The sequence below is a fragment of the Solwaraspora sp. WMMB762 genome, assembly GCF_049179115.1.
Classification (GTDB): Bacteria; Actinomycetota; Actinomycetes; order Mycobacteriales; family Micromonosporaceae; genus Micromonospora_E.
The window spans coordinates 3,515,109-3,570,453 of sequence record NZ_JBMHMD010000001.1 but is presented as its reverse complement, the minus strand read 5'-3'; the positions used below and the strand labels follow the sequence as shown (position 1 = coordinate 3,570,453).

The window sequence follows — 55,345 nt, the reverse complement described above, 5'->3', positions numbered from 1 at the left end:
CAGCTGACCGAAGACGATCGCCACCGCCGCCGTCGAGGTGATGTTCGGGATCAGGATGCTCATCCGGAACGACGTACGGGCCCGCAGCTGCCGGTTCAGCAGGTGGGCCAGCCAGAGCGCCAGCAGCAGCTGCGGCACGGTGGAGATGACGAAGATGCCCAACGTGTTGAGCACCGAGTTCCAGAAGTCGCCGTCGGCGAGCAGCCGGCTGTAGTTGTCGAAGCCGACGAACGGGTGCTCGGCGGCGAGCAGGTCCCAGTCGTGCAGCGACACCCAGAACGTGTAGCCCAGCGGGTAGGCGCCGAAGATCGCGAACAGCACGAAGAACGGCGCGATGTACAGGTACGGGGAGGCTTTGGTGTCCAGCCGGGCCAGCCACAGCCGGGGCCGCCGGTGCGGCGGCTCGGGCTGTCGCCGGGCCGGCCGGGTGGCGTCGGCGGCCGGCTGCTCCGGCTCGACCTGCGCCACCCGGCCCGCGGTCACTTCTCGGCCGCCGTCTTGGCGTTGTTCACCGCGTCGGTCCAGCCCTCGTCGGGCGTACGCTGACCCAGCTCGACCGTACGGACGGCGTTCTCCACCTCGGTGCGGACCGCCTGGTTCTTCGGTCCCATGTAGACCGGCTTGAGGTTCTTGGCGCCCTCACCGAAGATCTGCCCGATCGGGGCGTCGTTGAAGTACTCGCTGGTCGCCTCCAGGATCGCCGGGTCGTCGAGCGCCTGCGGCGACGACGGCAGCGGGCCCTTGGCCTTGAACGCCCCGATGTGCCCCTCCGGGCTGGTCAGGAACTTGACCAGCTTGACGGCCTCCTCCTGGTGCTCGCTCTGCGCCGGCACCGCCAGGTGCGACCCGCCCCAGTTGCCGCCGTCGCCGGGCACCTTGGCGATGTCCCACTTGCCGGCCGCCTCCGGGCCGGCGTTGCCCTCGATCACGCCGGTCATCCAGGCCGGGCAGGCGATGGTGGCGAACTTGGCCTGCTTGAACGCGGCCACCCACTCGTCGGACCAGGCACCGTACTTGCCGCTCAGGTCGGAGTCGATGATGTCCATGGTGATGTCCCAGGCCTGCTTGACGGCCGGGTTGGTGTCGACGACGAGGTTGTCGTCGAGGTCGTAGTAGTGGTAGCCCTCGGCGGCGCCGGCGGTCTGCAGCACGATCGTGTTGAACGTCTGGGTCGCCGCGTCCAGGAACGACGCGCCGGTGTCGGCCTCGACGAACTGCTCGCCGACGGAGATGTAGTCCTGCCAGGTCGGCCAGAGCGCGGAGACCTCGTCGCGGTCGGTCGGCAGCCCGGCGGCCTCGAACAGGTCGGTGCGGTAGCACATCGCCATGCCGCCGACGTCGGTGCCGAGCCCGATCAGCTGGCTGCCGTCGGCGGTCAGCGCCTGGTCCCACTTCCACGGCATGAAGTTGCCTTCGAGCTCGGCGGCACCGTGGTCAAGCAGGTTCACGAAGTTCTGCGGGTTGGCCTTGTACTCGATCAGCAGGCCCTCCTCGATGGCGACGATGTCGCCGGCGCCCTTGCCGGCGGCCAGCCACTGGGTCAGCTTGGGGGAGTACTCGTCGAGGTTGGTGCCGGTGCCCCGTTCGACGATCTTGATGCCGGGGTTCTCGGCCTCGTACTGCTTGTACAGCTCCTCGTAGCCGAACTGGCCGAAGACGTCGACGGTCAGGGTGATGGTGCCGTCGTCGGCGGCTTCGTCGCCGCCGCAGCCGGTGGCTGCGGCGAGTACGGTGACCGCGGCGGCGGTCGCGGTGACCAGCCGACGGCGTGAATTGGCGCCCATGGATTGACCCCTCTCAGGTCCAGGCATGGTGGGGTGCGAAAACTGCGTGGTTGCTGGCTGGCTCTCTGTCGACCCTGACGACCTGGCCGGGTGGTCCGGCAAGGCCTTGTGAGAGCGCTCTCACGAGAGTGGGACGTCAATCACTCCCCTGTCAAGAGAGCGTTCTCAGAACGTTGCCGGCGCGTTACCTACACCAGTGCCGACGGACGAAAGAGCGGGCAGTGGTCAGCCGACCCGCAGCGCGTCCAGCAGTGCCGCGTCGCCGGAGACGTCCAGCACGTCGAACTGCACCCGACCCCAGAGCCCGAGGAGCAGGTCACTCGCGGTGCCGGTGGCCAGGGTCCGGGTGTGGTGATCATCGGAGTCGAGGATCGTGTCGGTGTCCAGCAGCGCCATACCCTCGCCCCGCAACCGGACGTACCACTCCTGTTCGGCGTCGGTCGCCACCAGATGCGCCACCCCGTACGCCGGCTGGCGCCTGCGCCGCCGGCCCGCCGGCAGCCAGGAGTCCAGCACCTCGCTGATCCCGTCGGCGGCCAGCTTCGCCTCCACCGGCTCCACCCCGGCGATCGCCGTCTGCGCGTCCCAGCGGTGCACCGCGGTCTCGTGCGCCATCCGCCGGACCCAGAAGCCCACCTTCTTGGTTTGCGGCGCCCAGTTCCATGCCGGCATCTCCGGGTCGAGCCCGTCCAGCAGGGTGACCAGCGAGTCGAACTCCTGCTGCCACCAGCCGACCGCTTCGGCCCCGTCGGGTTTGGCGGCCACCGGCGGCCGCTCCTCCCTCGGATCGGCGACACCGCGCGACACGGTCTCCCGCACCCACATGTACACGATGCCGAGATGGTGCACCAGGTCGACCACCGTCCAGTCCGGGCAGGACGGCACCGGCGCGTCCAACGGCGCCTCAGCGACGGCGGCCCGGAACGCCGGACCGTCCGCCCGCAGTGCGCCGAGCCAGAAGTCCTTGGAGCCGTGCAGCCTGCTCATCATGATCCTCCGGGTCGAGCCGACAGCCAGTGGCGTGGCGCGGGTGGATTCCAGCCTAGGGTGAGGGGCGTGCCTGACGTTAGTGCCCACGCGCCATCTGCTGAAGACCCGACGGCCCTTGCGCCGTTGGCACGCTATACCACGCTCGCCCTCGGCGGCCCGGCCGACCGGCTGGTCACCGCGACCACCGCCGAGGAGTTGACCGAGGCGGTCCGGGACGCCGGCCGGCGCGGGGAGCAGCTTCTGCTGCTCAGCGGCGGCAGCAATGTGGTGATCGGCGACGACGGCTTCCCCGGCACGGTGATCCTGGTCCGCTCCACCGGGTTCCAGGTGGTCGCCGAGGAACCGGCGGCGGCCGGCCATCCGGCCACCGTCACCATCCGGGTCGAGGCCGGCGAGCCGTGGGACGACCTGGTCGCCGCCACCGTCGCCGCCGGCTGGTCCGGGGTGGAGTGCCTGTCCGGTATCCCGGGCGCGGCCGGTGCCACCCCGATCCAGAACGTCGGCGCCTACGGTCAGGAGGTCGCCGAGACCGTGCAGGCCGTGCACGTGCACGACCGGCTCACCGACGAGCGGTACGCGTTGTCCGCCGCCGACTGCCGGTTCGCCTACCGCGACAGCCTGTTCAAACGCAACGACCGCTACCTGGTGCTGGCGGTGGACTTCCAACTGGCCCACAGCGAGCTGTCCACCCCGGTGCGCTACGCCGAGTTGGCCCGCAGCCTCGGTGTCACCGTCGGTGACCGGGTGCCGCTGGCCGACGCCCGTGCCGCGGTGCTGCGGCTACGGGCCGGCAAGGGGATGGTGCTCGACGCCACCGACCCGGACACCCGCTCGGTGGGCTCGTTCTTCACCAACCCGGTGCTGGACGCCGCCGCCGCGCGGCGGTTCCACGCCCGGGTCGCCGCGGCCGGGACGGGCGAGCCGGCGACCTGGCCGGTCGCCGGTGGCGACTCGGTCAAGGTCAGCGCGGCCTGGCTGATCGACAAGGCCGGGTACGGCAAGGGCTACCCGGGCGGCGACGCGCCGGTCGCCATCTCCAGCAAGCACACCCTGGCGCTCACCCACCGGGGCGGCGGCAGCACCGCCGCGCTGCTCGACCTGGCCGGCACCATCAGAGACGGGGTCCGCGACCGGTTCGGCGTGACCCTGCACCCGGAGCCGGTCCTGGTCAACTGCTCGTTCGACTAGCCGACCCGCCGGCCGGACTCGACCGTTGCGCCGTCGGCCGGGGCCACCGCCGACCAGGGCACGGTCAACTCGCCGAGCCGCCACCGGGCCGGTCGGTCCAGCACCGGCCAGCCGCCGTCGCGCAGCGCCGCCACCGTGCGCAGCCAGCGCTGTCGTGGCCCGTACGGTGCGTAGCCGGCCGCCGCCCGCCAGCTCTCGTCGAGCGCCCGCAGCAGCGCGTGTACCCGCTCGCCCGGCACGTTGCGGTGGATCAGCGCCTTCGGCAGCCGTTCGGCGAGCACCGCCGGCCCGTCGCCGGCCGGGCGGGCCAGCGTCGCCAACCGGCCGGCCAGGGTCAGCGAGACCGGCCCGGTGGCGTCGAGCAGTACCCAGGAGCAGACCCGGCCCGGTTCGTCACAGGTCCCCTCGACCAGCAAACCTCCGGGAGCGAGCGCGGCGCGCATCGTCGCCCACGCCGCCGCGACGTCGGACTCGGCGTACTGGCGCAGCACGTTGAACGCGCGGACCAGCACCGGCCGGAGCCCGGCCAGCTCGAATCCACCCCGGCCGAAGGTCAGTTGTGGCGGCGCGGCGGCCGGAGCCGCCGCCGCGACCCGGTCCGGGTCGATCTCCAGGCCGACCACCCGCACGTCCGGTCGCACCGACCGCAGCCGGGTGGCCAGCTCGACGGTGGTCACCGGGTGGGCGCCGAAACCGAGGTCGACCACCAGCGGTGGCCGGGCCGCGTCCGTCAGTGCCGGCCCGCAGCGGTACGCGATCCACCGGTCGGCCCGGCGCAGTCGGTTCGGTGCGGTGGTGCCCCGGGTGACCTCGCCGACCGGCCGGGCCGGGTCGGGCGCGCGGGCTCCGACCGGCCGGGCCGCCCGACCCCGGCTCACCCGGGCAGCACCCGGTGCACCTTGTGCTGCGCTGCCTGGGCCAACGGGCGGACCACCAGCCGGTCCACGTTGACGTGCTGCGGCCGGGTGGCGCACCAGGCGACGCAGTCCGCGATGTCGTCGGCGACCAGCGGCTCGGCCACCCCCGCGTAGACCGCTTCGGCCCGCGCGGTGTCCCCGCCGAACCGGTTCACGCTGAACTCGTCGGTACGCACCATGCCCGGATCGATCTCGACCACCCGGACCGGCCGGCCGCACAGCTCCAGCCGGAGCGTCTCTGTCAGCGCGGTCTGGCCGTGCTTGGCTGTGGTGTAGCCGCCACCGCCCTCGTAGACGACCTGCCCGGCGGTGGAGCCGATCACCACGACGGTGCCGGCCCCGCTGGCGGTCAGCGCCGGCAGCAGAGCCTGGGTGACCCGCAGCGTGCCGAGCACGTTCACCTCGTACATCCACCGCCAGTCGGCCACCGGTGCGGACTCGACCGGGTCCAGCCCGCGCGCCCCGCCGGCGTTGTTCACCAGCAGGGTGACCCGCCCGGGCAGGTCACCCTGCCGAGCCAACCCGCTGACCGCCTGCACCAGTCCGGCCACCGATCCGTCGTCGGTGACGTCGCAGGTCACCGCAGTCGCGGCCCCGCCGTTGTCGCGAATCGAGTCGACCAGTTCGGCGAGCCGGTCGCTGCGGCGGGCGGCGGCGACCACGTGGAAGCCCTCGGCGGCCAGCCGGCGGGCGGTGGCCGCGCCGATTCCGCTGGACGCTCCGGTGACGATGGCGATCGGTGTCATCCAGCCATTGTCGCCGCTTGCCGGCCCGGGACGGTCGCCGCCGGTCGGTCTCGGGCGTCGCCGTCGGCGAGAGGTGGGTCACCTCCACCCGCTGTAGTGCGGCATGTCGCTGCCAGTACCGGGAAGATGTGACGGGTCGTCCTGGTTGGTGGCGTTGGCTGCGATCGGGCGAGCGGAGGGAGCGACGTGGTGCAGGTGGGTCAGGCCGGGCAGGGTGACAACCCGCCGCCGCGTCCCCGTCGGGTCGCGACACTGTCGGTGCACACCTCTCCGCTGGACTCGCCGGGCACCGGCGACGCTGGCGGCATGAACGTCTACATCGTCGAGGTGTCCCGGCGGCTGGCCGAGGCCGGCGTGGAGGTCGAGATCTTCACCCGGGCGACGGCGGGTGGCGTACCGCCGGTGGTGGAGATGGCACCCGGCGTACGGGTGCGGCAGGTGATCTCCGGCCCGCTGGAGCCGCTGCCGAAGGAGGACCTGCCGGCGCAGCTCTGCGCATTCACCGCCGGGGTGCTGCGGGCAGAGGCCGCCCGGGCACCCGGCTACTACGACCTGATCCACTCACACTACTGGCTCTCCGGGCAGGTCGGGTGGCTGGCGAAGGAGCGCTGGGGGGTGCCGCTGGTGCACACCGCGCACACGCTCGCGAAGGTCAAGAACGCCCGGTTGGCGGCCGGTGACCGGCCGGAGCCGGCCCCCCGGATCATCGGTGAGGAACAGGTGGTCACCGAGGCGGACCATCTGGTGGCGAACACCAGGACCGAGGCCGGCGAGCTGATCGACTGGTACGGCGCCGAGGCGGACCGGGTCTCCGTGGTCGAACCGGGCGTCGACCTGGACCGGTTCCGGCCCGGCCCGCCCGGCCGGGAACAGGCCACCCGGGCGGCCGCCCGACGGCGGTTCGGCCTGCCGGTCCGTGGCCATCTGGTGGCGTTCGCCGGCCGGATCCAGCCGCTGAAGGCGCCGGACGTGCTGCTGCGCGCGGTGGCCGCGCTGCGTCGGCGGGATCCGGGTGCGGTCGCCGATCTCACGGTGGTGGTCGCCGGTGGCCCGAGCGGCACCGGTCTGGACCAGCCGGGTGCCCTGATCGACCTGGCGAGATCGCTGGGAGTCGACGATCTGGTGCGGTTCATGCCGCCGCTGGGCCATACCGACCTGCCGACCCTCTTCCGGGCCGCCGACCTGGTCGCGGTGCCGTCGTACAACGAATCGTTCGGTCTGGTCGCCCTGGAGGCTCAGGCCTGCGGCACGCCGGTGCTGGCCGCCTCGGTCGGTGGCCTGGTCACCGCGGTCCGCGACGGGCACAGCGGAGTGCTGGTCGACGGACACCACCCGGACGACTGGGGCCGGGCGATCGGCGATCTGCTTGCCGCTCCGGCGTTGCGGGACCGGCTCGGTCGGGGCGCGGTGGAGCACGCCCGGCAGTTCTCCTGGACACGCACTGCGGCCGGGTTGCTCGACGTTTACGGTGAGGCGGTGCGGGCGTACCGCGCGGCGACCGCCGCCGGGATGTCCCGGGACGCCGACGCCCTGTCGGCGAGCGTGGGTTGACCAGGAGTGCCATGAGCGGACGAGCCGAGGTGGCGGCGCTGATCGAGGCGGTCTGCGCCGATCGCGAGCTGAGCTGGGAACCTACCGGTGACCTGTCGTACGCGGTGACGTTGCCGGGCACCCACAAGCTGAAGACGGTGTGCAATCTGATCGTCGGCGAGCAGGCGCTGCGAATAGAAGCATTCGTGATGCGGCAGCCCGATGAACGGCGTACCGATTTGTGGACCTGGCTGCTGCAACGCAACGCCCGGATGTACGGTGTCGCCTTTTCGATCGACGCGGTCGGCGACATCTACCTCACCGGTCGTGTCGGGCTGGCTGGAATCACCGAAGACGAACTGGACCGGATACTCGGCTCGGTGCTCACCTATGCCGACGAGTCATTCGACGCGATGCTGGAGATCGGCTTCGGTTCGGCGATCCGCCGCGAGTGGGAATGGCGGGTCAAGAGAGGTGAATCGGTGGCGAACCTGCGCGCCTTCGCGCACCTTTTCGACGACAAGACGCCGGAGGATCCAGGTTTGTAGGGAGTCAGCAGGGTACTGCTCGCATGGTGGCGCAACCGTCGCCCACTGCCCCCCGCAGGCACACTGTCAAAGGGAGTGAGCAGACCATGCCTCAACAGACCAGCACCCGGCGCCGCAGCCCTGCGTCGAACGGACGGTCCAAGGCCGGCCGTAGCTCCACCTCGGCCCGTAGCTCCAGCTCGGCCCGTAGCTCCACCTCGGCTCGCAGTTCCAGCTCGGCCCGCAAGTCCAGCTCGGCGACCATCGGCCGGGCCGGCGGCGCGGTCCGGGAGAGCGACCTCGCTGACCTTCGCGTCGACGAACTGCGAGACCAGCTGCGCAAGCGTGGGGTGACCGGCACGTCCAACCTGCGCAAGCCCGATCTGATCAAGTCGTTGGCGCGGGCGATGCGGCGGGGTACTCCGGCGCGGGCGAAGCAGGCGTCCCGGCCGAAGGCCGGTTCGCCGACCTCCCGGCGTTCGGCGCCGGCTGGCAAGAGCGCCAGTGCGGCGCGCAAGAGCACCAGTTCGGCCCGGTCCGGCACATCGTCGACGGCCCGCAAGAGCACCAGTTCGGCGGGGCGGAGCGCCGGTTCGGCGCGCAAGAGCACCAGTGCGGCCCGCAAGAGCGCCGGTTCGACGGGGCGGAACACCTCTGGCGCGGGCGGCGGCGGACGGTCCGGCGGTGCCAAGATCCGGTCCGGAGCCAAGTCGTCCAGTTCGCTGAAGTACGCCCAGCGTATCGACGATCCGCAGCAGCACGCCGAACGTGCCGGGCGTAGCCTGATCACCACCGATCACCGGACGATCCGGCAGTGGGCCGACGCCCGGGGCGGTACACCGGCGACCGTCAGCGCCCCTCGCGATGGCCGGCCCAGCGTGCTGCGGATCGACTTCCCCGGCTACGGTGGCGGCAATCTACGAAAGATCTCCTGGGATGAGTGGTTTGGGACGTTTGATCAGCGTCGGTTGAACTTCATCTACCAGGAACAGCGCACGGACGGTACGCCGAGCAATTTCTTCCGGCTCGAATCTCCCGACCGCGAAGATGCCTGAGCGTGTATTCGCCATCACTCGTCGGTGTTGTTGCGGGCGTAAACCCCGTTCGGCACCTCGGATGGTGTGATTGGGCGTACAACCGAATCGCCTTGTCCATCGGAAGTGTCAGGAACTACGGTTGAGTCACGCGCCGAGCCCGGGATTGGCTGGGGGCCGTCGGACCGGTTCGGTCCGAACAACCGGGCTGGGTGCCGGGGGACCGGTGGCATTGGGCCGTTGGGGGACGGCGCCACCCGAAACCGGCGGCGAGGGGGAGCGACGCTTACGGGGGTGAGTGTCGCTCCCCGCCGCCGGTTATCCGTTTCCGCCGGAGGGCCCGTCCGCAGCTCGGCGGCCCGCCGCTCGCGGGCCGGTCCGGCGATCAGCTGACCCACCGCGACCACCCCGCCGATCGCGGCGCAGCCGAGCCACAGTGCGGTGTTTCCCGCGTACTGCCAGACGAAGCCGCCGGTGATCGGCGCGGCGAAGGCGGCGACCGACCAGGACAGCGAGAAGACACCCTGGTAGCGGCCGCGCAGTGCGGCCGGGGTCAGCTCGGCGATCAGCGTCGCGTTCGACGGCGAGTTGAGCATTTCGCCAGCGGTCCAGATCAGCACTGTCACCGCGTACAACCAGGCGACGTCGGCGACGGCGGTCAGGCCGAAGCCGACCCCGACGATCACTGCCGCCAGAGCCAGCACGTGCGAGCGGTTGCGGCCGGTGATCAGCCGGGGGACGAAGAGCTGCCCGACCACGATGAGCACGCCGTTGAGCGCCATCACCACGCCGAACGTGGTGGGCGACAGCCCGTCGTCGGCCATCGCGATCGGCAACATCGCGCCGTGCTGCATGAACACCATGGCCAGCAGCACGTTCAGCCCGACGAAGCCGAGGAAGACCCGGTCGGTGACGACAACCAGCAACCCGGCCGGTCGGGCCGCGACCACGGCCGCGCCGAGCGGTGCCGCCGCCTGGGTCGCCGGCCGGGTCTCACCGACCTTGACGAAGACCAGCGCGGCGGTGGCCAGGGTGGTGCTCGCGTTCACCGCGAACAGCAGGAAGTAGTCGACCTGCGCGGCGAGTCCGGCGAGCACCGCCGCGAACGCGTACCCCAGGTTGATGGCCCAGTAGTTGAGCGAGAAGGCACGCAGCCGGTCGGCGGCCGGGACCACGTCGATCATCATCGCCCCGTACGCCGGCCGGGCACCCTCGTTGAACAGGCCGAGCAGTGCGGCGCCCACCAGGAGCAGCCACCACCGGTCGGCCAACCCGAGGATGATCAGCATGGTGGCGGCGCCCAGATGTGCGGTGAGCAGCGTCGGGCGCCGCCCCCAGCGGTCGGCGAGCGTCCCGCCGAGCAGGGTGCCGACGGCTCCGCCGGCGCCCCAGGCGCCGAGCACCAGACCGGCCTGGGAGCCGGACAGGCCGCGCCCGGCGGTCAGGTAGATGGCCAGGAAGATCACGACGAACGAGCCGAGCCGGTTGATCAGACTGCCGGTCCACAGGTACCAGAAGGCCCGGGGCAGGCCGCTGGTGGTCTGCTGTAGCCATCCCCGCGCACCCGACATCGGCTAGCTACCCCCGTGCAGTAATGAACAGTGCAACATCTGTGCCTTACACGCTAGGCGGCGGGCGGCGTACCGAGCATGCGAATTTCCGCGTGGCGGTCGTCACCCCGGCCGGCCGGTGCCCCGGGCCGGTGAACCTCCGGGCACCGGGTCCGGCAGGATGGACGACATGACTGTGGGGACACTGGTGCTGCTCCGGCACGGCGAGAGCGAGTGGAACGCGAAGAACCTCTTCACCGGTTGGGTCGACGTGGATCTGACCGCCAAGGGCGAGGCCGAGGCGCGGCGCGGCGGTGAGCTGCTGGCACAGCACAACCTGCTGCCGGACGTGGTGCACACCAGCGTGCTGCGGCGGGCCATCCGGACCAGCGAGTTGGCGCTGCACACCGCGGACCGGGGCTGGATCCCGGTGCGCCGGTCGTGGCGGCTCAACGAGCGGCACTACGGCGCGCTACAGGGCAAGAACAAGAAGCAGACCCTGGAGGAGTACGGCGAGGAGCAGTTCATGCTCTGGCGCCGCTCCTACGACACCCCGCCGCCGCCGATTGCCGACGACGACGACTGGTCGCAGGTCGGCGAACCTCGGTACCGGGAGCTGCCGCCCGAGCTGATGCCCCGGACCGAATGCCTGGCCGACGTGGTGCGGCGGATGCTGCCGTACTGGTACGACGCGATCGTGCCGGACCTGCTCGCCGGCAAGCAGGTGCTGGTCGCGGCGCACGGCAACTCGCTGCGGGCGCTGGTGAAGCACCTTGACGGGATCTCCGACGAGGCGATCGCCAAGCTGAACATCCCGACCGGCATCCCGCTGCGCTACGACCTGGACGGCGCGCTGCGACCGGTCAACGCCGGCGGTGACTACCTGGACCCGGACGCCGCCGCCGCAGCGGCCGCCGCGGTCGCCAACCAGGGCCGCTGAGCCGTCGGGCCAGGGGTACGGGACGTGGTCCGCCCCGTACCCCTGGCCCTGGTCAAGGCAAGCCGGGCACCGCTGCCCGGCCGGCCGGTCAGTCGTTCGGGTTCACCCCGGTCACGTGGTAGACGACCCGCCGGCCGGCATTGACCGCGTGGTCGGCGTACCGCTCGTAGAACCGGCCCAGCAGCGCGCCGTCGATGGCGGTCTCCGCACCGTACGGCCAGTCCTTGCCCAGCAGCACCCGGAACAGCTTGCGGTGCAGTTCGTCCATCGCGTCGTCGTCGCTGTCGAGCTCGGCGGCGGTCTCCGCGTCCGGGGTACGCAGCACCCCGACCACCTTGGCGATCATGCGGTCGGCGACCTCGGCCATCTCCGAGAAGACGCCGCGTAGCTCGGCCGGGACCGCTGGTGACGGGTGTCGCCGCAGCGCGGTCTTGGCCACGTGGTCGGCGAGGTCGCCCATCCGCTCCAACCCGGAGGCCACGTGCAGCGCGGTGATCGCCATCCGCAGGTCGGAGGCGACCGGCGCCTGCCGGGCCAGCAGATCGCTCACCCGCTCCTCCACCGTGCGGTAGAGGGCATCGATCTCGGCATCGTTGACCAGTACCAGCTCGCCGGCTTCGCGGTCGGCGGTGAGCAGCGCGCCGGTCGCCCGGCGCAGCGCCGTCTGAGCGGCTTCCGCCATCGATACCAGCAGCTCGCTGATTTCCTGCAGCTCGGCCTGGAACTCCTCGCGCATGGTGGCCTTCCGTCGTCGTGGTGGGAGGTCTCCGGTCCTGGTCCCGCCCGGTGTCGCCCACACGGTATGGCGGCTTGCCGGCACTCAGATGAACAGGGGTGAACAGAGCGGGGCGGCAGTATGAACATCTGGCGATTGCGGTGAGATATGTCCTGTTCGGGTGGCTGACCAGGTTAACAATGACCCTACGATCGCCCCGTGGATTGGGCGGTTCTGGCCGGCGGTGCGGCCGTCGGCACTGGCGGCGGGCTCGTCGCCGGTCTGCTCCTGGCGCGAGCCCGGGCACGACAACTGGCATCCGCCCCGGTCGAACACCGGGGCGGGCAGCGTACGTCCAGCAACGGGAGGCCGCAGATCGTCGCGAACGACGCCGCTGCGGCACCCCCGGCCCCGGACCGCAGCCTCATCGACTCGTTGGCCCGCCGCAGCCTGGACTCGTTGCGGGTCGGTGTGGTGGTGCTCGACGACACCGACGTGCCGGTGCTGGTCAACCCGGCGGCCCGGGCGATGGGCATGCTCCGGGCCGGGCCGACGCCGGGCAGCGTCACCGCGCACCCGATCATCCGTACCCTGGCCGGGCAGGTCCGCCGCACTGGCGTGCGTCGCGAAGTGGAGCTTGACCTGCCCCGGGGCCGCGAAGGCGGCACCCAGGACCCGCTCGGGGTGCATCTGCGGGCCGTCGGCCTGCGCGGCAACCACGTGGCGGTCGAAGCCGCCGACGTCACCGAGTCGCACCGGGTGGCCCGGGTCCGCCGGGACTTCGTCGCCAACGTCAGCCATGAGCTGAAGACCCCGATCGGTGCCCTGCAGCTGCTCGCCGAGGCGTTGCTGGACGCCACCGACCCGGACAGCGCGGTCACCGACCCGACCGAGGACGTGGCCGCCGCCCGCCGGTTCGCCGAACGGATTCAGCACGAGTCGACCCGGCTCGGCCGGCTGGTCAACGAGCTGCTCGAACTCACCCGCCTGCAGGGAGCCGAGCCGCTGCCGGCCCCCGACCCGATCGCTGTCGACTGGGTGCTGGCCGAGGTCGTGGACCGGACCCGTACCCCGGCCGCAGCCCGCCGGATCGAGGTGACGGTGACGGGTGAGCGCGGGCTGACCGTGTACGGTCGCGACAGCCAGATCGCCACCGCAGTGGCGAACCTGGTGGAGAACGCGATCGCCTACTCCGGGGAGGACACCCGGGTCACGGTGACCGCCTCCCGGGCCGACGAATACGTCGACATCGCCGTCGCGGACCAGGGCATCGGCATCGCCCCCGACGAGGTCGACCGGATCTTCGAACGGTTCTACCGGGCCGACCAGGCACGCTCGCGCAGCACCGGCGGCACCGGGCTGGGCCTGGCCATCGTCAAGCACATCGTCACCAACCATGGCGGTCGGGTCGAGGTGTCCAGCACGCTGGGTGGAGGGTCGACGTTCACGCTGCGGCTGCCTGCCAGCCCGCCGGACGCCGCACTGCCGCTACCCGAATCGGTTGAGATCGACACCGGTCCGGCCGCGCACGAGCAGGTCTAAGCGGATCAGGCCGGACTTAGGGAAGGAACGACAAGTGGCCCGGGTACTCGTGGTGGAGGACGAGGAGTCCTTCTCCGACGCGCTCTCCTACATGCTGCGCAAAGAGGGGTTCGAGGTGTCGGTGGCGCCAACCGGCACCGACGCGCTCACCGAGTTCGACCGCACCGGAGCGGACATCGTGCTGCTCGACCTGATGCTGCCCGAGATGTCCGGCACCGAGGTCTGCCGTGAACTGCGGCAACGCTCCCGGGTACCGATCATCATGGTGACTGCCCGGGACAGCGAGATCGACAAGGTGGTGGGCCTGGAGATCGGCGCCGACGACTACGTCACCAAGCCGTACTCGCCTCGGGAACTGGTCGCCCGGATCCGGGCGGTGCTGCGCAGACAGAGCACCGAGGTGATCGAGCCGTCCACCGCGACGCTGACCGCCGGACCGGTCCGGATGGATGTCGAGCGGCACGTGGTGACCGTCGACGGTGACTCGGTCCAGCTGCCGCTGAAGGAGTTCGAGCTGCTCGAGCTGCTGCTGCGCAACGCCGGCCGGGTGCTCACCCGGGGGCAGCTGATCGACCGGGTGTGGGGTGCCGACTACGTCGGTGACACCAAGACCCTCGATGTGCACGTCAAGCGGCTGCGTTCCAAGATCGAACCGGAGCCGTCGGCCCCGCGCTTCATCGTCACCGTGCGCGGGCTGGGCTACAAGTTCGAATCCTGACCAAATGTTGGTGCCGGTGCCGGTGCCGGGGCCGGGGCCGCCGGTCGCGTCGGTGTCAATCCGACCGACGGGCGTTCGGCGTCCGCCGGCGCGGCGTGGCCGGGTGCGCTGCCACCAGGCCACGCCGGGCCCGTGCCGCGCACAACTCGGCCAGGCGGGCGTACGCCGCCTTGCCGACCAGCGCGGTCAGCTCCGGCTCGTACGACCGGTACATCGGCTCGCCCCCGACGTGCGCCTCCGGCGACGAGGTGCACCACCAGTCCAGGTCGTGCCCACCGGCCCCCCAGCCCCGCCGGTCGAACTCGGTCAGCGTGGAGACCAGCACCTTGCTGCCGTCCGGGCGTTTCGTCCACTCCTGGTCCCGGCGGATCGGCAACTGCCAGCAGACGTCCGGCTTGTACTCCAGCGGATGCACCCCGTCGCGCAGCGCCTGGGCGTGCAGCGCACAGCCCCCGCCACCGGGGAAGTCGGCGTCGTTGTGGAACACGCACGGCCCGTCGGCGCTGCGGGTGGAGGTCCGCCGCGCCGGATTCTTACCGTCGACGGTGTCCATCTCGGTGTAGTTCCTGAACCCGCGCCGGTAGTGCTGCCAGGTCTGCGGGGTGAGCCGCTTCGCGGCCGCCTTGACCCGGTTCTCGTCGTCACTGTCGGTGAAGAAGGCACCGTGCGAACAGCAGCCGTCCCCGGCCCGCCCGGCGATGATGCCGTGGCAGGACCCACCGAACACACAGGTCCAGCGGGACAGCAACCAGGTCAGGTCGGCCCGGACCAGATGCGCGGCGTCGGCCGGGTCGACGAACTCGATCCACTCACGGGGAAAGTCCAGCTCGACCTCCCGACTGCGGGGGTCGGCCGGGGTCTCGACCAGGATCCGGAGCTCGTCACGGGGTGCCACCCGGCCAGCGTACGCCTGCCACCTGCGGCGGACCGGGCAAGCGGGTCGGTACGCCGGGTTGGCCTAGGGTGATCACATGCGACTGGGTGTGCTCGACGTCGGTTCCAACACCGTGCATCTGCTCGTGGTGGACGCACACCCCGGCGCCCACCCGTGGCCGGCACACTCGGAGAAGTCGCTGCTGCGGCTCGCCGAACAGATCGGACCGGACGGCGCGCTCACCCCGGCCGGGGCGGACGCCCTGGTCGAAGCGGTGGCCGCCGCGCGGGCCGCAGCCGACCACTGGCAGACCAGCGACCTGATCGCGTTCGCCACCTCGGCGGTGCGCGACGCCACCAACTCGGCGGCGGTGCTGGCCCGGGTCCGCGCCGAGACCGGCGTGCACCTGCAGGTGCTCTCCGGCGCCGACGAGGCCCGGATGACCTTCCTCGCGGTCCGCCGCTGGTTCGGCTGGTCCGCCGGCCGGCTGCTGGTGCTGGACATCGGCGGCGGCTCCCTGGAGCTGGCCGCCGGGGTCGACGAGGAGCCGCACCTGGCCCAGTCGCTGCCGCTCGGGGCCGGCCGGTTGACCCGGGAACGGCTCGGGGTCACCCCGTTCACCGCCAGCCCGCCGGCCGCACAGTTCGTCGCCGACCTGCGGGAGTACGTCGACGCCCAGGTGCAGACGATGGTCCCGCTGCTGCAGGCGCAGGGCTGGGACCGGACGGTCGGCACCTCCAAGACGTTCCGCACCCTGGCCCGGCTGACCGGGGCCGCACCGTCCAGCGCCGGGCTGTGGGCACCCCGGCGGCTGACCCGTACCGGGCTGCGTCAGGTGACCGGGTTCATCCGCCACATCCCGCCCGCCGAGTTGCACGAACTCGAAGGGGTCAGCGCCAGCCGGGGGCATCAGTTGCTGGCGGGGGCGGTGGTGGCCGAGTCGGTCATGCGGCAGTTGGGCATCGAGTCGCTGGACATCTGTCCGTGGGCGCTGCGGGAAGGGGTGATCCTGCGCCGGATGGCACAGCTGGAGCTGATCTCTGCCGGTGACCTGGGCGCGGTCACCGGTCCGGCAGGTCCGCGCCGGCCGGGCTAGGCTGGGCGACGTGACCTCCGCGGTACCCGTGCTGCTCTCCAGCTCATCGGTGTTTCCCGAGCCGACGGCGGCCGCCTTCGAGCTGGCCGCCGCGCTCGGCTACGACGGCATCGAGGTGATGGTCTGGACCGATGCGGTCAGCCAGGACGCTGGCGCACTGCGTGGGCTCGCCACGCACTACGGTGTGCCGGTACTCGCTGTGCACGCCCCCTGCCTGCTGGTCACCCAGCGGGTCTGGAGCTCCGACCCGTGGGAACGACTGCGCCGCTCGGCCGTACTGGCCGAGACGCTCGGCGCGCCGACCGTCGTGGTGCATCCACCGTTCAGCTGGCAACGCGACTACGCCCGTACCTTCGCCGACGGGCTGCGTACCCTGCGCGACGCCCACCCACAGGTGCGGTTCGCGGTGGAGAACATGTTCCCGGTCCGGATGGCCGGCCGTGAGTTCGTCCCGTACCAGCCGGGCTGGGATCCGACCGAGGTCGGCTACGACGCGTACACCCTTGACCTGTCGCACTGTGCCGCGTCGCGGGCCGACGCACTGGCCCTCGCCGTCGCGATGGGCGACCGGCTGGAGCACGTGCACCTCGGCGACGGCAGCGGCCTCGGCCGCGACGAGCATCTGGTCCCCGGCCGGGGCAACCAGCCGTGCGGCGAGCTGCTCAGCTCGCTGGCCGGCAACGGCTTCCGGGGCGCGGTGGCGGTCGAGGTCGCCACCCGCGGCGCTCGCAGCCGTACGGTGCGCGAGGCCGACCTGCGCGAGTCGTTGGCGTTCGCCCGCCGGCACCTGGCCGCCATCGACGGCGGCAGCCCCGGCCGGTCGGCGACCGCCGACCAGCCGGCCGGCTGAGCCGGAAAGACTGGCCGGCTGGGCCGGAGGAAACTGGCCGACTGGAGCCAGGGAAGACCGGTCAGCTGACCGGCAGCAGCGGCTGGTCCTCGACCGCGGCGCGTTTGCGGGCCCGGTGCGCGGCCACGTGCGAGCGGGTGGCGCAGCGCTCCGAGCAGAACCGCCGGCAGCAGTTCGACGACGTGTCCAGGTAGACGTTGCCGCAGCGGGCGTCAGCGCAGACGCCGAACCGGGCACTGCCGTACTCGCACAGCCAGACCGACAGCCCCCACACCGCCCCGGCCAGATACTCGGCGCTGACCGAGGCTCCCCGGCCGGTCACGTGCATGTGCCAGTCGTTGGAGTCGTGGCCGGAGATTCGCGGCTGCACCGGAAACGCCGCCAGCAGCGAGTTGAGCTCGGCGACCGCGTCGGCATCGCGCCCGGTGGTGCCGTACTCGAAGACGTCCCGCAGGCGTCTACCGGCCCGCCGGAACACCGTCAGGTCGCGGTCACAGACCTCGTCGCACATCCAGACGTGGTCGCCGTGGAACAGCGCCCTCAGGTCGTCGAGGTCAGCCAACGGGGAGTTGACCAGATCAACTGCGGTCCGCGCGTAGGCGTCGAAGTCCACCTGACAACCGTAGACGATTCAGATCGCCCGGTGGGCGGCCACGTAGTGCGGCAGAAACCGGGCGTACCCGTCGGTTATCAATCCGGAACTCTCCCGCAACCCGGCACCGGCCGACTCGCCGGCCACCACCCAGCTGCCCAGCACCAGATGGTTGCCGTCGAACGCCGGCAGCGCCCGGAACTCCTGGTAGCACCAGCCTTCGGCACCGTAGTCGCCCGGATTTTCGATCTCACCGCCAGCGGTCACGATCCGCACCGCCGCGCCTTCCCGGCCGAGCAGCGGCTTGGCGACGTACTCCGGCATCCCGCGCGGTCCGTCCAGGTACGCCGGCAGCAGGTACGGGTGGTCCGGGAACAGCTCCCAGAGCACCGCCAGCAGCGCCTTGTTCGACAGCAGCAGCTTCCACGCCGGCTCGATCCAGGTGGTCGGGGTGCCCGGTTCGAGCGCCAACCGCCCGTACGGCTCGGCCAGCATCCACTCCCACGGGTAGAGCTTGAAGCAGGTGGTGATCGGCTGGTCGGCGGCGTCGACGAAGCGCCGGCCGTCCCAGCCGACGTCCAGCATCGGCAGCAGCTCGGCGGTCAGCCCGGCCTGGCGGGCGGTCTCGGCGAGGTAGCCGGCGGTCATCAGATCCTCGCCGGTCTCCTCCTCGCTCGACCAGGTGACGTGCAGCGTCGGGTGGTACATCCCGGCCTTGATCTGCGCCCAGCCCGCCACCAGCCGTTCGTGCAGGCTGTTCCACTGGTCGAGCTGCGGTCGGGTGTCCTCCAGCCAGTACCACTGCACGATCGCGGCTTCGACCAGGGCGGTGGGGGTGTCGGCGTTGTACTCCAACAGCTTCGGCGGCCAGGAGCCGTCGTACCAGAGATCGAACCGGCCGTACAGACTCGGTGGCCGCTCGCGCAACGACCGGGCGACGGCGTCGGCGGCCCATGCCGGAATGCCGAAGTCGGCGTACCGCCGGTGCGTCACCACGTGCTCGGCCGCCGTCACCGCCATCCGGTGCAGTTCCTCGGTCGCCTCCTCCAGCCGCAGCACCTCCGGTAGGTCGAAGGCGTAGCAGGCGGATTCGTCCCAGTAGGACATCACCGAGCCGTTGGGCAGTTCGGTGTCGGCGTACACCAGACCCTGCTGCCGTACCGTCGCGTCCCAGTCCGGCCGGGGCCGACAGGCTTCGCGCCGCACGCTCAGCCGCCGCAGGAGGCGAGGTGGGTGCCGAACCCGCCTCGGTCGGGCATGGCCGCTGTGGTGTCGGCCGGAGCTTCCGGCGCGGTACGGGCGACGAACGCCCCGGCGCCGCCGGCGGCCATCGCCAGCACCGTCGTGCCGCCGCCGGAGCCGGCACCCATCGACCAGTCGTCGTCGCAGTCGTCGTCCGGGACCAGGTTGCAGCCGGAGAGGGAGAGCGCCAGCGCGGTGAGCGCACCGAGCTGGACGCTGGTCGACCGGAGCCGGCGCGGGGAGATCTTGTCCACAGCACTGTTGTAGCTCACCGACGCACGCCCGGCGCCGCCGGACCTCGGCCAGCGGCCGGGCCCCGGCCGCCGCCGGACCTCGGCCACTGGCCGGGCCGGTCGTGGTCAAGGGCGATACGCTCGCCCTATGCTTCGCTCGGTCATCCTCGCCGCGTCCCGGTCGACCACGATCGAACGGCTGGTCGCCGCCGCCCCGTTCAGCCGTGACGTGGTACGCCGATTCGTCGGCGGCACCACCATCGACGAGGCGTTGACCGCCGCGGCCGAGCTCACCGGTACCGGTCTGGTGATCAGCATCGACCACCTCGGTGAGGACACCACCACCGCCGAGCAGGCCAGCGCGGTGCGGGCGGAGTACCTGGCTCTGCTGGACGCGCTGGACCGGGCCGGTCTCGCCGCCGGCGCCGATGTCAGCGTGAAGCTCTCCGCCCTCGGGCAGCGGTTCGACGAGCCGGCGGCGACCGGGCACGCCCAGGCGATCTGCGCGGCGGCGGCCGCCGTCGGTGGCACCGTCACCCTCGACATGGAGGACCACACCACCACCGACTCGACCCTGGACATTCTGCAGACGCTGCGTGCCGACCATCCGTCCACCGGTGCGGTGCTGCAGGCGTACCTGCGGCGTACCGAGACGGACTGCCGGGAGCTGGCCACCGCCGGTTCCCGGGTGCGGCTGTGCAAGGGGGCGTACGCGGAGCCGGAGTCGGTCGCCTACCAGTCGGCGATCGACGTCGACAAGTCCTTCGTGCGGTGCCTCAACATCCTGTTTTCCGGTGCTGGCTACCCGATGCTGGCCACTCACGACCCGCGCCTGATCGCGATCGCCGAGGACCGGGCCCGCTGGTTCGACCGGGCGCCGGAGGAGTTCGAGTTCCAGATGCTGTACGGGGTCCGACCGGCCGAACAGGCCCGGCTCGCGGGGGAGGGCTACACCATGCGGGTCTACCTGCCCTACGGCACCGACTGGTACGGCTACCTGATGCGCCGGCTGGCCGAGCGTCCAGCCAACGTGGCGTTTCTCGGCCGGGCGCTGCGCTCCCGCGACTGACGCCGGCACCCTGTGTTGCCGCTCAACCCGGGCTGGACCGGGACGGTTCCGGCCCCCGTATCATTCGGCGGGTGACCGACCGGCAGGACTCCGTACCGACCGACCAGCCGGACCCGGACGGATCGGCGGATCAGCGAGAGCCGGACGGATCGGCGGACCGGCCGGAGTCCGATGGATCGGACGGATCGGATTCGTCGCCGACGGACCAGCCGGAGCGGCCGGATCCTGCGCCGGTCCCGGTGACTCCGCCGCCGGAGCGCCGCTGGTCGCTCTGGCCGGTGCTCGGCATCGTCGCGACGGTGTTGTTCTGCGCCGTGCCGGTGGTCGGTGCGGTGGCGCTGATCGACCGGTTGCCCAGCCCGGAACCGCCGGTGATCGAGCCGAGGGTCACCCCGCAGACCGGCCCGCCGGCCAGCCCGGTGCCGGGTGATCCGCCGGCCGCTGTCCAGGCCTGGCTGCGTACCCAGATCAACGCCCTGCTCGACCAGCAGGCCGCCGCGCTGATCGCCGGCGACGAACGGGGGTTCCTCGCGGTCGCCGAACCCGGCTCGGCCGCCCACGACGATCTGGCCCGCCAGTTCCAGACCCTGCGCGCGATGCAGGTGACGGCGTGGCGCCCGTCGGTCAGTACGCTGCCGGTCGAGTTCGACCCGACCGCCAGCGCCACGCCCACGCCGGCGGCCACCGGGTCGGCCGCGCCGACCGCGACGACGACCACCGCACCGACGGCCACGGCGACGGTCACCGCCGCGCCGACCGCGACGGCGACGGTCACCACCGCACCGACGGCCACGGCGACGGTCACCGCCGCGCCGACCGCGACCGCGACGGTCACCGCGGGCCCGCCACCGTCACCGACCGCCCCGGCGCCGACCGGCACCGAATGGCGGTTGCTGGTCAGCTACCAGCACTGCTTCGTGGTGCCCTCCTGCGAGACCAGCGAAGTGGTGGTCGGTCAGCGCTGGAGCACCGAGGGCGGACGGCTGCGCCTGGTAGCGGTCGAGCCGTCGCTGACCCTGCAGGACGGGCCCCGGCCCTGGGAGGTCAGTGAACTGGTCGTCGCGACCGGCAACCGGACCTTGGTGGCGACCACCCCGCAGTACCGGGACCTGCTGCCCGATCTGCTGCGCGACGCCGAGGAGGCGGCGGCGGTCGCGGACCGGTACGCGGTCTCCGGTGCCGCTCCGGACCGGTACCGGGTCTTCTACGCCGGTGCCGACGAATGGGGCAGCTGGTACGGCGGAAACCGTCCGGACTGGACCGCCGGGTACGCGGTGGCGGTCGGCGGCGGGCACTACGAGATCGTGCTCAACGGCACCAATCTGCGCGACGTGGTCCGGCCGGACCTGCTGCGTCACGAGTTGACCCACGCCGCGTCCCTGCCGGACGGCGGGAACCGGGAGCGGGCCGCCTGGTGGCTGATCGAGGGACTCGCGGAGCACGCGGCGGCCGGCGGCCGGCCGGTGGTCCGCTACGAAGGGCTGGACGACGTCCGCCGGCTGGTCCTGGAACAGGACTGGCAGGGGCCGCTGAGCAGCGTCGAGCCGACCGCGGACGCCGAGGACTGGCAGGTAGGTGCCGGGTACGGGGTGGGCTACCTGGCGGTCCGGCACCTGGTCGACCGGTTCGGCGAGGAGCGGACGTTGGCGTTCTTCCGGTCCGTGGTGCACGACGGCGTGGGTCTCGACGAGGCCGCCCGGACGCAGTTCGGTGAAGCCTGGGAGGGCCTGCAGGAGGCGTGCGTCGACTACGTCCGGCGGGCGGTCGGCTGAGCCGTCACCCGCCGCCGTCGTGCCGGTAGCCCGTACGGGTGTCGGCCGCCCCGCCGTCGAGATCAAATGACGGAACGGATCGCGCCGGTCACAGCGACCCCGTTACCGTACTGGTAACACGTGCGTTGTCCGTCGCGGCGCGGAAGGGTCCCGCCGGGCGGCACGCGCCGGGGAAATGGGATGGATTGGTGAACCATGGCAGGATCACCACAGTCCGAGGACAGGCTGTCGGAGGTCAAGTTCCTGACCGTCGCCGAGGTGGCGAGGGTGATGCGGGTGTCCAAGATGACCGTCTATCGACTCGTGCACTCCGGTGAGCTCTCCGCGGTACGGGTCGGCCGGTCGTTCCGGGTGCCGGAACACGCGGTGCACGAGTACCTGCGAGGGGCTTTCCGGGAGACCGCCTAGCGGGTATCCGGAGACGCCCGGCGCCGACGCGTCCCCCGGCTGGCGCCGGGGCCGCGTTGGTGCTGATGACACGCGCGGGCTAGGCTTGACGCCGGCCGTGCCGTCGCATGCGCGGGTGAGTCCGCCCGCCGGCCCGGCCGGTTGTCCAGTTCGGTCCACGCGTCAGCCTCACCGCACGCTGCGCACGGGCCGACCCGAACGTTCGTTGGAAAGGCTTTCGTATGGGCTCGGTGGTCAAGAAGCGCCGCAAGCGTATGGCCAAGAAGAAGCACCGCAAGCTGCTGCGCAAGACCCGCGTCCAGCGTCGACGTCTCGGCAAGTGACCGTGGCCGGGCCCAGGCCCGGCTCAGCAACGCTCCGGTCACCCGCCGGCACTTGGAGGGCCGCATGGTGAGGTCCCCGACCGTGGTGGTAACCGGGACGAGCCGATTCATCGGTGCCCGGGTCGCCGGTCGACTCGCCGCCGACCCCCGGGTCGGCCGGGTCGTCGGGCTGGACACCGCCACACCGGCGCCGGACTTCGCGGATCTGTTGCGCGACGTCGACCAGGTCCGCGCCGACGCTGGTGCGGCCAGTGGCATCATCGCGGACCTCGATGCGTCAGCCGTCGTGCACCTGGCCGTGGTCAGTGGACCGGATCAGCAGTACGGCGGCCGCGCCGCGATGAAGGAACAGAACGTCATCGGCACCATGCAGTTGCTCGCCGCCTGCCAGCAGGCGTCCGGTCTGCGTAAGCTGGTGGTGCGTTCGTCGACGGCGGCGTACGGTGCCTCGTTCCGCGATCCGGCGGTCTTCACCGAGGACACCGAGCCCCGTGAGGTACCGCGTGGCGGGTTCGCCCGCGACATCCTGGACATCGAGGCGTACGTGCGCGGCTTCCGCCGCCGCCGGCCCGACGTCACCGCCACCGTGTTGCGGTTCGCCCCGTTCATCGGCTCGACCGCCGAGACCAGTCTGACCCGCTACTTCGCCCAGCCGCTGGTGCCGACCGTCTTCGGTCGGGACCCCCGGCTGCAGTTCGTGCACGTCGACGACGCGCTCGAGGTGCTGCACCGGGCCGTGGTGGAAGACCGTCCGGGCACGTTCAACGTCGCCGGTCCGGGCGTACTCACCCTTTCCCAGGCGATCCGGCGGGCCGGCCGGGTCGCCGTACCGGTGCTGGAGCCGGGGCTGTCCGGCGCCGCTGGCGTCACCCGGGCCTTCGGTGTCGGGCGCTACGGGTTCGACCAGATCGACCTGTTCGTCCACGGCCGGGTGGTCGACACCTCCCGGTTGATCGGCGAGTTCGGGTTCGAGCCGCGGTCGACGCAGGCCGCCTTCGACGATTTCCTGCGCGCCCACCAGGACGGGGCGCTGCTCGCCGGTGACCGGTTGGCCGCCGCCGAACAGGCGATCCTGGACGGCATCCGCCGGGCTCGCGCGGCCCGCGCCGGCGATCAGCGAGAGCTGGCATGACCGTGCCGGACCGACCCGGCGACGTCTGGGATCAACGGGTGGCCGCCGGCCTGGCGTTCCTGCGCCGCCGGTTGGCCGGCGAGTACGAGGTGGACGAGTTCGGCTTCGATCCCGAGCTCACCGAAGGCGTGTTTCTGCCGGTGCTGCGGGCGCTCTACCGCGAGTGGTTCCGCACCGAGGTGTCCGGGGTCGAACACCTGCCGGTGGACGGTGCCGGGCTCGTGGTCGGCAACCACTCCGGCACGGTCGCGCTGGACGCCGCCGTGCTCACCGCGATCCTGCACGACGAGCATCCGCGGCACCGGCACCTGCGGCTGCTCAGCGCCGACCTGGTCTTCCGGCTGCCGTTCCTGTCCGAACTGACCCGCAAGTTCGGCGGCACGGTGGCCTGCAATCCGGACGCCGAGCGGTTGCTCGGTGGTGGGGAACTGGTCGGGGTCTTCCCGGAGGGCTTCAAGGGAGTCGGAAAGCCGTACTCGCAGCGTTACAAGCTGCAACGGTTCGGTCGGGGTGGGTTCGTCTCGGCGGCCATCCGGACCGGATCGCCGATCGTTCCGGTGGCGATCGTCGGAGCCGAGGAGACCTATCCGATGCTGGCGAACATCGCCCCGCTCGCCCGGATTTTCGGCCTGCCGTACTTCCCGGTGACGCCGACGTTTCCGTGGCTGGGGCCGCTCGGCCTGGTGCCGTTGCCGAGCAAATGGCTGATCGAGTTCTGCCCGCCGATCCCGACCACCCAGTTCGCCGACCACGCCGATGACCCGTTGGTCGTGTTCAACCTGGCTGATCAGGTGCGGGAGACGATCCAGCAGGCCCTGCACCGGCTGCTGGATCGTCGGCCGGACCCGTTCGGCCGCTGACCGGCCGGCCAGACCCCGCTCGGCCGGTCAGTCCGTCAAGCTTCGCAGATCCAGCACCTGCCAGGAGGCGGAGCTGTCGTCGCCGACCGACCACCACAGCACACCGCCCCGGCAGAGCACCATGCCCACGTCGTCGCTCACCACGATCGCCTCGTCGAGCTGCAGATCGTAGATGATCAACTGCTGCGAGTTGGTCAGTGAGGTGGGTGCCGACGACAGCGACAGCACCTCGAACCGGTCCAGCACGGCGACGTCGATGGTGCTTGCGGTCACCGAGCCGTCGCCGATGCGCCGACGGTCCGTACCGTCCGGGCGCATCAGGTCGATGCGGCCCGGACCGTCCGCCGCCAGCACCAGCACCCGGCACCAGGTGGGACCGCAGGTGACCAGCTCGGTCGGGCCGGCGGGGACGTCGGTGATCCGGCGCTCGACCAGGTCACGGATCCGGATCGGGCCGGTCTCGCCGCTGCCGGCGCTGACCATTGTCGGCCAGCTGGACAACGCCCAGGCACCCGGATCGGTGCGTACGGTCACCTCGCCGCCGGCCAGCGGGACCGACCGCAGTTCGGTCGCTGGCTCGGTGCCGGGCGCCACGGCGACCCAGTACAGACTGCCTTCGTTGATCACCATGTCGTACTGGGAGTTGAAGAAGACCACGTCGCCGGTGTCGGTGCTGAGCCGGCGCGGTTCGGCGTCGTCGGTCAGGCTGGCGGCCCACATCTCGGTGCGCCCCCGTCCGTCCTCGTCCGCGACCGACTCGGACCAGGCCAACGTGTCCCCGTCGGTGGTGAACCCACCGAACTGCGGGGTAGCGCCGAGCGGGAGCCGGCGCAGTTCCCGTACCGATCCGTCGGCGGCCCGCACGACCAGCCGCAGCGCGGTGCCGTCCGGGCTAGGCGCAGTGCCGACCGAGGTGGCGCCGTCCAGGAACAGCACCGGGCTGTACGCCGGTCCGTCGGCGAGGTTGGCGGGTATCTCGGTGATCTCGGCCAACGGCCAGACCTCGGCGACGGTACGCAGCCGGCCCGGCTCGTCCGCGCTGGTCGTCGGGCCGGCCTGCGGCAACACGACCAGCAGGACCGCGGCTGCCAGCGCCCCGGCCAGCCCGGCCAGATGCCACGGACGGTGGCGGCGGTGCCGACCCGGCGGGTGGCTGGGCGCCCCGGTCGACTCGACCGGGCGTGCGGTGACCGTCACACCGATGCCTTCCTGATCCGATGCCGGCGTCGCCGGCCGGGGTGGGCCGGTCGCCGCCCCCGGGAGGGCGCCAGGCCCGGCCCGGGTGGGCGCTAGGTCCGGCCCGAGTGAGCCGGTTGCCGCTGTCCTGGTCAGCCTGTTGCCCGGCGGCGGCGGATGGCCAGGCCGGCCGTCACCGCCCCGGCCAGGAAACCGGCGGCGACCGTCGACGGTACCGCGATCCGCGCCGCCTTGCGACCGGTCCGGAAGTCCCGGACCTGCCAGCCCCGCTCCCGTGCCTGGCGGCGCAGCGCGGTGTCCGGGTTGACCGCGACCGGGTGTCCGACGGCGGTGAGCATCGGCAGGTCGTTGGCGGAGTCGCTGTACGCGCTGCAGCGGGCGAGCTCGAGCCCTTCGACTGCGGCGAGCTGCACGATCGCCTCGGCCTTGGCCGGGCCGTGCATCAGTTCGCCAGCCAGCCGACCGGTGTACGTTCCGTCGACGACCTCGGCGACGGTACCGAGCGCACCGGTCAACCCGAGACGCTGGGCGATCACCCGGCCGACCTCGACCGGAGTTGCGCTGACCAGCCACACCCGTTGCCCGGCGTCGAGGTGCACCTGCGCCAGGGCCCGGCTGCCGGGCCAGATCCGCGACGCCATCAGCTCGTCGAAGATTTCCTCGGTGAGACGTTCCACGTCGCTGACCCGCCAACCGGCGACGAACGCCAGGGCCGCTTCCCGGGCGTGCGACATGTCCCCGGCGTGTTCCGCGGCGAGCAGCCGGAACCGCGCCTGCCGCCAGGCGAACTGGGCGAGGTCGGCGGTGGTGAAGTAGTTGCGGGAGGCCAGGCCACGCGCCAGCCAGTAGATCGACGCACCACGCAGCATGGTGTTGTCGACGTCGAAGAAGGCCGCTGCCCGTCGGTCAGGGGCCACCGGTGTCGTGGCTGCCAGCCCGGTGGTCGCCCAACCCGTGGTGTGACCGGCAGCGTCCGTACTGATGGTCACCTTGCGGGTGCGGGGCACGCCGGCATCACTCTCCCGTCGGGCGGCGCCGCCGGCCCGGTCAGGTCACCGGTCAGCGGCCGGGTTGTCCTTGACCGCCGGGCGCGGGCCCGGCAGATCCGTCTCGGTGGCCGGGCCGAGCTGTGGCTCGGCGAGGTTCGAGTGCTGCGGGTTGGCCGACGGCGGGTTGCCGGGCCCCGGCCTGACCGACGAGTCGGCACCTGCGGCAGGGGCGGGTGCTACGTCAGCGCGGCCCCGGTCGGCCGACGACTCGCCGACGGGCGGCCCGACCAGGCCGCCCGGGACACGAATGCTACCGGCCGGCTCGGCCGATACGCAGCTGGCCGGCAGCGGGCCGAGTTCGTCGCTGTCGTTGGTCGCCGGAGCCGAGCAGGTCAGCTCGTCGCGCAACGCCGTGGTCCGGGCCCGGACCCGGTCGAGGAGGGTGAGTGATTCGCCGACCCGGTCCCGGTTCGCCGCCGACCCGTCGGCGAGTTGCCGCAACGTGGGACGCTGCGTGGACACGAAAGAGTCGATCACGTCCAGTGGGCTCTCGTCACCGCCGACAGCGGCGGTGGCGGTGAGCAGCCGGACACCTTCCCGGGTCTGGCCGTCCATGTCGTCCAGCACCGCGCTGAACGCGGCGGGCTCGTCGTACACGATGAGCGCTTCGCCCATCCGTACCTCTGCGAAGCTGAGGAACAGTTGTCCGCGGGAGGAGTCGGACTGGGCCAGGGCGAGCTGGGCCCGTTCGGTGGACCGTTTCATCCCGTACAGGGTGTCGCCCGGCACCGCCTGCTCGGTGGCGGCGGACATGCCGGAGACGGTGATCGCCCCGAACGCGACGGTGGCGATGATGACCGCGCGGGTCCGGGCCCGGCCGGCGGTCGTCGCCGCGCGGGCCCCCGCCGCCCGACCGGCGAACCAGCGGGACCGGGGCCGTTCGGGCAGGCGGCGGTACGGAGCCGTCGGTGCGCCGGCGCCGATGCCTTCGCGCTCGGCGGTGGCGATCAGCACGGCGCGCAGGTGTGCCCGGTAGTCCGGGTCCACGCCGCTGTCCGGTGATTTCGGCATCTCGGACATGCGGCGCCCGAGTGCCGTGAGCCCGGCCAGCTCGTCGTCCAGCGGATCGCGGACATGGTGCCGCCCTCCGCCCTCGGCGCGGTCGAGAAGTTGTGCGAATCGTTCGGCGCGTCGGCGGAAGAGATTGAGCTTGCTCATCGCGGACACCTCCCTTCGCAGGTCACGGCTTCAGCGGCGGGTGTCGCCACTATCCGGTGCGACCACGGCCAGGGTCGCTGGGGAGGTGACCCGTTGCGGGTCCTGGCACGCTGCCTGATGGCTGGCGAGGTGCTGGCATCATCGGTCGCACCCCAAGAAACGCCTGAGCGGTCAGTTGGGTTACGGGCCGGTGGCGAGATTCATCACTACGCGTGACTGTGATTTCTTTCTGTGCGGGCGTAGTCACGGTTGGAAACCGTCGGGCAGGAGTCGGGCCAGTGCCCGTACCGCCCGGTACTGCAGGGCCTTGATCGCCCCCTCGTTCTTGCCCATCGCCCGGGCGGTCTCGGCGACCGAGAAGCCTTGCAGGAAGCGGAGAACGATGCACTCCTGCTGCTCCGGGTTGAGCTGCTTGACGGCGGTCAGCAGGGCGACGTTGGTGATGTGGTCGACGACCGCTGCCTCGGGGCTCCCCTCCGGGCCGCGATCCTCGCGCTCTGCATCCATTACGTCACCCGTAGTAACTTCCAGTCGGTACCGTCCCGACTTGAAGTGGTCCGCGACCAGGTTGCGGGCGATGGTCACCAGCCAGGCCCCGAGGTCCCGGCCCTGCCAGGTGAAGCTGCCGATCCGCTTCAGGGCGCGCAGGAAGGTATCCGAGGTGAGGTCCTCGGCGAGTTGCCGGTTGCCCACCCGGAAATAGACGAACCGGAATACGGTGTCCACGTACCGGTCGTAGATCAGACCGAACGCCTCGGTCTCGCCAGCCTGGGCCCGTTCCACCAGTGCCCAGACCTCGCGGGCGGGATCGGACGGGTCCGGCCGGTCCGGATAGCCGCCTGGTGGTGCGCCGGACCGACTGCCCTGGTCGGGGATGACCGGCAGAACGGTGGTCTCCGCCTCGTTGCCGTCCGGCTGGGTCGGCATGGTCGGCCGGGCCGGGGCGGCCACCGCGCCACCCATCGGCTTGCTGTTGGCGCCGGGCTGGCGTCGGCTCGGCCCCTCATTGGGCTGGGTGCGTGGCCTGGTCCCTCGGGTGCCGCCGTCGCCGCGCATCGTGATGCTGAGCATCTCGTGCATCGACGCGCGTAGCAGCGACAACCCTTCGGCGAGGGCGATCCGGGCGGCAATTACCTCGCGGCTGGCCGACGGGAGAACGATCTGCGGGGAGTAGACACTCATTGGGCGTCCTCCGTTCGTGCCTGCGGCGACCCGGCGTGCTGCTGGGCCCGGGCACCTGGGTCGGTGAGCTGGGTGCTGATACCGGCGCTGATGCCGGCGCAGTCCGGCAGGTCGGTGGTGAGCGTCATGGACCGGCGAACCCTCCTGAGGTGCTGGTGCGGTGCGACAACGGGCACGGCGGCCTCCTCGGGCTGAGGGGTGGCGACTCACGGCAAAACGGGTGAGTCGACCCAAGGCGATGATAGGGCCAACGTCACCCACGCGTGTGGAGTCCGTTACACAACGACGAAGTATTTCCGCAGGGCGGCGTGCCCATGTCGCACTGGCTGTCCGCTGTCGGTTACCCGACGCTTTGGTTGTCGGGAAGCGGTAAGCTCCCCGGCGTGTCGCGCCGCCAGCCCAGAATCACCTTGATCACCCGCCCCGGCTGCCACCTCTGCGACGACGCCCGTGCGGCGCTCGCCCGGGTGGCGGGGCAGACCGGCGACGAATGGGTTGAGCAGGACGTCACCGCTGACATCGAGCTGGAGCGCGACTACGGCGAACGGCTCCCGGTGGTGCTGCTCGACGGCCGGGAACACGGGTACTGGCGGGTCGAGGAGCAGCGGCTGCTCGACGATCTGCGCCGACCGGTCGGCTGACCGGGTGACCGGTCGAGGGGCCTGCGGCCGATCGGTCGGCTGACCTGCTGGTCCGGTGACGCCGATGGCCGGTATCGTGCCGCCGTGGCCCCGCTTGACACCCATCTGGTCTGGGACTGGAACGGCACCCTGCTCAACGACCTGGCGCTGGTCGTCACCTCGACCAACCACGCGATCGCCACCGTCGACGGCCCGGTGCTCACCCCCGAGCAGCACCGGGTGGCCTTCCGTCGGCCGGTCGCGGACTACTACGCAGACGTTCTCGGCCGGGCGGTCGGCGCCGAGGAGTTCGGCCGGCTGGACCAGATCTTCCACGCCGCGTACCGGGCCGGTCTGACCACCTGCGGACTCGCCGAGGACGCCGAACGGGCGCTGCTCAGCTGGTCGGGCAGCCAGTCACTGCTCTCGATGTGGTTCCACGACGAGCTGGTCCCGCTGGTCGACACGTACGGCCTGACCCGGACCTTCCGGCGCATCGACGGGCTGCGGACGGCGGTCGGCGGCGACCGCAAGGCCGGTCACCTCGACCGGCACCTGACCGCGCTGGGTGTGGACCCGGCCCGGACCGTGCTGATCGGCGACTCGATCGACGATGCGGACGCAGCCGAGGCGGTCGGTGCAAGTTGCATCCTGTACACCGGCGGCTTCACCGACCCGGACCGGCTCCGGGCCCGTGGCGTGCCGGTCGCGGAGTCCCTCACCGAGGCGGTACGGCTGGCGGCCGATCACTGATCGGCGGCAGGAAAGCCAGCTCGACCCGGTCAGCCTCGCAGGTAGGTCAGTACGGCGAGCACCCGGCGGTGCTGTTCGGTGTCCGGCGCCAGCTGGAGCTTGCTGAAGATGTTGTGGATGTGCTTCTCGACGGCCCCGTCGGTGACCACCAGCAGCCGGGCGATGGCGGTGTTCGACCGCCCCTCGGCCATCAGCCCGAGCACCTCCCGTTCCCGCGGGGTGAGCTGGCGCAGTGGGTCGTCGCGGCGGCGCCGGACCAGCAGCTGACCGACCACCTCCGGGTCGAGCACGGTGCCGCCGGCGGCCACCCGGGCGAGGGCGTCGAGGAACTCGGCGATCGCGGCGACCCGGTCCTTGAGCAGGTAGCCGACAGCGCCGGCGCGGTCGGCGAGCAGATCGTCGGCGTACGACACCTCGACGTACTGGGACAGCACCAGCACCGGGGCTCCCGGGACCAGTTCGCGGATCCGCACCGCCGCCCGTAACCCTTCGTCGGTGTGCGTCGGCGGCATGCGTACGTCGACGATCGAGACGTCCGGACGGTGTTCGGTGACCGCCTCGACCAGGGCCGGGCCGTCGCCGACCGCGGCCACCACCCGGTGGCCGTGCTCGCTCAGCAGCCGGACCAGGCCCTCCCGCAGCAGTACGGCGTCGTCGGCGATCACCACTCGCATGGGTGCCATGTCTACCATCGCCGGCTCAGCCGGGCAGCTCGGCGCGGATCTCGGTGGGCCCGCCCGGCGGGCTGTGCACCGCGAGAGTGCCGCCGTGCGCCCGCACCCGGTCGGCGAGTCCGGCCAGTCCGTGCCCCTTGGCGAGGTGGGCACCGCCGGTCCCGTCGTCGGCCACCACGATCGTCAACCCGCCGTCGTGGCGGTGTACCCCGACACTGCAGGCGGTCGCCCCGCTGTGCTTGGCGACGTTGGTCAGCGCCTCGGCCACCACGAAGTAGGCGCTGCTCTCCACGGCCGGGTCGGGCCGCGTCGCGGCCGTGCCGAGCCGGGGGTCGACCGACAGGTCCACCGGTACCACGCCGCGTCCGGCCAGGGCGGCGATCGCGCTGGGCAGCCCCCGGTCGACCAGGATCGGCGGTGCGATGCCACGGGACAGGGCGCGGAGCTCGGCCAACGTCTCACGGGTCTGGTCCAGCGCCTCGTCCAGGGTGCGCCGGGCGGCGTCCGGGTCGGCCGCCAACTGCTCGCGGGCCCGCCCCAGGTCCATCGCGAGCCGGACGAGCCGCTGCTGCGGCCCGTCGTGGATGTCGCGTTCCAGCCGGCGTAGCGCGGTGGCCTCCGCGCTGACCGCGGCCTGCCGCTGCTCCTCCAGGTCGGTGATCCGGTCGCGCATCTGGGCCACCCCGGTGAGCAGGCCGCGGGCGAAGCCGGCCTGCAGCAACGCGCAGCCGCGTACCACGATCGGCAGGGTGACCAGGAAGAACAGTCCGATGGCGGTGTACAACGCGATCCGGGTCCCTGGTGCGTCGCCGAGGCCGAGCAGCGGCGCCAGGCCGTCGTCCGGGTCGGCGGGCAGCAACCAGTCGTACGTCCAGTAGAGCGAGCCGGCCAGCGCCCCCGCCCACCAGGTGATGGTGACCGGTACGGCGATCAGGGCCACCGGCAGGCGCAGCACACCGAAAGCCAGGTCGAGCCAGGACTGGGGGTCGGTGAGCGGGGCGAGGACCCGTCGCCAGGTGCCCGCGTCCGGTCCCGGCGTCACGTATCGCGGCTGCACCTGGGCGGCGGCCAGGACCCCGGCCATCCGGTGCCGTTCGAGTTGGGCGAACCCGCGGGCGGTGGCCAGCGTGCCGCTGAGCACCGGCAGGCCGACGACGGTGACCACCAGGCCGACGCCGAGTGCGAAACCGACGACGCCGACGACGAAGTTCGCCAGCGCGAGCGGCAGGCTGGTGAGTACGTACAGGGAGTCGCTGGCCAGCCGGCGCAACGTCGTCTGCCGGCTGGCCGGTGCGAGGGCGGGCGGAGTGCCGACGTCGGTCATGGGTATGACGCTAGGTGCCAGGTGGCGGGCCGGTCACTCCCGCCGGCCCGCCGATCGCGGTGGGGTTGTCCCCCCTGTCGGAGCGGCGCGCGGCAAAAAGCCGGAAATTGGTAATAATGGTGCTGCTGTCGCCGGATGAAACCGGTGTGACGGGTAGCGTGGATCCAGTGGCTCGTCCATCACCGTCGATCAAGATCGCGATTTGTGCACGCGTTCACAAGCGCCTACGCTGTAATCCTGACGAGCCCTGATAGCACAACAGGTGACGGCGGTTGCCACAGGGGCACCGGACTGACCGGCCGGGCCGGCGGGTCAATGATCGCATCGCACGGAGACACATGAGTCAGCACCGCCAGCCAGGCGCGTCCGGCCGGGTCGACGCCGTTCCGGCGCTGCCGGACCTCCCTGAGGCGACGGTCGCGCGACTCCCGGAGTATCTCCGTGCCCTGCACACTCTCGCCGACGCCGGTCACGAGACCGTTTCCAGCGAAGGGCTGGCCAGCGCGGCCGGGGTCAACTCCGCCAAGCTGCGCAAGGACCTGTCCCAACTCGGCTCGTACGGTACCCGTGGCGTGGGCTACGACATCGCGTTGCTGATCGAGCAGATCGAGTACGTGCTCGGGCTCACCCATCGGCGGGCCGTCGCGCTCGTCGGGGTCGGCAACCTCGGCCACGCGCTGGCCGGCTACGCCGGCTTCGCCAGCCGGGGGTTCCGCATCGCCGCGCTCTTCGACGCCGACACCGACCGGGTCGGTGAACAGATCAACGGACTGGTGGTCCGGCACATCGACGACCTGCCGGCGGTGGCCGCCGAGGAGTCGATCGCCATCGGGGTGATCGCCACCCCGGCCGCCGCCGCGCAGCAGGTCGCCGACCAGTTGGTGGCCGCCGGAGTCACCAGCATCCTCAACTTCGCGCCGTGCGTACTGGTGGTGCCCGCCGGAGTCGACGTGCGCAAGGTCGACCTGGCGATCGAGTTGCAGATCCTCTCCTTCCACGAGCACCGCAAGTCGGCCTCCGGTCACGACCACGGCGTGCCGGGGCTGACGGCGCTGCCGGGTGGGCTGGGCGGCGGGCCCGCCGCCGCGGCATCCTTCGACGCGTCCGGTGCCAGCTTCGACGCGTCCGGCCCGGCGGAGGCGGTCGGCTCATGAACCTTCTCGTCGTCGGCGCGTCCTACCGGACCACGCCGGTCGCCACCCTGGAGCGGTTGGCCGTCGCCCCCACCGACGTGCCCGAGACGCTGCGCCGGCTGCTCGCCCAGCCGTACGTCGACGCCGCCGTGGTGCTCTCCACCTGCAACCGGGTGGAGGTTTACGCGGCGGTCACCGGATTCCACGGCGGTCTCGCCGACATCTGCGGCGTGCTGGGTGACCGGGTCGGCAGCGCCCCCGGCGAGCTGGCCGACCACCTGTACGTGCACTACGGCCAGGCCGCCGTCGAACACGCGTTCCGGGTGGCGGCCGGGCTCGACTCGATGGTGGTCGGCGAGGCGCAGATCCTCGGCCAGTTGCGCGACGCCTACCACGTCGCCAACGAGGCCGACGCCACCGGCCGGCTGCTGCACGAGCTCATGCAGCAGGCGCTGCGGGTCGGCAAACGGGCGCACGCCGAGACCGGGATCGACCGGGCCGGCCAGAGCGTGGTCAGCGCGGCCCTGCGGGTCGGCGGCGAACTGCTGCCCGGTGGGCTGCCCGGCCGGCCGGTGCTGGTCCTCGGCGCGGGCGCGATGGGCGCCCTGGCGGTCGCCACCCTGGCCCGGCTGGGGGTCGAGTCGATCCGGGTGGTCAACCGCCGGGACGACCGGGCGGTCCGGCTGGCCGGTGCGTACGGTGCCACCGCGGTGCCGTACGACCAGTTGCCGGCCGCGCTCAGCCAGGTCGACCTGGTGATCAGCGCTACCGCCTCGGCCGAGCCGGTGCTCACCCGCGACGCCGTCACCGGGGTGCTGGCCGCCCGCCCGGCCGACCGGACCGGCCCGCTGGTCCTGCTCGACCTCGCCGTACCCCGGGACGTGGAGCCGGCCGCCGCGGCGCTGCCCGGCGTCGCGGTGATCGACATCGACGGCCTGGCCGGCGCACTCACCGACGCGCCCGCCGCGACCGACACGGCGGCCGTCACCCGGATCGTCGACACCGAGGTGGAGTCGTTCCTCAGCTGGATGCGCGGCGCGGACGTGGCACCCACCGTGGCCGCGCTACGCGGCCGCGCCGACGACGTGGTCGGCGCCGAGCTGCGCCGGCTCGCGCAGCGTCGGCCTGACCTCACCGACGACCAGCGCGCCGAGGTCGCGCACACCGTGCACCGGGTGGTGCAGCGGCTGCTGCACTCGCCGACCGTACGGGTGCGCCAGCTCGCCGCCGAGCCCGGTGGTGACCAGTACGCCGCGCTGCTGCGCCAGCTGTTCGACCTGGAGGTGCCGGGCACCTCCACCGCGGGCGACGTGCCGGACCTGGAGGTCGACCGATGAGCGTGTTGCGCCTGGGCACCCGGGGCAGCGCCCTGGCCACCGCCCAGTCCGGTCGGGTCGCCGCCGCGCTGCACTCCGCCACCGGCCGCGACGTCGAGCTGGTGGAGATCGTCACCGCCGGGGACCGGTCCACCGCGCCGGTCGCCGCGCTCGGCGTCGGCGTGTTCGTCTCCGCGCTGCGCGACGCGCTGCTGGCCAAGGAGATCGACTTCGCGGTCCACTCGTACAAGGACCTGCCCACCGCCGGTCAGGCGGAGCTGCTGGTCGCGGCGGTGCCGCCCCGGGAGGATCCGCGCGACGCGTTGATCAGCCGGGACGGCCGGATGCTCGCCGAGCTCGCGCCGGGGGCCACCGTCGGCACCGGGGCACTGCGCCGGATCGCCCAGCTGAACGCCCTCGGCCGTCAGCTCGTGGTCACCCCGATCCGGGGCAACGTGGACACCCGGATCGGCCGGGTGCGCGGCCCGCAGCCCGATCTCGACGCGATCGTGCTGGCCCGGGCCGGTCTGGCCCGGCTCGGCCGGACCGCCGAGATCACCGAGACTCTCGACCCGATGCTGATGCTGCCGGCGCCCGCCCAGGGCGCCCTGGCCGTCGAATGCCGGGCCGACGACACCGACCTGGTCGAGCTGCTCGGCATGCTCGACCATGCACCGACCCGGGCCGCGGTCGCCGCGGAACGGTCGTTGCTCGCGACGCTGGAGGCCGGCTGCAGCGCACCGGTCGCGGCGTACGCGGAAGTCGCCGAGGGGGATGACGGCGACGAGATCTACCTGCGCGGGGCGGTGATCAGCCCGGACGGACTCCGGGAGATCAGACTGTCGCGCACCGGTCCCCCGGCCACCGCCGTCGAGATCGGCGCGGCACTCGCCGCCGAGCTGCTCGACGCCGGAGCCGACACGATCCTTCCGGGGACCACGCCCGGCGGTCCGTCCAGGGCCGCGGATGGCGACGGCGTGGTACCCCAGCGACCTTCAGCGCCCAATCCGTCCGGCGCGACGACCCAGAACATGGGGAGCATAAATGACCCGCACCCGTAAGCTCGCCGGCCACATCGCGTTCGTGGGCGCCGGCCCCGGCGACCCGGGCCTGCTGACTCGCCGGGCGCACGACGCCCTGGTCGAGGCGGACCAGGTCGTCTACGACCGGGGCGTCCCGGAGACCCTGCTCGCTGCGGTCCGCGCCAGCGCCAAGGCGGACACCCAGCTCAGCCCGGCCGAGGGCGCGCCAGGTGACGTGGCCAAGGTGCTGATCTCCGCTGCCCGGTCCGGGCAGGCGGCGGTCCGGCTGGTCTGCGGCGACCCGTTCGGTCACCACGCGGTGGTGACCGAGGTACAGGCCGTCGCGCGTACCGCGGTGCCGTTCGAGGTGGTGCCCGGGGTCAGCCAGGCCGAAGGGGTGGCCGGCTACGCCGGGGTCCCGCTGCCCGGCATCCGTACGGTGGCCGATGTCGACGACACCGCCGGCCTCGACTTCGAGGCGCTCGCTGCGGCGGTCGGCCGGGGCTCGCTCGCCCTGGCGGTGGACGCCGGGGAGCTCGCCGCAGTCCGCGACGGACTGCTCGCCGCCGGCGTCGACGGTGCCACCTCGGTCGCGGTGACCGGGGACGGGACCGGCGAGACCCAGTACACCACCACCTCGACGGTGGACAGCTTCGTCGCCGCCGCGCTCGGCTTCACCGGCCGGGTGGTGCTCACCCTCGGTGCCGGGGTCGCCGAGCGGGACAAGCTGAGCTGGTGGGAGAACCGGCCACTGTACGGCTGGAAGGTGCTCGTGCCGCGGACCAAGGAGCAGGCCGGCGTGATGAGCGCCCAGCTGCGCGCCTACGGCGCCATCCCGTGCGAGGTGCCGACCATCGCGGTGGAGCCGCCGCGTACCCCGGCGCAGATGGAGCGGGCGGTCAAGGGCCTGGTCGACGGCCGGTACGCCTGGGTCGTCTTCACCTCGGTCAACGCCGTACGGGCGGTGTGGGAGAAGTTCGCCGAGCACGGGCTGGACGCCCGGCACTTCGGCGGGGTCAAGATCGCCTGCATCGGGGAGGCGACCGCGGACGCGGTCCGCGCCTTCGGGATCCAGCCTGAGCTGGTGCCGGCCGGTGAGCAGTCCTCCGAAGGGCTGCTGGCCGAGTTCTCGCCGCACGACGAGATCCTCGACCCGGTGGGCCGGGTGCTGCTGCCCCGGGCGGACATCGCCACCGAGACCCTCGCCGCGGGGCTGACCGAGCGCGGCTGGGAGGTCGACGACGTCACCGCGTACCGGACGGTGCGGGCCGCACCGCCGCCGGCCGAGATCCGCGACGCGATCAAGTCCGGCGGCTTCGACGCGGTGCTGTTCACCTCCTCGTCCACCGTGCGCAACCTGGTCGGTATCGCCGGCAAGCCGCACGCCCGGACGGTGGTCGCGGTGATCGGCCCGAAGACCGCCGAGACCGCCACCGAGTTCGGCCTGCGGGTGGACGTGCAGCCGGCGCACGCGTCGGTGCCGGAGCTGGTCGAGGCGCTGGCCGGCTACGCGGTCGAGCTGCGGGAGAAGCTGGTGGCGATGCCGGCCAAGCAGCGGCGCGGGTCCAAGGTGCAGGGTCCGACGGCGCTGCGGTTCCGCTGAGCCGGCGCGATGACGTATCCGCAGAGCCGGCCACGCCGGCTGCGCCGCACCGCCGCCGTGCGGCGGCTGGTAGAGGAGACCCGGCTGTCCCCGGCCGAGCTGGTGCTGCCGATGTTCGTCAAGGAAGGGCTCACCGGGCCGCGACCGATCCCGTCGCTGCCCGGTGTGGTCCAGCACAGCCGGGACTCGTTGCGCAAGGCCGCCGCCGAGGCGGTGGCGGCCGGGGTCGGCGGGATCATGCTGTTCGGCGTGCCGCAGCGCCGGGACGCGACCGGTTCCGCCGGTGTCGACCCGGCCGGGGTGCTGAACGTCGCCATCCGGGACGTGGTCGCCGAGGTCGGTGACGCCACCGTGGTGATGAGCGACCTCTGCCTCGACGAGTTCACCTCGCACGGGCACTGTGGCCTGCTCGCCGCCGATGGAACGGTGGACAACGACGCGACGCTAGCCGCGTACGCGCAGCTCGCCGTCGCGCAGGCCGAAGCCGGCGCGGACATGCTCGGCCCGTCCGGGATGATGGACGGCCAGGTCGGGGTGGTACGCCGGGCGTTGGACGCGGCCGGGTACACCGACACCGCACTGCTCGCGTACGCAGCGAAGTACGCCTCGGCGTTCTACGGGCCGTTCCGCGACGCGGTGGAGTCGGCACTGGTCGGCGACCGGCGGACCTACCAGCAGGATCCGGCGAATCTGCGGGAGTCGCTGCGCGAGGTCGAGCTGGACGTCGCCGAAGGTGCCGACCTGGTGATGGTCAAGCCGGCGCTGCCGTACCTGGACGTGATCGCGGCGGTCCGCCAGCGGGTGCACGTCCCGGTCGCCGCCTACCAGGTCTCCGGCGAGTACGCGATGGTCGAGGCGGCTGCCGCGAACGGCTGGATCGACCGGGACCGGGTGATCCTGGAGACGTTGACGTCGATCCGGCGGGCCGGCGCTCAGATCATCCTCACCTACTGGGCGACGGAGGTCGCGCACACCCTCTGACCGGGGCCGCCGGAGCCAGCCGCCGACCCGGGTCGATCGGCCGCAGCCCGCCGACCCGGGTCGTTCAGCTGCGCACGCCGAGCCGGTGCATCAGGGTCGGGATGTCGGCTCCGTAGTCCCACCAGTCCCGGTCGGGCTGGTAGCCGAGCTCGGCATTGATTGCGATCAGATCCTCGTCGCCCTCGGCGTTCCAGGTCTGCACCTCGGCCAGTCTCGGCTCGACGGTACGCAGCTCCAGCAGCATCCGGGCCTTGATCGCCCGGTCGATGCCGTGCCCCAGGTGGGCCTGGGCGACGATGGTGTCGTACTGGTCGGCCCGGGTCGGGTGCTGCGCTGGCACCACCACCTCGGTCAGCCCGGCCACCGCACCGCTGGCCAGGTGCCGGGCCAGCACGATGTACGGCTTCATGCCGCGGCGACGCAGGCAGTCGAGGCTGTCCCGGAGCCGGTCCGGGTCGTAGGAGCTGGGCCGCAGATCCAGGTCGCCGTCCTCCGGTACGCTCTGCTCGGCCTTGGTCCGGGCGTACGCATCGACCAGAGCATCCGGCGGCCCGCCCGGATGGAACTCGATCTGGTACCCGGGGACCGGGTCCTGCGCCGTCTTCTCGATGGCGGTCCAGTCGACCGCCGGCAACCGGAGCACGCTGCGGATTTCCCGGAACTGGCGGGCGAACCCCAGTGACTCGTAGAAATCGACGGCGCAGGTGCCCCCGATGACCTCGACACCGACCGAGCTGAACCCCTCGTGGTAGGCGCGGCGTACGGCGAGCGCCAGCAGCTCCCGGCCCAGGCCGTTGCGCCGGGCGTCGGGCCGGACCAGGATCTCGAGCACCCCGATGTCGCCGAGGAGCAACACGTTGACGTGCCCGTTGACCGGCCCTGGCCGGCCGTCGTCGGCGGCCTCCTCGGCCAGCCAGCAGATCCGTCGGACCCCGGGCATCGTTTCGGTCAGGTATTCCCGCAGGAAGTCTGGCCGCCAGTTCGGATCGCCTGGCAGGTCAGCCTCGAATACCCGGTTGAGACAGTCCAGCAGAGATGAGATCTCGGCGGACGACGCGGTTCGGGGGTCCCACTCGCGTACCATCACGCGTCTAGCTTGCCGCCAAGTCGCCGGTTGCGAAAGTGGCCGGGCCGGAAATTGTGGCTATCTGATTGCACTAAGTACGGCTACGTACGCCGTAGTCGTTGGCGGTGTCGAAGACTGCCTGGGCGTACGGCTGCACGTTGTTGTACGACAGGATCGCACTCCACCAATCAGAAGGTGTGGACAGATCGCGTCCGTTCCGGCACAAGTAGTTAGCGGCGGCGAGGCTGGCGTCATCGATATCCTGCGGATCGATGACACCGTCGTTGTCCGCGTCCACCGCGAATTCCGCCCATGTGGTCGGGATGAACTGCATCGGGCCGACCGCCCGGTCGTACACCGGGTCGTTGTCCAACGCGCCGTCGTCGGTGTCGGTGATCCGCTGACGTCCGCCGGCACCGTCCAACGGCAGCCCGGTGATCGGCGGTACGGCGCGGCCGTCGGCGTCCAACCGTGACCCGTTCGCCCGGCCGTGGGTCGACTCGATCATGCCGATCGCGGCCAGCGTGGTCCACGACAGCCGGCAGTCCGGCGTGGTGGTGGCCAACACCAACTCGGCGTAACCGTACGCCTCCATCGCCACCACCGGTATGTCGACCCGGCTGGCCGTGCGGGTTGCCCAGGCGGCGAGGACCGTGGCCGGCCGGGTCGGGGCACCCGGGTTCAGCCCGCCGTCAAGCAGGGGATCCGCCGGTGGCTCGAGCAGGTCGGGGTCCGTGGTCTCAGGCAACTGCGGTACGGCGGTGGTGCCGAGCGCCGTGGGCGAGGCGGCCGGTTGCCGGTCGCCAGCGGCCGCTGGGACCAGCACCGCACCGGCGGCACCGCTGCCGGCGACCAGAGCGAGCAGGAGCAGCCCAGGCAGGGCCAGCCGCCCGGCCGGCCGGCGACTCCACGCGCCGGCCGCTCGGGCCGCCCGGCGCAGGCCGCGCCGGACCGGTCGCAGCCGCGCCGGGTGCAGCCAGCCGATCCGGGTGCCGAACGGCGCGTCCTCTCGCCGGTGCCGGCCGACCACGGCAAGCGTGGTGGCCGGTGCCAATGTCGGTGCCGGTGCTGGCCCAGGCGGATCGGTCGCCGGTCGCGCCTGCTCGTCTGCGGAAACCCCGGTCGGCTGGGTGCCGCTGTCGGCGGATTCGCTGCCGGCGGTCGGCCGGGTGTCGTCGCCGCCCCCTGCGGTGGGTCCGGTGTCACCGGGCGGTCGGGGTTCGCTGGTCGGTCCGGTGTCGCTGCCTGGTCCGATATCGCCGGTCGACGCGGCGTCGGTCGACGGTACCGGGTCCGGGTCCGGGATGCTTTCCTGCCGCGGCGGCCGGGCAGGCGTCGGCACCGCCGGACGCAACCGATGTGGTGCTGGCGTGCCCGACCCGTCCTCGACCATGCCGTCGAGTATCACCCATCCGGCCGGAAGCGTCAGTTCCCGCCGTACCCTATCCACATGCCCCGGTACGAGTTCCGCTGTCGCGCGTGCGGCGACACCTTCGAGGTCAACCGTCCGATGACCCAGGCCGGCGATCCGGCGTCCTGCCCGCAGGGACATTCCGACACGGTCAAACTGCTGTCCACCGTCGCGATCACCAACCGTGGTGCCGGGACCTCCGGTGGACTGCCGGTCATGCCGCCAGCCCCGGCCGGCGGCGGTGGCGGCTGCTGCGGTGGCGGGTGCGGATGCTAGTTGACCCACAGCGCTGACCGGTTCGCGATGAGCTGGGTTGCCTGACTGCGGCAGCATGAACGCGACTTCCCAGCGGGGCGGAGGTTCCACGGGTGTCGGCACCGATCGCACTGCCGAGCGGACTGGTCACCTTCATGTTCACCGACATCGAAGGATCGACGAGGCTGGCCCGACTGCTCGGCCGCGACTACCGCCCGGTGCTCAGCGAACACCGACGGTTGGTACGGCGCACCTTGTCGGCCAGCGACGGCACGGAGTTGTTCACCGAAGGGGATTCGTTCTTCGTGGCGTTCGCCGACGCGTCCGCCGCACTGGACGCCTGCCGGCGCGCGCAGCGGGCGCTGGCCGCGCACGAGTGGCCGACCCCGGATGTCGCACCCCGGGTGCGGATGGGGCTGCACACCGGGCACGCCGAGCCGGTCGGGGGTGAGTACGCCAGTCCGGAGGTGCACCGCGCGGCGCGGATCGCGGCGGCGGCGCACGGTGGCCAGGTCCTCTGTTCCGCTGCGACCGCCCAGGCCGCCGACCCGTTGCCGGTCGGCGTCTCGCTGCTCGATCTCGGCCTGCACCGGCTGCGCGGGTTCGACGACCGGGAGCGGCTGTTCCAGTTGATCGCCGCCGGGCTGGAGCGCCAGTTCCCCAGACCGCGTACGGCCGACTCGGCCAGCCACAATCTGCCCAATCAGATCAGCTCCTTTGTCGGTCGCCGGACCGAACGCCAGGAGCTGCGCCAGCTGGTCGCCGAACACCGGCTGGTCACCGTGGTGGGTGCCGGCGGTGCCGGCAAGACCCGGCTGGCGATCGAGGTCGCGGTCGACGCCAGCGGCGGTGACGCTGCGGAACCACCGGCAGTGGACCCGGCCAGGGCCGGCCACCCGGACGGGGTGTGGTTCGTCGATGTTGCGACGGTGACCGATCCCGGCCTGGTCGCGTTCGCCGTCGCCGCGGTGTTCGGCCTGCGGCCGGAGCCGGGCCGGCCGATCCTGGACACCGTCGTCGAGTATGCGGCCGCCCGCCGGCTGCTGCTGGTGCTCGACACCTGCGACGCCCAGCCGGCGGCGTGTGCCGAGGTGATCGCCCGGCTGCTCGGCGGTGGCCGGCAGGTCCGGGTGCTGACGACCAGCAGGGAGCCGCTGGGGGTGCCCGGCGAGGTGGTGTGGCGGATACCGCCGATGTCGGCCGAACCGGGGCCGGCCGGCGGCCCCAGCGACGCCGTGGCGCTGTTGCTGGACCGCACGGCGGCGGCCCGTGGCGGTCACCCGCCGGGTCCGACCGAGACCGCCCAGCTGCATCGGGTGGCGGCCCGGCTGGACGGGTTGCCGCTGGCGATCGAGCTCGCCGCCGCCCGGCTGCGGGTGCTCTCCGTCGGGCAGCTCGTGGACCGCCTCGACGATGTCCTGGGGGTGCTGGACGCGGGGCAGGAGGAGCCGGTCGACGCGCAGCGCCCTGCCGGGCGGCGGCACGGCACGCTACAGGCGACGGTCACCTGGTCCTACCGGACGCTGGCCCCCCGGGCGGCCCGCCTGCTGCGCTGGATGTCGGTCTTCGCCGGACCGATCGATCTGGCCACCGTGGAGTGGCTGCTCGAGGACGATCCGCTGGGGCCGTTGGCGGTGCTGGTCGACAAGTCGATGATCCAGGCCGAGCCGGCGGCCGGCGGCACCAGCTACCGGATGCTCGATCCGATCCGGGCGTACGCGGCCCGGCGGCTGGTCGAAGCGGGTGAGGAGCAGGCTGCCCGGGACCGCCACGTGGCCTGGGCCCTGCACGCGTTGCAGCGTGCCTACCTGGGCCCGGACGGCAAGCCGGTCACCCTTTCGCTGTACACCCTCGATCCGTTGGCTGACGAGCTGCGGGCCGCGCTGCGGTGGAGCACCACCGGTGGCAGTGCCCGGCGTGGCCTGCAGCTCGCCAGCGGGCTCGACCAGTGGTGGCGCGAACGCGGCCTGGCCCGGGAAGGCCGGCTGTGGCTGTTCCGGCTGTACGGGCGGATCGCCGAGACCGGCGAGGCGATTCCCGAGGCGGAGCTGGCGGCCGCGTACCACATGCATTCGCAGCACGCGGGCGCGGACGGCGAGTTCGGCGAGGAGATGCGGTTTTCGCACCGGGCGGAGGCCGCCGCCCGGCAGGCCGGCGACGCGGGCCTGCTGGCCCGGGTACTGGCCGGTCGGGGCGCCTCGCTCATCGATCTCGGGCAGTTCGTCGAGGCCGAGCAGGTGTGCCGGCGGGTGATCGACTGGGCGGCGGCGAACGGCGCGGTCGGCGACGCGCTGTTCGCCGTGTACAGCCTGGCCGAGCTGCTCTGCCGGCGGGGGGCGTTGGACGAGGCCGCCGAGGTGCTGGCCACCGCCCGGCCGGCAGAGGCCGCCCGGCCGGCGGAACGCGGCCGGCGGACCGTGGACATGCTGCTCGGGCTGGTGGCGTTGGGCCGCCGGGACCTGGTCGCCGCGCACGACCACCTGGTGGTGGCGCTACGGTCCCGGATGCGGTACGGGTTCCACCGGCGGGCCTGCGACACGCTGAACGCGATGGCGGTCCGGTGCGCGCTGGGCGGTGACCCGTCGACCGCTGCCCGCCTGTTCGGTGCCGCTCAGGCGACCCGCTCGGCGCTGCGCAGCACGGCCGGCATGTTCGGCGGCTACTGGGCCCAGGAGCAGGCCAAGGTACGGTCGGCGATCGGCGACAGGGCGTTCGACGCCGGGTACGCGCAGGGTAGCCGGATGAGTCTGGTCGAGGCGGCGGCGTTGGCGCTCGCCGTTGAGCATCCGGACCTGACGACCGTCGCCCGGTGGTTCGCCGACGAGTCGGCCGGCGCGGTCGGTGACGCCGACCCGCTCGGCGGCCGTGGTGACCGGCGGCCGGCCCGGCCGTGGTGACCGGCGGCCGGCCCGGCCCTGGGGAGGGCGGGCCGGCCGGTGCGGCGCGGGGCGGCGCCGGTCAGTCGGTGCCGGCCAGCCGCGGCCCGGCGGCCTGCAGTTGCCGGGCCCGCTCCAGGTCGGCGGCGTTCACGACCGGCGCGCCGAAAATGCGCACCGCCTGGTAGTACGTCCAGGCGAGGCTCAGGCAGGCCGGCCGGACGAAACTGCTGTAGCGGGCACACGCCCGCTTGAGGTCCTCGTAGAAGGCGCTGTCCACCCGTGCCTTGTTGGCGGAGAACTGGCCGATCGCCTTGTAGTTGCGGTAGCCGAAGTCGTGCCGGTGGCAGGAGAGCCGGAAGTCGAAGCCGAGCGGGTTGTCCGGGCTGGACGAGCAGTAGTCGGTCGACCAGTCGAACTGGTAGGCGGCCCAGGCTCCCTGGTTGAGCCGGGCCGAGTTCCAGGCGCTGTAGCTGCTCGCGCTGGTCTGGGTCCAGCTGGACAGCACCGCAGGCTTGTCGGCGGGCGCGGCGGCGGCCGGGCCGGCCGAGCCGAGGGCGGCGGTGAGGCCGAGCAGTGCGGCGGTGAGCAGGGTGGTCAGGCGTCGGGACATCGCGATACCTCCGGTGGACGGTCCGTGGGTGGCGTCGGCGCGCTTGTTACCGGCGGGTCACAAGCGTGTCCACAGTCTCATGGCATCAGCTAGAGTCGATCTTTAGTTGGCCTGATTGTTTGTCGACCAGTGTGTAAACAGACGAGTCGGCCGGACCGGTCACATCGCCCGGCCGTCTCGGCTGTTCGGCCCTCCCTGTCGCCTGGTTCCCGGTTGCCCGGCCGGTCTGTGGTCAGCCGACGTCGGTGGCGTCGGCTCGGGTCGCACCGGGCAGCGCGGCGACCCGGACCAGGGCGACCACTCGGCCGAGCCCGCCGCCATCCGTTCCGAGGGAACGTCCGACGATCCACACCCACTGATTGTCGTAATAGACCGACAGATCGGGTCGCATCTGCTCCACCTGAAGGATGAGATTGTGTCCGCCGTACCGCCAGTCGTCCTTGCTGAGTCGTAATACCGTCCCCGGGGCGATCATGGGAATGGCGTTCGGTCGTGGTGGGTGCACAGACTGCTCCGAAAACTGGCGGATGGATGGCTCGCCGGGTGAGCATCGACAACACTGCGTCCCGATGCAATGTCTCTAAGCAAGATTTGAGGCGGCGGGATACGACCTCCTCCGTCCCGGACGCACCTGGCACAAGGTGTTGTCCAGGCGATCAAGATCAGGCGGCACGGAACAGCTATGTTGTGGGCGTGTACGGGGACATGAAGGCGGAGGCGGGCCGGCGGTGATTCACTTTCCCGCCGTACGGCAAGGGCCGTTGCGGGCGCTGAGCCTGCGACTGTCGGCGGCGGTCGGCCTGGTGCTCGGCGTGGTGGCCGTGGTGTACGCCGACCGCGACGGCTACCGGGACGCCAACGGCGACGGCGTCTCGCTGCTCGACAGCTTCTACTACGCGGTGGTCAGCCTCTCCACCACCGGGTACGGCGACATCGCTCCGGTCACCGAGACGGCGCGGCTGGTCAACGTCCTGATCATCACGCCCGCCCGGGTGGTCTTCCTGATCATCCTGGTCGGCACCACCCTGGAGGTGCTCACCGAGCAGTACCGGACGAACCTTCGACTGACCCGGTGGAGAAAGAACGTGAAGGACCACGTGATCATCTGCGGCTACGGCACCAAGGGCCGTAGCGCCGTCTCCGCGCTGCTGGAGAACGGCTTCGACAAGCAGCACATCGTCGTCGTGGAGAGCAGCGGGATCGCCCTGCGGCAGGCGACCTCCGCCGGGCTGGTGGCCATCGAAGGATCGGCCACCCGGTCCTCGGTGCTCAACGAGGCGCACGTCAAGCACGCCAAGGCGGTGATCATCGCGACCGACAGCGACGACGCCTCGGTCCTGGTCACGCTGACCGTCCGGCAGTTGACCGCCGGGAAGGTACGGATCATCGCCGCCGCCCGGGAAGCGGAGAACGCGCCGCTGCTGCGGCAGAGCGGCGCGCACCATGTCATCGTCTCGTCCGCCACCGCGGGCCGGCTACTCGGCCTGTCCACCTCGGCACCGCCGCTGATCGACGTGGTCGAGGATCTGCTCACCCCGGGACAGGGGATGGCGCTGGCGATGCGTTCGGCGAACCGCGACGAGGTGGGCACCTCACCGCGACAGTTGGCCAACCTGGTGATCGCGCTGATCCGGCGCGGTCGGGTGGTGTCGCTCGCCGACCCGGACAGCGTCAAGATCGAGACAGGTGACCTGCTGGTCTACGTCCGCGACGACCGGACCTCGGCCAGCACGCCGTCGATCGGCTGACGCCCCGAACGGCCGGTGGTCGGCCGGGCAGTCGGTTGCCGGACCGACCAGGTCGGTCCGGCAACCGGTCAGTCAGTTGATCGACCAGGTGTCGCCGCTGCGCAGCAGCCCGGCCAACTGCTCCTCCGGGGTGCCCTCGGCCGCCGCCCGGGCCTGCTCGACCTGGGTCTGGATCAGGCTGTCGTAGCTGGGGCGCGACACGCTGCGGAACACCCCGATGGGCGTGTTGCGCAGATCGGCGGCGGGCAGCCGGGACAGCGCGAACGCGTAGGCGGGCTCGGCGATCGTGGCGTCGTGCACCACGATGTCCTCGGCCGGCACCGACGCGGTCTCGCGGACCTCCAGCCCGAAGCCGCCGGGCGGGTGGACCACGCAGAACTGCCCGTCGGCCCCGAACGTGATCGGCTGACCGTGCTCCAGCCGGATTAGGTAGTCGTCCCGGGTCGCCGGCTCCTTCAACTGCTCGAACGCGCCGTCGTTGAAGATGTTGCAGTTCTGGTAGATCTCCACGAACGCCGAACCCTGATGCTCGGCGGCGGCACGCAGCACCGACTGCAGATGCTTACGGTCGGAGTCGATGGTCCGGGCGACGAACGTCGCCTCGGCGCCGAGGGCCAGCGACAGCGGGTTGAACGGCGAGTCGGCCGAGCCGACCGGCGTCGACTTGGTGATCTTGCCCAGCTCGGAGGTCGGCGAGTACTGCCCCTTGGTCAGCCCGTAGATCCGGTTGTTGAACAGCAGGATCTTGAGGTTGACGTTGCGGCGCAGCGCGTGGATCAGGTGGTTGCCGCCGATCGACAGCGCGTCACCGTCCCCGGTCACCACCCAGACCGACAGGTCCGGGCGGGACACCGACAGGCCGGTGGCGATCGCCGGCGCCCGGCCGTGGATGGAGTGCATACCGTACGTGTTCATGTAGTACGGGAAGCGCGACGAGCAGCCGATGCCGGAGACGAAGACGATCCGCTCCCGGGGCATGTTCAGCTCCGGCATGAATGACTGCACCGCGGCGAGGATCGCGTAGTCACCGCACCCGGGGCACCAGCGCACCTCCTGGTCGGACTTGAAGTCCTTGGCGGTGAGCTTGACCGCCACCGGCGTACCGCCGGGGCGTCCGTTGCGGGCGGGCTCAGACATTCTTCACGACCTCTTCCAGCATGGTTTCCAGCTCCGTGGCGGTGAACGGCAGGCCACGGACCTGGTTGTAACCGATCGCGTCGACCAGGTAACGGGCCCGGATCACGTGGGCCAGTTGACCGAGGTTCATCTCCGGAATCACCACCCGGTCGTAGCTGCGCAGCACCTCGCCGAGGTTGGCTGGCAGCGGTGCCAGGTGCCGCAGATGCGCCTGGGCGACCGACAGGCCACGCTGGCGCAACGCCCGGCAAGCGGCACCGATCGGCCCGTACGTCGACCCCCAGCCAAGCACCAGCGTCCGGGCGTCGCCGTCCGGATCCTCCACGTCGACGTCCGGCACCGGGATCGCGTCGATCCGGGCCTGCCTGGTCCGCACCATGAAGTCGTGGTTCGCCGGGTCGTAGGAGATGTCGCCGGTGCGGTCGGCCTTCTCCAGACCGCCGATGCGGTGCTCCAGGCCGGGGGTGCCGGGGATCGCCCACGGCCGGGCCAGCGTCTGCGGGTCACGCAGGTACGGCAGGAAGGTCTTGCCGTCGTCGTCGTTGGCCTCGGTGGCGAACTCGACCCGCAGGTCGGGCAGGGATTCGACCTCGGGCAGCAGCCACGGCTCGGAACCGTTGGCCACGTAGTTGTCGGACAGCAGCAGCACCGGGGTGCGGTAGGTGAGTGCGATCCGGGCCGCCTCGATGGCGGCGTGGAAGCAGTCCGACGGCGAGCGCGGCGCGATCACCGCGACCGGTGCCTCGCCGTGCCGGCCGAACAGCGCCATGTTCAGGTCGGCCTGCTCGGTCTTGGTCGGCATGCCGGTGGACGGCCCGGCCCGCTGCACGTCGACGATCACCAGCGGCAGCTCCAACGCGACGGCGAGCGAGATGGTCTCGCCCTTGAGCGCCACGCCGGGCCCGGAGGTGGTGGTGATGCCGAGGGCGCCGCCGTACGCCGCGCCGAGCGCCGCACCGACCGCGGCGATCTCGTCCTCGGCCTGCATGGTGACCACACCGAACCGCTTGTGCTTGCTCAACTCGTGCAGGATGTCCGAGGCCGGTGTGATCGGGTAGGCGCCGAGGAAGATCGGCAGCTTGGCCCGGACCCCGGCGGCCACCAGCCCCAGCGACAGCGCCGCGTTGCCGGTGATGTTGCGGTACGTGCCCGGGCGCATCCGGGCCGGGTTGACCTCGTAGCGTACCGAGAAGTCCTCGGTGGTCTCGCCGAAGTTCCAGCCGGCCTTGAACGCGGCGATGTTCGCCGCCACCAGGTCCGGACGCTTGGCGAACTTGCGCTCCAGGAACCGGATGGTGGACTCGTACGGCCGGGAGTACATCCACGAGAGCAGACCCAGCGCGAACATGTTCTTCGCCCGCTCGGCGTCCTTCTTCGAAACGGACAACTCGGCGAGCGCGCCGATGGTCATCGAGGTCAGCGCCACCGGGTGTACGGCGTACCCGTCGAGCGAGCCGTCCTCCAGCGGGCTGGTGGCGTATCCGACCTTGGCGAGGTTGCGCCGGGTGAACTCGTCGGTGTTGACGATGATGTCCGCGCCGCGCGGCAGGTCGCCGAGGTTCGCCTTCAGCGCCGCCGGGTTCATGGCGACCAGGACGTTCGGCGAGTCACCGGGGGTGAGGATGTCGTAGTCGGCGAAGTGCACCTGGAAGCTGGACACCCCGGGCAGGGTGCCGGCGGGGGCCCGGATCTCGGCCGGGAAGTTCGGCAACGTGGAGATGTCGTTGCCGAGCTGCGCGGTCTCCGAGGTGAACCGGTCGCCGGTCAGCTGCATGCCGTCACCGGAGTCGCCAGCGAAACGGATGACCACCCGATCCAGTTGACGGACCTGCTTGGTCACGTGAGCTGACCTCCTCGTTTCCTGCCGGCGGCGTGGATCGCCGGCCGTGCTGGGGCGGTTGCCGGCGGTCCTGCGGCTGTTGCCGGCCGTGGCGCTGCCGTTGCCCGGTGCCACGATGGGTGTCCCGGTAAGGGCGTCCTAACCATGGTGACACTCTGAGGAAAGCCTACGTCGGATCGGGTCGGATACCCGGCTCGGGTCCGCCCGGTGGGACTGGAATCACCCTACGGTCACGGGGCGGTGACGCCGGTCTCCGCCGGTTGGCCGGGGCCGGCCCGGACGACCGGACGGTACGCTGTCGGACATGCAGGGCTACCTCGGCTCGTACGCGACGTTGGGGCTGTTGCTGCTGGTCGGCGTCGCCTTCTTCACAGTCGGCTACGGCGCCAACCGGTTGCTGCGGCCGGGGCAGCCGGCCGACCCGGTCGGCAAACGGGCCAGCTACGAGTGCGGCCTCGACCCGGTGGGCGGCGACTGGGCCCAGGCACAGATTCGCTACTACGTGTACGCGTTCCTGTACGTGCTCTTCGCGGTGGAGGCGGTCTTCCTCTTCCCCTGGGCGGTGATCTTCGACCGGCCGGGGTTCGGCCTGGTCACCGTCGCTGAGATGGGCGTCTTCGTGGCCGTCCTGGCGCTGGGCATCCTCTACGCCTGGCGCAAGAACGTGCTCCGCTGGACCTGACCGCGACCTGACCTGTACCTGTACCCGAACCCGAACCCGTTCAGGCCAACGCCCGGCGGGACACCGCCGGTGGTCGGTCGCCCCGGATCGACGCCACCATGTCCAGCGCTCGCCGGGTCGCCGCCACCTGGTGCGCCCGGAACACCCGGGCACCCAACCAGGCGGAGACCGCCGTCGCCGCCAGGGTGCCCTCCAGCCGCTGGTCGACCGGCAGATCCAGGGTCTCGCCGATGAAATCCTTGTTCGAGAGGGCGACCAGGACCGGCCAGCCGGTGTCGACCAGTTCGGCGAGCCGCCGGGTGACCTCCAGCGAGTGCCGGGTGTTCTTGCCGAAATCGTGCGCCGGGTCGATCAGGATGCCGTCCGGTCGTACCCCGAGACCGACCGCGCGCTCGGCGAGGCCGGTCACGGTACCCACCACGTCGGCCACCACGTCGTCGAACGCGGCCCGGTGCGGTCGGGTGCGCGGCGTGGTCCCACCGGTGTGCGAGCAGATCAGCCCTGCCCCGGTGGCCGCCGCGACCTCGGCGAGCCGGGGGTCCGCACCGGCCCAGGTGTCGTTGAGCAGGTCGGCGCCGGCCGCGACCGCCTCCCTGGCCACCTCGGCCCGCCAGGTGTCGATCGAGATGACCAGGTCCGGGAAGGCAGCCCGGACCGCCGCGATCGTACCGACCGTACGGTCGATCTCCTCGGCCACGTCGACGGCGGTCCCGGGGCCGGCCTTCACCCCGCCGATGTCGACGATGTCCGCGCCGACGTCGACGGCGGCGGCGACCGCGTGCAGCGCGGCGTCCGCGGCGAAGGTCGCGCCGCGGTCGAAGAACGAATCGGGCGTACGGTTGACGATCGCCATCACCGCGAGGTCCCCGGGTGCCAGGGACCGTCGGCCGAGCCGCAGCGTACGCCCCATCCGTGCCTCCGATCCCGTCCCGCCTGCCAGGAGGCTAACCGGCTGCGGTACGCCGACCGCCGGCGGTCGCCGGGAGCGGCGGTCACCGGAGCGGGAGAGCCCGCCGCCGACCGGCGACGCGCCGCAGGGGGTCGCCCTCGCCGCGCCGGCATGCCACGATTCGGTCATGGATCAGTTTCTCCTCGTTCTGGTCGCCGCGTTGACCGTCGCCGCAGTCGTCTTCGGGGTCACCGTGCTCGTCACCGGCAACGACCCGGGGCTGGTCCCGGTCGAGCCGGACGGGCGGGCGGTCCCGCTGCCCGGCACCCGGCCGTTGCTGGAGCACGACGTCAGCCAGGTCCGGTTCGACACCGCCCTGCGCGGGTACCGGATGGCGCAGGTCGACCAGGCACTGCGCCGGGCGGCGTACGACATCGGGTACAAGGACGAGTTGATCGAGGTGCTGCAGGCCGAGGTGGCCGCGCTGCGGGAGGGGCGTACCGAGGACGCCGACCAGTTGCGGCGGGCCCGGGACGCGGCCCTCGTGCCGGCCGCCGACCTGGCGGGGACTCCGGTGGCCGGCGCCTCCGCGACCGAGTCCGGGCCTGCCGACGGGCTGGAGTCCGGGCCTGCCGACGGGCTGGAGCCCGGGCCTGCCGACGGGTCGGAGTCCGGCCCGTCGCCCACGGCCGACGCAGCCGCCGGGCCGGAGGTCCGCCCGGCGGACGGTGCTGCCAGGTGAGTGGTCCGAACGAGGCTGCCGCCGGCACCCCCGGAGCCGGAGAGGTGACCGCGACGGTCATCATCCAGGCCCCAGCCGAACGGGTCTTCGCCGCCTTCACCGCCTGGGAGCGGCAGTCCGAGTGGATTCCCTTCACCGACGTGAAGGTCGTCTCGGGCGACGGCGGCGAGGGCAGCCTGATCGCGGCGGTCACCGCGGTCGGTCCGGTGGCGTTGCGCGACGAGATGCGGGTCGTCCGGGTCGACGCTCCCTACGAGGTCCGGGTGGTGCACTGCGGCACCCTGCTGCGTGGCCCGGGGGTGCTGCGCTGCACCCAGATGGACCACGACCGCACCCAGGTCGTCTGGCACGAGTGGTTCCACCTGCCCGGCGGCGTCGCGGGCCGGATGGCCTGGCCGTTGCTCTGGCCCGGATCCAAGGTGAGCCTGACCCAGGCGTTGAAGAAGTTCGGCCGGCTGGTCGAGACCGGGGCACTGCCGTGACCGGGCTGAGCGTCGGGGCAGACGGCCTGGCCCGGTGCGGCTGGAGCGCCGGTTCGGCGGACTACCGCCGGTATCACGACCAGGAGTGGGGCCGACCGGTCCGCGACGACGACGCGCTGTACGAACGGCTGACCCTGGAAGCCTTCCAGTCCGGTCTGTCCTGGCTGACGATCCTGCGCAAGCGGGAGGCGTTCCGGGCTGCCTTCGAGGGTTTCCGGATCGAGAAAGTCGCCGGGTACGGCCCGGCCGACGTCGAGCGGCTGCTCGCCGACGCAGGCATCGTCCGCAACCGGGCCAAGATCGAGGCCGCCGTGTCGAACGCGCGGGCCGTGCTCGACCTGCCCACCGGCCTGTCCGAGCTGCTCTGGCGACACGCCCCGCCGCCCCGGTCCGCCCGGCTCGCCTCGATGGACCAGGTGCCAGCGGTCACCGCCGAGTCGACCGCGCTGGCCCGGGCGCTCAAACGGCACGGCCTCCGGTTTGTCGGACCCACCACCGCGTACGCGTTGATGCAGGCGACCGGGATGGTCGACGACCATGTCGCCGGCTGCCACGTGCCGCCGTCGACGCGGCCCGGCGGTCCGGTCGTGGTCCGGTGATCCGCCGCCCCGCGTCGTGATGAGATAGGAGCATGCGCGAGATCAGCCAGCTCGACGATCAGCCCGCGACGCCCGACCCGACCCGGCCCGGCACCGTCGCCTGGGCGGTGGTCATCCCGGCCCAGCGCTACGAGGCGGAGCGGCTGTTCCACCACGACACGCTGGAGGTGACCGGCCTCGATGGTGACCCCCGGCCACCGTACGGCGCGCCAGTGCTGGTCGTCACCGACGGCGACCCCCGGTTCGTCGTCGCGCTCGGCCGGATCGGTGGCGCCGCCGGCGGCGTCGAGGGCGGGGAGACCCGGGCGGCCGAGCCGGAACCGCTGGTGGTGCACTACACCTGCCGGGCCTTTGACGAGCCGGTGCCGGCGGCCGCCCTGCGGCTGACCGGGGCGGTGACCCCGGTGGACGTGGCCACCTACCGGTCGTTGGCCAGCCGGCTCGCCCCGGCCGGTGACCGTCGTGCCTGGCTGGTCAGCCTCGACCTGCCGATCGAGGCACCGACGGCGGCGGAGGCGGTCCGGCTGTTCTGGTCGTACGTGCGTGAGCTCGGCCCCCGCGAACTGCCGGCCTTCGTCTATCCGAGCGGCAACGAGCTGGCCATGCAGGCGTTCGTGCTCGGTGCCGAGGCCAACCAGGACCCGGAGGAGGACGACTGACGGCTGCGGCCCGGTCAGCGGGACGCGGCTCCTGGTCACGCGGCTCCTGGTCAGGCCGTGCCGGCTTCAGCGCCCGTCGAACACCGGCCGCTGCTTGGCGACGAACGCCGCTGTCGCCTGCCGGTGGTCGGTGGTGGCACCACAGATCGACTGGGCCTGCGTCTCCGCAGCCAGCGCGTCGGCCAGCGAACCGGAAGCGCCGATGGACAGCGCCCGCTTGATCGCCCCGTACGCGACGGTCGGCCCGGCCGCCAACCGTTCGGCGAGTTCGTGGGCTACCGGCAGGATCTGCTCGTCGTCGTCGACCAGTTGGTTGAGCAGTCCGATCCGGTGTGCCTCGGCGGCCGGCACCGGCTGTGCCAGCAGCAGCAGTTCGGTCGCCTTCGGGTAGCCGACCAGCCGGGGCAACGCCCACGAGGCGCCGGTGTCCATCGCCAGCCCGACGTTGGCGAACGCCATCAGGAAGCTGGTCCGTGGCCCACCGATCCGCAGATCGGCCAGCATGGCCAGCGAGGCGCCGGCACCGGCCGCCGCGCCGCGGACCGCGGCGACCACCGGCTTGGACAGCCCGGCGAGCCGGGTGGCGATCGGGTTGTAGTGCTCCCGTACGGTGTCCAGCGGCTCAGCCGTCCCGGATTCCAGCGTCTCGACGTGTTCGCGCAGGTCCTGCCCCACGCAGAAGGCCCGTCCGGCGCCGGTCAGCACCACCGCCCGGCAGCCGGGGTCGGTCTCCACCTCGGCCAGCGCGTCGCGCAGCGCCTCCTTGAGCTCGACGTTCAGCGAGTTGAGCGAGTCAGGTCGGTTCAGGGTCAACGTGACGACCGCACCCCGACGGTCGATGATCAGTGCCTCGGTCACCTCGGACGCCCCTTTCGTTAGGCTGGCTGGAGTTTGCGTCGGTGCGGCTCAGCGCGGGCCGCCGTCGCGCTGGCCGAGCTCCAGGCACTTGTCGACGTACCGGTCGGCGGCCGGGCGCAGCCGGGTGGCGTGCCGGTCGAAGAAGGTCGCCGCGCTCGTCCCAGGCCAGCGTTCCGGCAGCAGCGCCGGGGGGAGTTGCGGATCCCGGAACAGAAACCCGCGCCAGGCGTGGACCAACTGGAACCGGGCGGCGTACGCCTCCTCGTCGTCGCTGCGTACGGTCACCTTGGCCAACTTTGGTCGCTGCCCGGCGACGAACCGCTCGTAGGCCTGTCCGATCTCGGTCAGATCCCAGGCGCGGCGGACCAGCGCGGCGGCCCCGGCGGTGCCGGCGGCGTGCGCGGCGGTGAACCGCTCGAACCGTACGCCGGCCTCGGTCAGCATGCCGTCGACCTCGCCGGCGGCCCGGGTCGCCACCCAGGTGTGCTCGTCCAGCATTCCGTAGCCGAGGTAGCTCAGGTTGGCACACAGCCGTTGCCGGTCCCGCCGCCCGCCGGGTGGGTCGAGCACCAGCAGGTCGAACTTGCCGTCCCAGCTGATCCTGCCGGTGCGGTAGATCCGGGCGGCCGCCTCGTCCAGCCGTCGGGCGGCTTTCGGGGTCAGCAGATAGCCCGGGCCAGCGGCCAGCCGAGACGGTTGCAGCCATCCCTGCCGGACCATCCGGGAGACGGCGGTGCGTACGGCGGGCGGCGCGATCCCGAGCGGGGCCAGCAGCTTGACCAGGGCAGCAACGGGCGCGCGACCACCTCGTGGCCGAAGATGGTCACCGAACAGGTCGAAGAGC

General features: G+C 72.0%; 55 protein-coding genes and 2 pseudogenes (2 of these 57 only partly in view). 30 read left to right on the top strand and 27 right to left on the bottom strand.

Features of this window, described 5'->3' with window-relative positions; translation table 11 throughout:
- The 3 genes from ACN27J_RS15795 to ACN27J_RS15785 all read right to left on the bottom strand — a co-directional run.
- Window positions 1–483 carry the beginning of a carbohydrate ABC transporter permease gene (locus ACN27J_RS15795; protein WP_421367088.1) on the bottom strand. The gene continues 534 nt to the left of window position 1, outside the view, so the window shows 483 of its 1,017 coding nt (coding positions 1–483); it begins with the start codon at window positions 481–483; its stop codon lies off the left edge, out of view.
- Window positions 480–1,784 carry an ABC transporter substrate-binding protein gene (locus ACN27J_RS15790; RefSeq protein ID WP_278171670.1) on the bottom strand — a complete coding sequence of 435 codons (1,305 nt, stop codon included), beginning with the start codon at window positions 1,782–1,784 and terminating at the stop codon, window positions 480–482. The genes ACN27J_RS15795 and ACN27J_RS15790 overlap by 4 nt, the downstream gene beginning before the upstream one ends.
- A 225-nt stretch (window positions 1,785–2,009) precedes the next feature.
- A complete protein-coding gene (locus tag ACN27J_RS15785) occupies window positions 2,010–2,771 on the bottom strand; it encodes a maleylpyruvate isomerase family mycothiol-dependent enzyme (RefSeq protein ID WP_421367087.1) in 762 nt (253 codons plus the stop codon).
- A gap of 69 nt (window positions 2,772–2,840) precedes the next feature.
- On the opposite strand from ACN27J_RS15785, the gene ACN27J_RS15780 reads away from it, so the two are divergent.
- Window positions 2,841–3,962: a UDP-N-acetylmuramate dehydrogenase gene (locus ACN27J_RS15780; protein WP_421367086.1), complete on the top strand. Its 1,122-nt coding sequence runs from the start codon at window positions 2,841–2,843 to the stop codon at window positions 3,960–3,962.
- On the opposite strand, the gene ACN27J_RS15775 is transcribed toward ACN27J_RS15780, so the two are convergent.
- Window positions 3,959–4,840 (bottom strand): class I SAM-dependent methyltransferase, encoded by an 882-nt coding sequence (locus ACN27J_RS15775; RefSeq protein ID WP_421367085.1) that lies wholly within the window; start codon window positions 4,838–4,840, stop codon window positions 3,959–3,961. The two genes, ACN27J_RS15780 and ACN27J_RS15775, sit on opposite strands and share 4 nt — an antisense overlap.
- Window positions 4,837–5,625 (bottom strand): SDR family oxidoreductase, encoded by a 789-nt coding sequence (locus tag ACN27J_RS15770; protein ID WP_421367084.1) that lies wholly within the window; start codon window positions 5,623–5,625, stop codon window positions 4,837–4,839. Before ACN27J_RS15770 ends, ACN27J_RS15775 begins: the two co-directional genes overlap by 4 nt.
- Window positions 5,626–5,811: 186 nt before the next feature.
- Between ACN27J_RS15770 and mshA the strand changes: the two genes are divergently transcribed.
- From mshA to ACN27J_RS15755, 3 genes are all read left to right on the top strand, one after another.
- Window positions 5,812–7,176 (top strand): D-inositol-3-phosphate glycosyltransferase, encoded by a 1,365-nt coding sequence (mshA, locus tag ACN27J_RS15765; protein WP_421367083.1) that lies wholly within the window; start codon window positions 5,812–5,814, stop codon window positions 7,174–7,176.
- A gap of 11 nt (window positions 7,177–7,187) precedes the next feature.
- Complete coding sequence (locus tag ACN27J_RS15760) at window positions 7,188–7,703, top strand: YbjN domain-containing protein (RefSeq protein WP_421367081.1); 516 nt, start codon at window positions 7,188–7,190, stop codon at window positions 7,701–7,703.
- 86 nt (window positions 7,704–7,789) lie between these two features.
- Window positions 7,790–8,737, top strand: a complete 948-nt coding sequence (locus ACN27J_RS15755) for a hypothetical protein (protein ID WP_421367079.1) — start codon at window positions 7,790–7,792, stop codon at window positions 8,735–8,737.
- A gap of 14 nt (window positions 8,738–8,751) precedes the next feature.
- Here the strand turns inward: ACN27J_RS15755 and ACN27J_RS15750 are convergent, their stop codons facing one another.
- Window positions 8,752–10,287 carry an MFS transporter gene (locus ACN27J_RS15750; RefSeq protein WP_421367077.1) on the bottom strand — a complete coding sequence of 512 codons (1,536 nt, stop codon included), beginning with the start codon at window positions 10,285–10,287 and terminating at the stop codon, window positions 8,752–8,754.
- 169 nt (window positions 10,288–10,456) lie between these two features.
- Here ACN27J_RS15750 and ACN27J_RS15745 point away from each other — a divergent pair, with 169 nt between their 5' ends.
- Window positions 10,457–11,206 carry a phosphoglyceromutase gene (locus tag ACN27J_RS15745; RefSeq protein WP_416556269.1) on the top strand — a complete coding sequence of 250 codons (750 nt, stop codon included), beginning with the start codon at window positions 10,457–10,459 and terminating at the stop codon, window positions 11,204–11,206.
- An 88-nt stretch (window positions 11,207–11,294) separates the two neighbouring features.
- On the opposite strand, the gene phoU is transcribed toward ACN27J_RS15745, so the two are convergent.
- Window positions 11,295–11,942, bottom strand: coding sequence for a phosphate signaling complex protein PhoU (phoU, locus tag ACN27J_RS15740; RefSeq protein WP_278171657.1), 648 nt, complete (start codon window positions 11,940–11,942; stop codon window positions 11,295–11,297).
- A gap of 198 nt (window positions 11,943–12,140) precedes the next feature.
- Here phoU and ACN27J_RS15735 point away from each other — a divergent pair, with 198 nt between their 5' ends.
- Window positions 12,141–13,463 carry a sensor histidine kinase gene (locus ACN27J_RS15735; RefSeq protein WP_421367076.1) on the top strand — a complete coding sequence of 441 codons (1,323 nt, stop codon included), beginning with the start codon at window positions 12,141–12,143 and terminating at the stop codon, window positions 13,461–13,463.
- Window positions 13,464–13,497: 34 nt separating this feature from the next.
- Window positions 13,498–14,181: a response regulator transcription factor gene (locus tag ACN27J_RS15730; protein WP_123605755.1), complete on the top strand. Its 684-nt coding sequence runs from the start codon at window positions 13,498–13,500 to the stop codon at window positions 14,179–14,181.
- A gap of 55 nt (window positions 14,182–14,236) precedes the next feature.
- Here ACN27J_RS15730 and ACN27J_RS15725 read toward each other — a convergent pair whose 3' ends face one another.
- Window positions 14,237–15,052: a hypothetical protein gene (locus tag ACN27J_RS15725; RefSeq protein ID WP_421372269.1), complete on the bottom strand. Its 816-nt coding sequence runs from the start codon at window positions 15,050–15,052 to the stop codon at window positions 14,237–14,239.
- 100 nt (window positions 15,053–15,152) lie between these two features.
- On the opposite strand from ACN27J_RS15725, the gene ACN27J_RS15720 reads away from it, so the two are divergent.
- Both ACN27J_RS15720 and ACN27J_RS15715 read left to right on the top strand, forming a co-directional pair.
- A complete protein-coding gene (locus ACN27J_RS15720) occupies window positions 15,153–16,151 on the top strand; it encodes a Ppx/GppA phosphatase family protein (protein WP_421367075.1) in 999 nt (332 codons plus the stop codon).
- 10 nt (window positions 16,152–16,161) lie between these two features.
- The gene (locus ACN27J_RS15715; protein WP_421367073.1) at window positions 16,162–17,001 is read left to right on the top strand and encodes a sugar phosphate isomerase/epimerase family protein; all 840 of its coding nucleotides are present in this window, start codon (window positions 16,162–16,164) and stop codon (window positions 16,999–17,001) included.
- Between the two features lie 61 nt (window positions 17,002–17,062).
- On the opposite strand, the gene ACN27J_RS15710 is transcribed toward ACN27J_RS15715, so the two are convergent.
- The 3 genes from ACN27J_RS15710 to ACN27J_RS15700 are packed head-to-tail and all read right to left on the bottom strand — an operon-like array spanning window position 17,063 to window position 19,089.
- Window positions 17,063–17,614: a CGNR zinc finger domain-containing protein gene (locus ACN27J_RS15710; RefSeq protein WP_421367072.1), complete on the bottom strand. Its 552-nt coding sequence runs from the start codon at window positions 17,612–17,614 to the stop codon at window positions 17,063–17,065.
- A gap of 18 nt (window positions 17,615–17,632) precedes the next feature.
- Window positions 17,633–18,799: a glutathionylspermidine synthase family protein gene (locus ACN27J_RS15705; protein WP_421367071.1), complete on the bottom strand. Its 1,167-nt coding sequence runs from the start codon at window positions 18,797–18,799 to the stop codon at window positions 17,633–17,635.
- A gap of 2 nt (window positions 18,800–18,801) precedes the next feature.
- Window positions 18,802–19,089, bottom strand: a complete 288-nt coding sequence (locus tag ACN27J_RS15700) for a hypothetical protein (protein WP_421367069.1) — start codon at window positions 19,087–19,089, stop codon at window positions 18,802–18,804.
- Between the two features lie 127 nt (window positions 19,090–19,216).
- On the opposite strand from ACN27J_RS15700, the gene ACN27J_RS15695 reads away from it, so the two are divergent.
- From ACN27J_RS15695 to ACN27J_RS15670, 6 genes are all read left to right on the top strand, one after another.
- Entirely contained in the window at window positions 19,217–20,137 is a 921-nt protein-coding gene (locus tag ACN27J_RS15695; protein ID WP_282232370.1) for a proline dehydrogenase family protein, read from the top strand.
- 71 nt (window positions 20,138–20,208) lie between these two features.
- Entirely contained in the window at window positions 20,209–21,909 is a 1,701-nt protein-coding gene (locus tag ACN27J_RS15690; RefSeq protein WP_421367066.1) for a hypothetical protein, read from the top strand.
- A 195-nt stretch (window positions 21,910–22,104) separates the two neighbouring features.
- Entirely contained in the window at window positions 22,105–22,317 is a 213-nt protein-coding gene (locus ACN27J_RS15685) for a helix-turn-helix domain-containing protein (protein ID WP_123605749.1), read from the top strand.
- Window positions 22,318–22,538: 221 nt separating this feature from the next.
- Window positions 22,539–22,640 (top strand): 30S ribosomal protein bS22, encoded by a 102-nt coding sequence (locus ACN27J_RS15680; RefSeq protein ID WP_007465623.1) that lies wholly within the window; start codon window positions 22,539–22,541, stop codon window positions 22,638–22,640.
- Window positions 22,641–22,704: 64 nt separating this feature from the next.
- Entirely contained in the window at window positions 22,705–23,772 is a 1,068-nt protein-coding gene (locus ACN27J_RS15675; RefSeq protein WP_421367064.1) for an NAD-dependent epimerase/dehydratase family protein, read from the top strand.
- On the top strand, window positions 23,769–24,632 hold the full coding sequence (locus ACN27J_RS15670) for a lysophospholipid acyltransferase family protein (protein ID WP_421367063.1): 864 nt from the start codon (window positions 23,769–23,771) through the stop codon (window positions 24,630–24,632). The genes ACN27J_RS15675 and ACN27J_RS15670 overlap by 4 nt, the downstream gene beginning before the upstream one ends.
- A 27-nt stretch (window positions 24,633–24,659) precedes the next feature.
- Here the strand turns inward: ACN27J_RS15670 and ACN27J_RS15665 are convergent, their stop codons facing one another.
- From ACN27J_RS15665 to ACN27J_RS15645, 5 genes and pseudogenes are all read right to left on the bottom strand, one after another.
- Window positions 24,660–25,829, bottom strand: coding sequence for a hypothetical protein (locus ACN27J_RS15665; RefSeq protein WP_421367061.1), 1,170 nt, complete (start codon window positions 25,827–25,829; stop codon window positions 24,660–24,662).
- A 131-nt stretch (window positions 25,830–25,960) separates the two neighbouring features.
- Entirely contained in the window at window positions 25,961–26,836 is an 876-nt protein-coding gene (locus ACN27J_RS15660; RefSeq protein WP_421367059.1) for an HAD family hydrolase, read from the bottom strand.
- A gap of 315 nt (window positions 26,837–27,151) precedes the next feature.
- Window positions 27,152–28,036, bottom strand: a pseudogene (locus ACN27J_RS15655) (DUF5667 domain-containing protein); the annotation flags it as partial.
- Between the two features lie 243 nt (window positions 28,037–28,279).
- Entirely contained in the window at window positions 28,280–29,218 is a 939-nt protein-coding gene (locus tag ACN27J_RS15650; protein WP_347403688.1) for an ECF subfamily RNA polymerase sigma factor, BldN family, read from the bottom strand.
- On the bottom strand, window positions 29,215–29,346 hold the full coding sequence (locus tag ACN27J_RS15645) for a hypothetical protein (RefSeq protein WP_278171633.1): 132 nt from the start codon (window positions 29,344–29,346) through the stop codon (window positions 29,215–29,217). The genes ACN27J_RS15650 and ACN27J_RS15645 overlap by 4 nt, the downstream gene beginning before the upstream one ends.
- Before the next feature lie 255 nt (window positions 29,347–29,601).
- On the opposite strand from ACN27J_RS15645, the gene ACN27J_RS15640 reads away from it, so the two are divergent.
- Together ACN27J_RS15640 and ACN27J_RS15635 are read left to right on the top strand one after the other, a co-directional pair.
- Entirely contained in the window at window positions 29,602–29,859 is a 258-nt protein-coding gene (locus ACN27J_RS15640) for a glutaredoxin family protein (RefSeq protein WP_278171632.1), read from the top strand.
- Between the two features lie 84 nt (window positions 29,860–29,943).
- Window positions 29,944–30,591 (top strand): HAD family hydrolase, encoded by a 648-nt coding sequence (locus ACN27J_RS15635; RefSeq protein WP_421367055.1) that lies wholly within the window; start codon window positions 29,944–29,946, stop codon window positions 30,589–30,591.
- A 29-nt stretch (window positions 30,592–30,620) separates the two neighbouring features.
- Here ACN27J_RS15635 and ACN27J_RS15630 read toward each other — a convergent pair whose 3' ends face one another.
- Together ACN27J_RS15630 and ACN27J_RS15625 are read right to left on the bottom strand one after the other, a co-directional pair.
- On the bottom strand, window positions 30,621–31,265 hold the full coding sequence (locus ACN27J_RS15630; RefSeq protein WP_421372267.1) for a response regulator: 645 nt from the start codon (window positions 31,263–31,265) through the stop codon (window positions 30,621–30,623).
- Between the two features lie 25 nt (window positions 31,266–31,290).
- Complete coding sequence (locus ACN27J_RS15625) at window positions 31,291–32,589, bottom strand: sensor histidine kinase (protein WP_421367052.1); 1,299 nt, start codon at window positions 32,587–32,589, stop codon at window positions 31,291–31,293.
- 338 nt (window positions 32,590–32,927) lie between these two features.
- On the opposite strand from ACN27J_RS15625, the gene ACN27J_RS15620 reads away from it, so the two are divergent.
- The 5 genes and pseudogenes from ACN27J_RS15620 to hemB all read left to right on the top strand — a co-directional run bounded on the left by ACN27J_RS15620 (window position 32,928) and on the right by hemB (window position 38,644).
- Window positions 32,928–33,743: a redox-sensing transcriptional repressor Rex gene (locus tag ACN27J_RS15620; RefSeq protein ID WP_421367050.1), complete on the top strand. Its 816-nt coding sequence runs from the start codon at window positions 32,928–32,930 to the stop codon at window positions 33,741–33,743.
- On the top strand, window positions 33,740–35,059 hold the full coding sequence (locus ACN27J_RS15615) for a glutamyl-tRNA reductase (RefSeq protein WP_421367047.1): 1,320 nt from the start codon (window positions 33,740–33,742) through the stop codon (window positions 35,057–35,059). The genes ACN27J_RS15620 and ACN27J_RS15615 overlap by 4 nt, the downstream gene beginning before the upstream one ends.
- Window positions 35,056–36,018: pseudogene (gene hemC / locus ACN27J_RS15610) on the top strand (hydroxymethylbilane synthase); the annotation flags it as partial. The gene ACN27J_RS15615 and the pseudogene hemC, both read left to right, overlap by 4 nt.
- A 64-nt stretch (window positions 36,019–36,082) precedes the next feature.
- On the top strand, window positions 36,083–37,663 hold the full coding sequence (locus ACN27J_RS15605; RefSeq protein WP_278171625.1) for a uroporphyrinogen-III synthase: 1,581 nt from the start codon (window positions 36,083–36,085) through the stop codon (window positions 37,661–37,663).
- A 9-nt stretch (window positions 37,664–37,672) separates the two neighbouring features.
- The gene (gene hemB, locus ACN27J_RS15600; RefSeq protein WP_421367043.1) at window positions 37,673–38,644 is read left to right on the top strand and encodes a porphobilinogen synthase; all 972 of its coding nucleotides are present in this window, start codon (window positions 37,673–37,675) and stop codon (window positions 38,642–38,644) included.
- 64 nt (window positions 38,645–38,708) lie between these two features.
- Here hemB and ACN27J_RS15595 read toward each other — a convergent pair whose 3' ends face one another.
- Both ACN27J_RS15595 and ACN27J_RS15590 read right to left on the bottom strand, forming a co-directional pair.
- Window positions 38,709–39,728, bottom strand: coding sequence for a GNAT family N-acetyltransferase (locus ACN27J_RS15595; RefSeq protein ID WP_421372265.1), 1,020 nt, complete (start codon window positions 39,726–39,728; stop codon window positions 38,709–38,711).
- Window positions 39,729–39,801: 73 nt separating this feature from the next.
- A complete protein-coding gene (locus tag ACN27J_RS15590; protein ID WP_421367040.1) occupies window positions 39,802–41,052 on the bottom strand; it encodes a lytic murein transglycosylase in 1,251 nt (416 codons plus the stop codon).
- A 108-nt stretch (window positions 41,053–41,160) separates the two neighbouring features.
- Between ACN27J_RS15590 and ACN27J_RS15585 the strand changes: the two genes are divergently transcribed.
- Entirely contained in the window at window positions 41,161–41,397 is a 237-nt protein-coding gene (locus tag ACN27J_RS15585) for an FmdB family zinc ribbon protein (RefSeq protein ID WP_421367037.1), read from the top strand.
- A 92-nt stretch (window positions 41,398–41,489) separates the two neighbouring features.
- Window positions 41,490–44,273, top strand: a complete 2,784-nt coding sequence (locus ACN27J_RS15580; protein WP_421367034.1) for an ATP-binding protein — start codon at window positions 41,490–41,492, stop codon at window positions 44,271–44,273.
- 61 nt (window positions 44,274–44,334) lie between these two features.
- On the opposite strand, the gene ACN27J_RS15575 is transcribed toward ACN27J_RS15580, so the two are convergent.
- Entirely contained in the window at window positions 44,335–44,865 is a 531-nt protein-coding gene (locus ACN27J_RS15575; RefSeq protein ID WP_421367031.1) for a phospholipase, read from the bottom strand.
- A gap of 232 nt (window positions 44,866–45,097) precedes the next feature.
- Window positions 45,098–45,256 carry a hypothetical protein gene (locus ACN27J_RS15570; protein ID WP_421367028.1) on the bottom strand — a complete coding sequence of 53 codons (159 nt, stop codon included), beginning with the start codon at window positions 45,254–45,256 and terminating at the stop codon, window positions 45,098–45,100.
- Window positions 45,257–45,593: 337 nt separating this feature from the next.
- Here ACN27J_RS15570 and ACN27J_RS15565 point away from each other — a divergent pair, with 337 nt between their 5' ends.
- The gene (locus ACN27J_RS15565) at window positions 45,594–46,613 is read left to right on the top strand and encodes a potassium channel family protein (protein ID WP_281553074.1); all 1,020 of its coding nucleotides are present in this window, start codon (window positions 45,594–45,596) and stop codon (window positions 46,611–46,613) included.
- A gap of 72 nt (window positions 46,614–46,685) precedes the next feature.
- Here ACN27J_RS15565 and ACN27J_RS15560 read toward each other — a convergent pair whose 3' ends face one another.
- Together ACN27J_RS15560 and ACN27J_RS15555 are read right to left on the bottom strand one after the other, a co-directional pair.
- Window positions 46,686–47,750, bottom strand: a complete 1,065-nt coding sequence (locus ACN27J_RS15560) for a 2-oxoacid:ferredoxin oxidoreductase subunit beta (RefSeq protein ID WP_421367024.1) — start codon at window positions 47,748–47,750, stop codon at window positions 46,686–46,688.
- Window positions 47,743–49,590, bottom strand: a complete 1,848-nt coding sequence (locus ACN27J_RS15555) for a 2-oxoacid:acceptor oxidoreductase subunit alpha (RefSeq protein ID WP_421367021.1) — start codon at window positions 49,588–49,590, stop codon at window positions 47,743–47,745. The genes ACN27J_RS15560 and ACN27J_RS15555 overlap by 8 nt, the downstream gene beginning before the upstream one ends.
- A gap of 304 nt (window positions 49,591–49,894) precedes the next feature.
- On the opposite strand from ACN27J_RS15555, the gene ACN27J_RS15550 reads away from it, so the two are divergent.
- Complete coding sequence (locus ACN27J_RS15550) at window positions 49,895–50,272, top strand: NADH-quinone oxidoreductase subunit A (protein WP_421367018.1); 378 nt, start codon at window positions 49,895–49,897, stop codon at window positions 50,270–50,272.
- A gap of 40 nt (window positions 50,273–50,312) precedes the next feature.
- On the opposite strand, the gene folP is transcribed toward ACN27J_RS15550, so the two are convergent.
- Window positions 50,313–51,182 carry a dihydropteroate synthase gene (folP, locus tag ACN27J_RS15545; protein WP_421372263.1) on the bottom strand — a complete coding sequence of 290 codons (870 nt, stop codon included), beginning with the start codon at window positions 51,180–51,182 and terminating at the stop codon, window positions 50,313–50,315.
- 166 nt (window positions 51,183–51,348) lie between these two features.
- Here folP and ACN27J_RS15540 point away from each other — a divergent pair, with 166 nt between their 5' ends.
- From ACN27J_RS15540 to ACN27J_RS15525, 4 genes are read left to right on the top strand one after another with little or no spacing between them, the layout of a single operon-like run.
- Window positions 51,349–51,903 carry a DivIVA domain-containing protein gene (locus ACN27J_RS15540; protein ID WP_421367015.1) on the top strand — a complete coding sequence of 185 codons (555 nt, stop codon included), beginning with the start codon at window positions 51,349–51,351 and terminating at the stop codon, window positions 51,901–51,903.
- A complete protein-coding gene (locus ACN27J_RS15535) occupies window positions 51,900–52,385 on the top strand; it encodes an SRPBCC family protein (protein WP_278171606.1) in 486 nt (161 codons plus the stop codon). The genes ACN27J_RS15540 and ACN27J_RS15535 overlap by 4 nt, the downstream gene beginning before the upstream one ends.
- Window positions 52,382–52,984 carry a DNA-3-methyladenine glycosylase I gene (locus ACN27J_RS15530; RefSeq protein ID WP_421367012.1) on the top strand — a complete coding sequence of 201 codons (603 nt, stop codon included), beginning with the start codon at window positions 52,382–52,384 and terminating at the stop codon, window positions 52,982–52,984. Before ACN27J_RS15535 ends, ACN27J_RS15530 begins: the two co-directional genes overlap by 4 nt.
- 32 nt (window positions 52,985–53,016) lie before the next feature.
- The gene (locus ACN27J_RS15525; protein WP_421367009.1) at window positions 53,017–53,643 is read left to right on the top strand and encodes a hypothetical protein; all 627 of its coding nucleotides are present in this window, start codon (window positions 53,017–53,019) and stop codon (window positions 53,641–53,643) included.
- Window positions 53,644–53,709: 66 nt separating this feature from the next.
- On the opposite strand, the gene ACN27J_RS15520 is transcribed toward ACN27J_RS15525, so the two are convergent.
- A complete protein-coding gene (locus ACN27J_RS15520; protein ID WP_421367006.1) occupies window positions 53,710–54,501 on the bottom strand; it encodes an enoyl-CoA hydratase-related protein in 792 nt (263 codons plus the stop codon).
- A 48-nt stretch (window positions 54,502–54,549) separates the two neighbouring features.
- Window positions 54,550–55,345 carry the 3' portion of a PaaX family transcriptional regulator C-terminal domain-containing protein gene (locus ACN27J_RS15515; protein WP_278171601.1) on the bottom strand. It continues 17 nt past the right edge of the window, so the window shows 796 of its 813 coding nt (coding positions 18–813); its start codon lies beyond the right edge, outside the window; its stop codon occupies window positions 54,550–54,552.

Excerpts from the sequence above, each read along its gene's own strand:
- ACN27J_RS15790 (WP_278171670.1), bottom strand. The coding sequence starts at position 1,784 with ATGGGCGCCAATTCACGCCGTCGGCTGGTCACCGCGACCGCCGCCGCG.
- ACN27J_RS15785 (WP_421367087.1), bottom strand. The coding sequence starts at position 2,771 with ATGAGCAGGCTGCACGGCTCCAAGGACTTCTGGCTCGGCGCACTGCGG.
- ACN27J_RS15770 (WP_421367084.1), bottom strand. The coding sequence starts at position 5,625 with ATGACACCGATCGCCATCGTCACCGGAGCGTCCAGCGGAATCGGCGCG.
- ACN27J_RS15760 (WP_421367081.1), top strand. The coding sequence starts at position 7,188 with ATGAGCGGACGAGCCGAGGTGGCGGCGCTGATCGAGGCGGTCTGCGCC.
- ACN27J_RS15755 (WP_421367079.1), top strand. The coding sequence starts at position 7,790 with ATGCCTCAACAGACCAGCACCCGGCGCCGCAGCCCTGCGTCGAACGGA.
- ACN27J_RS15750 (WP_421367077.1), bottom strand. The coding sequence starts at position 10,287 with ATGTCGGGTGCGCGGGGATGGCTACAGCAGACCACCAGCGGCCTGCCC.
- ACN27J_RS15745 (WP_416556269.1), top strand. The coding sequence starts at position 10,457 with ATGACTGTGGGGACACTGGTGCTGCTCCGGCACGGCGAGAGCGAGTGG.
- phoU (WP_278171657.1), bottom strand. The coding sequence starts at position 11,942 with ATGCGCGAGGAGTTCCAGGCCGAGCTGCAGGAAATCAGCGAGCTGCTG.
- ACN27J_RS15720 (WP_421367075.1), top strand. The coding sequence starts at position 15,153 with ATGCGACTGGGTGTGCTCGACGTCGGTTCCAACACCGTGCATCTGCTC.
- ACN27J_RS15695 (WP_282232370.1), top strand. The coding sequence starts at position 19,217 with ATGCTTCGCTCGGTCATCCTCGCCGCGTCCCGGTCGACCACGATCGAA.
- ACN27J_RS15685 (WP_123605749.1), top strand. The coding sequence starts at position 22,105 with ATGGCAGGATCACCACAGTCCGAGGACAGGCTGTCGGAGGTCAAGTTC.
- ACN27J_RS15680 (WP_007465623.1), top strand. The coding sequence starts at position 22,539 with ATGGGCTCGGTGGTCAAGAAGCGCCGCAAGCGTATGGCCAAGAAGAAG.
- ACN27J_RS15675 (WP_421367064.1), top strand. The coding sequence starts at position 22,705 with ATGGTGAGGTCCCCGACCGTGGTGGTAACCGGGACGAGCCGATTCATC.
- ACN27J_RS15670 (WP_421367063.1), top strand. The coding sequence starts at position 23,769 with ATGACCGTGCCGGACCGACCCGGCGACGTCTGGGATCAACGGGTGGCC.
- ACN27J_RS15650 (WP_347403688.1), bottom strand. The coding sequence starts at position 29,218 with ATGAGTGTCTACTCCCCGCAGATCGTTCTCCCGTCGGCCAGCCGCGAG.
- ACN27J_RS15645 (WP_278171633.1), bottom strand. The coding sequence starts at position 29,346 with ATGACGCTCACCACCGACCTGCCGGACTGCGCCGGCATCAGCGCCGGT.
- ACN27J_RS15630 (WP_421372267.1), bottom strand. The coding sequence starts at position 31,265 with ATGCGAGTGGTGATCGCCGACGACGCCGTACTGCTGCGGGAGGGCCTG.
- ACN27J_RS15625 (WP_421367052.1), bottom strand. The coding sequence starts at position 32,589 with ATGACCGACGTCGGCACTCCGCCCGCCCTCGCACCGGCCAGCCGGCAG.
- ACN27J_RS15620 (WP_421367050.1), top strand. The coding sequence starts at position 32,928 with ATGAGTCAGCACCGCCAGCCAGGCGCGTCCGGCCGGGTCGACGCCGTT.
- ACN27J_RS15615 (WP_421367047.1), top strand. The coding sequence starts at position 33,740 with ATGAACCTTCTCGTCGTCGGCGCGTCCTACCGGACCACGCCGGTCGCC.
- ACN27J_RS15605 (WP_278171625.1), top strand. The coding sequence starts at position 36,083 with ATGACCCGCACCCGTAAGCTCGCCGGCCACATCGCGTTCGTGGGCGCC.
- hemB (WP_421367043.1), top strand. The coding sequence starts at position 37,673 with ATGACGTATCCGCAGAGCCGGCCACGCCGGCTGCGCCGCACCGCCGCC.
- ACN27J_RS15595 (WP_421372265.1), bottom strand. The coding sequence starts at position 39,728 with ATGGTACGCGAGTGGGACCCCCGAACCGCGTCGTCCGCCGAGATCTCA.
- ACN27J_RS15585 (WP_421367037.1), top strand. The coding sequence starts at position 41,161 with ATGCCCCGGTACGAGTTCCGCTGTCGCGCGTGCGGCGACACCTTCGAG.
- ACN27J_RS15575 (WP_421367031.1), bottom strand. The coding sequence starts at position 44,865 with ATGTCCCGACGCCTGACCACCCTGCTCACCGCCGCACTGCTCGGCCTC.
- ACN27J_RS15570 (WP_421367028.1), bottom strand. The coding sequence starts at position 45,256 with ATGCGACCCGATCTGTCGGTCTATTACGACAATCAGTGGGTGTGGATC.
- ACN27J_RS15560 (WP_421367024.1), bottom strand. The coding sequence starts at position 47,750 with ATGTCTGAGCCCGCCCGCAACGGACGCCCCGGCGGTACGCCGGTGGCG.
- ACN27J_RS15550 (WP_421367018.1), top strand. The coding sequence starts at position 49,895 with ATGCAGGGCTACCTCGGCTCGTACGCGACGTTGGGGCTGTTGCTGCTG.
- folP (WP_421372263.1), bottom strand. The coding sequence starts at position 51,182 with ATGGGGCGTACGCTGCGGCTCGGCCGACGGTCCCTGGCACCCGGGGAC.
- ACN27J_RS15540 (WP_421367015.1), top strand. The coding sequence starts at position 51,349 with ATGGATCAGTTTCTCCTCGTTCTGGTCGCCGCGTTGACCGTCGCCGCA.
- ACN27J_RS15525 (WP_421367009.1), top strand. The coding sequence starts at position 53,017 with ATGCGCGAGATCAGCCAGCTCGACGATCAGCCCGCGACGCCCGACCCG.